Source organism: uncultured Aquimarina sp., from assembly GCF_947500065.1.
Lineage (GTDB): Bacteria > Bacteroidota > Bacteroidia > Flavobacteriales > Flavobacteriaceae > Aquimarina.
In genome coordinates this window covers 1-57,671 of the sequence record NZ_CANMQT010000010.1, presented here as the reverse complement: position 1 = coordinate 57,671, position 57,671 = coordinate 1, and the positions used below count along the sequence as shown (strand labels likewise).

Annotated in this window: 47 protein-coding genes and 1 riboswitch; of the genes, 24 read left to right on the top strand and 23 right to left on the bottom strand. The window is 33.9% G+C overall.

Annotated features, from left to right (window positions below):
• The first annotated feature begins 180 nt into the window (after positions 1–180).
• From Q0975_RS22625 to ilvA, 10 genes are all read left to right on the top strand, one after another.
• Positions 181–585, top strand: coding sequence for a hypothetical protein (locus tag Q0975_RS22625; RefSeq protein WP_299441081.1), 405 nt, complete (start codon positions 181–183; stop codon positions 583–585).
• Between the two features lie 667 nt (positions 586–1,252).
• Complete coding sequence (locus Q0975_RS22620; RefSeq protein ID WP_299441078.1) at positions 1,253–2,041, top strand: ATP-binding protein; 789 nt, start codon at positions 1,253–1,255, stop codon at positions 2,039–2,041.
• Positions 2,042–2,057: 16 nt separating this feature from the next.
• Positions 2,058–2,714 carry a response regulator transcription factor gene (locus Q0975_RS22615; RefSeq protein WP_299441075.1) on the top strand — a complete coding sequence of 219 codons (657 nt, stop codon included), beginning with the start codon at positions 2,058–2,060 and terminating at the stop codon, positions 2,712–2,714.
• 226 nt (positions 2,715–2,940) lie between these two features.
• Entirely contained in the window at positions 2,941–3,252 is a 312-nt protein-coding gene (locus tag Q0975_RS22610; RefSeq protein ID WP_299441072.1) for a hypothetical protein, read from the top strand.
• A 421-nt stretch (positions 3,253–3,673) separates the two neighbouring features.
• Positions 3,674–7,507, top strand: coding sequence for a GEVED domain-containing protein (locus Q0975_RS22605; protein ID WP_299441069.1), 3,834 nt, complete (start codon positions 3,674–3,676; stop codon positions 7,505–7,507).
• Between the two features lie 621 nt (positions 7,508–8,128).
• Positions 8,129–9,805 (top strand): dihydroxy-acid dehydratase, encoded by a 1,677-nt coding sequence (ilvD, locus tag Q0975_RS22600; RefSeq protein ID WP_299441066.1) that lies wholly within the window; start codon positions 8,129–8,131, stop codon positions 9,803–9,805.
• Between the two features lie 45 nt (positions 9,806–9,850).
• Positions 9,851–11,584, top strand: coding sequence for a biosynthetic-type acetolactate synthase large subunit (gene ilvB / locus Q0975_RS22595; RefSeq protein WP_299441063.1), 1,734 nt, complete (start codon positions 9,851–9,853; stop codon positions 11,582–11,584).
• 50 nt (positions 11,585–11,634) lie between these two features.
• Positions 11,635–12,168, top strand: coding sequence for an acetolactate synthase small subunit (gene ilvN / locus Q0975_RS22590; RefSeq protein WP_299441060.1), 534 nt, complete (start codon positions 11,635–11,637; stop codon positions 12,166–12,168).
• Positions 12,169–12,251: 83 nt separating this feature from the next.
• Positions 12,252–13,727 (top strand): ketol-acid reductoisomerase, encoded by a 1,476-nt coding sequence (gene ilvC / locus Q0975_RS22585; protein WP_299441057.1) that lies wholly within the window; start codon positions 12,252–12,254, stop codon positions 13,725–13,727.
• A gap of 111 nt (positions 13,728–13,838) precedes the next feature.
• On the top strand, positions 13,839–15,104 hold the full coding sequence (gene ilvA, locus Q0975_RS22580; protein WP_299441054.1) for a threonine ammonia-lyase: 1,266 nt from the start codon (positions 13,839–13,841) through the stop codon (positions 15,102–15,104).
• Positions 15,105–15,168: 64 nt separating this feature from the next.
• Here the strand turns inward: ilvA and Q0975_RS22575 are convergent, their stop codons facing one another.
• The 14 genes from Q0975_RS22575 to Q0975_RS22510 form a co-directional block, all read right to left on the bottom strand.
• On the bottom strand, positions 15,169–15,558 hold the full coding sequence (locus Q0975_RS22575; RefSeq protein WP_299441051.1) for a cytochrome c: 390 nt from the start codon (positions 15,556–15,558) through the stop codon (positions 15,169–15,171).
• A gap of 93 nt (positions 15,559–15,651) precedes the next feature.
• On the bottom strand, positions 15,652–16,194 hold the full coding sequence (locus Q0975_RS22570; protein WP_299441048.1) for an acyl-CoA thioesterase: 543 nt from the start codon (positions 16,192–16,194) through the stop codon (positions 15,652–15,654).
• Positions 16,195–16,370: 176 nt separating this feature from the next.
• On the bottom strand, positions 16,371–16,736 hold the full coding sequence (locus Q0975_RS22565; RefSeq protein ID WP_299441046.1) for a 6-phosphogluconate dehydrogenase: 366 nt from the start codon (positions 16,734–16,736) through the stop codon (positions 16,371–16,373).
• 15 nt (positions 16,737–16,751) lie between these two features.
• Positions 16,752–17,906: a serine hydrolase gene (locus Q0975_RS22560; RefSeq protein ID WP_299441044.1), complete on the bottom strand. Its 1,155-nt coding sequence runs from the start codon at positions 17,904–17,906 to the stop codon at positions 16,752–16,754.
• Positions 17,903–18,247 carry a hypothetical protein gene (locus Q0975_RS22555; protein WP_299441041.1) on the bottom strand — a complete coding sequence of 115 codons (345 nt, stop codon included), beginning with the start codon at positions 18,245–18,247 and terminating at the stop codon, positions 17,903–17,905. The genes Q0975_RS22560 and Q0975_RS22555 overlap by 4 nt, the downstream gene beginning before the upstream one ends.
• Positions 18,248–18,258: 11 nt before the next feature.
• Positions 18,259–19,656: a DNA recombination protein RmuC gene (gene rmuC, locus Q0975_RS22550; RefSeq protein ID WP_299441038.1), complete on the bottom strand. Its 1,398-nt coding sequence runs from the start codon at positions 19,654–19,656 to the stop codon at positions 18,259–18,261.
• Between the two features lie 167 nt (positions 19,657–19,823).
• The gene (locus tag Q0975_RS22545) at positions 19,824–20,288 is read right to left on the bottom strand and encodes a DUF5063 domain-containing protein (RefSeq protein ID WP_299441036.1); all 465 of its coding nucleotides are present in this window, start codon (positions 20,286–20,288) and stop codon (positions 19,824–19,826) included.
• 131 nt (positions 20,289–20,419) lie between these two features.
• Positions 20,420–21,523 (bottom strand): hypothetical protein, encoded by a 1,104-nt coding sequence (locus tag Q0975_RS22540; RefSeq protein WP_299441033.1) that lies wholly within the window; start codon positions 21,521–21,523, stop codon positions 20,420–20,422.
• Positions 21,524–21,776: 253 nt separating this feature from the next.
• The gene (locus tag Q0975_RS22535; RefSeq protein WP_299441030.1) at positions 21,777–22,709 is read right to left on the bottom strand and encodes a DUF5694 domain-containing protein; all 933 of its coding nucleotides are present in this window, start codon (positions 22,707–22,709) and stop codon (positions 21,777–21,779) included.
• A gap of 91 nt (positions 22,710–22,800) precedes the next feature.
• Entirely contained in the window at positions 22,801–23,598 is a 798-nt protein-coding gene (locus Q0975_RS22530; RefSeq protein ID WP_299441027.1) for a LytTR family DNA-binding domain-containing protein, read from the bottom strand.
• A 160-nt stretch (positions 23,599–23,758) separates the two neighbouring features.
• A complete protein-coding gene (locus Q0975_RS22525; protein ID WP_299441023.1) occupies positions 23,759–24,781 on the bottom strand; it encodes a hypothetical protein in 1,023 nt (340 codons plus the stop codon).
• Positions 24,782–24,918: 137 nt separating this feature from the next.
• Positions 24,919–25,728 carry an ABC transporter ATP-binding protein gene (locus Q0975_RS22520; protein ID WP_299441020.1) on the bottom strand — a complete coding sequence of 270 codons (810 nt, stop codon included), beginning with the start codon at positions 25,726–25,728 and terminating at the stop codon, positions 24,919–24,921.
• 218 nt (positions 25,729–25,946) lie between these two features.
• On the bottom strand, positions 25,947–26,978 hold the full coding sequence (locus tag Q0975_RS22515; RefSeq protein ID WP_299441017.1) for an iron ABC transporter permease: 1,032 nt from the start codon (positions 26,976–26,978) through the stop codon (positions 25,947–25,949).
• The gene (locus Q0975_RS22510) at positions 26,979–28,118 is read right to left on the bottom strand and encodes an ABC transporter substrate-binding protein (protein WP_299441014.1); all 1,140 of its coding nucleotides are present in this window, start codon (positions 28,116–28,118) and stop codon (positions 26,979–26,981) included.
• Between the two features lie 87 nt (positions 28,119–28,205).
• On the opposite strand from Q0975_RS22510, the gene Q0975_RS22505 reads away from it, so the two are divergent.
• Complete coding sequence (locus Q0975_RS22505; protein ID WP_299441011.1) at positions 28,206–28,853, top strand: diphthine--ammonia ligase; 648 nt, start codon at positions 28,206–28,208, stop codon at positions 28,851–28,853.
• On the opposite strand, the gene cobC is transcribed toward Q0975_RS22505, so the two are convergent.
• The 5 genes from cobC to Q0975_RS22480 are packed head-to-tail and all read right to left on the bottom strand — an operon-like array spanning position 28,850 to position 32,006.
• Positions 28,850–29,368 (bottom strand): alpha-ribazole phosphatase, encoded by a 519-nt coding sequence (gene cobC / locus Q0975_RS22500; protein ID WP_299441009.1) that lies wholly within the window; start codon positions 29,366–29,368, stop codon positions 28,850–28,852. The two genes, Q0975_RS22505 and cobC, sit on opposite strands and share 4 nt — an antisense overlap.
• Positions 29,350–30,114 carry an adenosylcobinamide-GDP ribazoletransferase gene (locus tag Q0975_RS22495; RefSeq protein WP_299441006.1) on the bottom strand — a complete coding sequence of 255 codons (765 nt, stop codon included), beginning with the start codon at positions 30,112–30,114 and terminating at the stop codon, positions 29,350–29,352. The genes cobC and Q0975_RS22495 overlap by 19 nt, the downstream gene beginning before the upstream one ends.
• Before the next feature lie 4 nt (positions 30,115–30,118).
• Complete coding sequence (locus Q0975_RS22490; RefSeq protein WP_299441004.1) at positions 30,119–30,454, bottom strand: hypothetical protein; 336 nt, start codon at positions 30,452–30,454, stop codon at positions 30,119–30,121.
• 13 nt (positions 30,455–30,467) lie between these two features.
• On the bottom strand, positions 30,468–31,502 hold the full coding sequence (gene cobT / locus Q0975_RS22485) for a nicotinate-nucleotide--dimethylbenzimidazole phosphoribosyltransferase (protein WP_299441001.1): 1,035 nt from the start codon (positions 31,500–31,502) through the stop codon (positions 30,468–30,470).
• A complete protein-coding gene (locus Q0975_RS22480; RefSeq protein ID WP_299440998.1) occupies positions 31,503–32,006 on the bottom strand; it encodes a bifunctional adenosylcobinamide kinase/adenosylcobinamide-phosphate guanylyltransferase in 504 nt (167 codons plus the stop codon).
• 83 nt (positions 32,007–32,089) lie between these two features.
• Positions 32,090–32,434, top strand: a riboswitch (cobalamin riboswitch).
• A 76-nt stretch (positions 32,435–32,510) separates the two neighbouring features.
• On the opposite strand from Q0975_RS22480, the gene Q0975_RS22475 reads away from it, so the two are divergent.
• Positions 32,511–34,466 (top strand): TonB-dependent receptor, encoded by a 1,956-nt coding sequence (locus tag Q0975_RS22475; RefSeq protein ID WP_299440996.1) that lies wholly within the window; start codon positions 32,511–32,513, stop codon positions 34,464–34,466.
• A gap of 82 nt (positions 34,467–34,548) precedes the next feature.
• Here the strand turns inward: Q0975_RS22475 and Q0975_RS22470 are convergent, their stop codons facing one another.
• On the bottom strand, positions 34,549–36,009 hold the full coding sequence (locus Q0975_RS22470) for a S41 family peptidase (protein ID WP_299440993.1): 1,461 nt from the start codon (positions 36,007–36,009) through the stop codon (positions 34,549–34,551).
• Positions 36,010–36,146: 137 nt separating this feature from the next.
• Here Q0975_RS22470 and Q0975_RS22465 point away from each other — a divergent pair, with 137 nt between their 5' ends.
• From Q0975_RS22465 to Q0975_RS22450, 4 genes are all read left to right on the top strand, one after another.
• The gene (locus Q0975_RS22465) at positions 36,147–36,656 is read left to right on the top strand and encodes an RNA polymerase sigma factor (protein ID WP_299440991.1); all 510 of its coding nucleotides are present in this window, start codon (positions 36,147–36,149) and stop codon (positions 36,654–36,656) included.
• Entirely contained in the window at positions 36,643–37,125 is a 483-nt protein-coding gene (locus tag Q0975_RS22460; RefSeq protein ID WP_299440989.1) for a hypothetical protein, read from the top strand. The genes Q0975_RS22465 and Q0975_RS22460 overlap by 14 nt, the downstream gene beginning before the upstream one ends.
• A gap of 49 nt (positions 37,126–37,174) precedes the next feature.
• Complete coding sequence (locus tag Q0975_RS22455; protein WP_299440986.1) at positions 37,175–37,705, top strand: DUF4252 domain-containing protein; 531 nt, start codon at positions 37,175–37,177, stop codon at positions 37,703–37,705.
• A gap of 116 nt (positions 37,706–37,821) precedes the next feature.
• Positions 37,822–38,364, top strand: coding sequence for a DUF4252 domain-containing protein (locus Q0975_RS22450; RefSeq protein ID WP_299440983.1), 543 nt, complete (start codon positions 37,822–37,824; stop codon positions 38,362–38,364).
• A gap of 384 nt (positions 38,365–38,748) precedes the next feature.
• On the opposite strand, the gene purB is transcribed toward Q0975_RS22450, so the two are convergent.
• Both purB and Q0975_RS22440 read right to left on the bottom strand, forming a co-directional pair.
• Positions 38,749–40,092 (bottom strand): adenylosuccinate lyase, encoded by a 1,344-nt coding sequence (gene purB, locus Q0975_RS22445; RefSeq protein WP_299440980.1) that lies wholly within the window; start codon positions 40,090–40,092, stop codon positions 38,749–38,751.
• Between the two features lie 256 nt (positions 40,093–40,348).
• Positions 40,349–40,903: an adenylosuccinate lyase gene (locus tag Q0975_RS22440; RefSeq protein WP_299440978.1), complete on the bottom strand. Its 555-nt coding sequence runs from the start codon at positions 40,901–40,903 to the stop codon at positions 40,349–40,351.
• Positions 40,904–41,145: 242 nt separating this feature from the next.
• Here Q0975_RS22440 and Q0975_RS22435 point away from each other — a divergent pair, with 242 nt between their 5' ends.
• Both Q0975_RS22435 and Q0975_RS22430 read left to right on the top strand, forming a co-directional pair.
• The gene (locus tag Q0975_RS22435; protein ID WP_299440975.1) at positions 41,146–41,592 is read left to right on the top strand and encodes a heme-binding domain-containing protein; all 447 of its coding nucleotides are present in this window, start codon (positions 41,146–41,148) and stop codon (positions 41,590–41,592) included.
• Positions 41,593–41,810: 218 nt separating this feature from the next.
• Positions 41,811–43,121 carry a hypothetical protein gene (locus tag Q0975_RS22430; protein WP_299440972.1) on the top strand — a complete coding sequence of 437 codons (1,311 nt, stop codon included), beginning with the start codon at positions 41,811–41,813 and terminating at the stop codon, positions 43,119–43,121.
• Positions 43,122–43,572: 451 nt separating this feature from the next.
• On the opposite strand, the gene Q0975_RS22425 is transcribed toward Q0975_RS22430, so the two are convergent.
• Positions 43,573–44,259, bottom strand: a complete 687-nt coding sequence (locus Q0975_RS22425; protein WP_299440969.1) for an NAD-dependent deacylase — start codon at positions 44,257–44,259, stop codon at positions 43,573–43,575.
• 830 nt (positions 44,260–45,089) lie between these two features.
• Here Q0975_RS22425 and Q0975_RS22420 point away from each other — a divergent pair.
• From Q0975_RS22420 to Q0975_RS22395, 6 genes are all read left to right on the top strand, one after another.
• A complete protein-coding gene (locus tag Q0975_RS22420) occupies positions 45,090–45,827 on the top strand; it encodes a LytTR family DNA-binding domain-containing protein (RefSeq protein WP_299440966.1) in 738 nt (245 codons plus the stop codon).
• A gap of 1,339 nt (positions 45,828–47,166) precedes the next feature.
• A complete protein-coding gene (locus Q0975_RS22415) occupies positions 47,167–47,316 on the top strand; it encodes a hypothetical protein (protein WP_299440963.1) in 150 nt (49 codons plus the stop codon).
• Between the two features lie 115 nt (positions 47,317–47,431).
• Entirely contained in the window at positions 47,432–49,483 is a 2,052-nt protein-coding gene (locus Q0975_RS22410; protein WP_299440960.1) for a tetratricopeptide repeat-containing sensor histidine kinase, read from the top strand.
• Positions 49,484–49,593: 110 nt separating this feature from the next.
• On the top strand, positions 49,594–50,265 hold the full coding sequence (locus tag Q0975_RS22405) for a response regulator (protein WP_118462487.1): 672 nt from the start codon (positions 49,594–49,596) through the stop codon (positions 50,263–50,265).
• 1,398 nt (positions 50,266–51,663) lie between these two features.
• Positions 51,664–52,077, top strand: coding sequence for a hypothetical protein (locus Q0975_RS22400; RefSeq protein ID WP_299440957.1), 414 nt, complete (start codon positions 51,664–51,666; stop codon positions 52,075–52,077).
• A gap of 141 nt (positions 52,078–52,218) precedes the next feature.
• A partial coding sequence (locus tag Q0975_RS22395) for a hypothetical protein (RefSeq protein ID WP_299440955.1) occupies positions 52,219–57,671 on the top strand: 5,453 nt, incomplete at its 3' end.

The window sequence follows — 57,671 nt, the reverse complement described above, 5'->3', positions numbered from 1 at the left end:
GAAAACACCCTGTTGCTATTTTCTTTAATTTTTTTGACAAGCATTTAATGTGTTGATTATTAGGTGTTTAAACATATGGTTTTACCGTAAATAGATTAAGAAAAAGGGTTAAGGGATTTGTGTAAAACACAGTATTTTGGATATATTAGCAATTGTTAACCCAAAAAAATATTTAATGTTATGGCAAAAAAAGTACAAAGACCTCAGAAATGTATTAATGTAGAAGAAGCAAAAGAGCTTCATGATAACTGGTGTAAGAAAAGAGGAAAACGACTTCATAAAAAACTCGGTTTTGAAGATACTCGTGAGTTTCACTGGTCCGTTGCGGAGTTAGAAGAATACTTAGCATTTGTTAAACAAGAATCAGAGGAACAAGGGATTAAAGATCCAGGTATTAGAGTGTATATGGGAGCCTATCCAAAATCTAAGTGTAAAATGGGTCGTGGATATTCTACATTGTTTATGGCTGCAACAGGTTCACGTCCTGGAGCATCTGGTAAAGATGGGAAAGGTGACGATGAGAATAATTATAATATTGACCCTTTAAACCATGGAAATAGCGGACATCCTCCAAATAATTTTTAATGGAAATTTTAGAATTCAGTTTTACGGTCGCTGAGTTTTTGGCGGCTTTTGTAGGAATTATATATATGTATAAATACCGTGTTGATAAAGCAACACGGTATTTTGTGTATTTTTTATGTTTCAGTTTTTTTGTAGAATTATTTGGAGAGTTACCTACTCTAATTAAAAACAATGAAAGTTTATGTTTTTTAGAGGATACTTTTTGGTCGGAGAATGCTTGGTTATATAATATTTACACTATTATTAGTATTTTATTTTATGTCTGGTTTTTCAGGTATTATTTGAAATCAAAACAATTAATAAATATTTTAAATATTTTATTATTAATCTTTTCTTTATCTTCTATTGTCAATTTGATAATTACAGAGGTGTTTTTTATTAGGCAGTCTTCTTATGTAATGGTTTTTGGAACCTTTTTGATTTTGATGAGTGTTTTCTTTTATTTTTTTGAGATGTTAAAAAGCGAAAAAATATTAGAATTTAATAAGGATTTTGTTTTTTATGTGGGTGTCGGTGCTTCTATATTTCACCTTTGCATAACCCCTCTTTTTATTTACTTTAGATATTTCCACGATGATATAAGCCCAGATTTTGTTCAAATTCATAAAACAATTCTTTATACCTCTATTATTTTTATGTATACTTGTTTTACCATAGGATTTCTAGTATGCTTCAGAAAGAACAAATCTTATTAATAGTTTATTTTATTGGGGTGATTTTGTTTTTAGTCACTTTCGCGATAATATTTTTTGTTGCCTTCCAGCGCCGAAAGAACAAACTACTGCTTGAACGATTTAAAGCGGAACAGCGATTTGAAGAAGAATTACAAAACTCCAAACTAGAAATTCAGGAACAAACCCTTAAGAATGTAAGTTGGGAGTTACATGATAATATCGGTCAATTATTGTCTACAGCGGTTATGCAGATCAATATTCTAAGCTCTAATTTAGAACCAAAAACCAAAGAATCTGTAGAGGATATAAGAGGTTTGGTAGGCGATAGTCTGCAAGAGATCAGAAACCTCTCTAAAACTTTAAATCATGAAGTTATCCAGAATATCGGCTTAGAGAAATCCATACAAGTAGAATTGGATCGTTTTAAAAAGCTTAATTTTCTAGAACCTAATTTTACTGTAACAGGGGAAGAGGTGGTTATTAATCCTAAGGATGAGATTATCTTATATAGAATTATTCAGGAGTTTTTCTCAAATACTATAAAACACGCAGAAGCTACGCATCTATTTGTAAAACTAAACTATACGAGTGATGATCTTACGATCATTATACAGGATGATGGTGTTGGATATGATATGAAATCTGTACAAGCTAATTCGGGTCTGTTAAATATGAAAAGTAGAGCAGCTTTGGTTAACGCAAGTTTAGAGTCCGTTTCGGAACCAGGAAAAGGAGTATTGCTTACATTGCAGTATCCATTAAAAGAAGAAGATAAGGAATAATGAAATTTAAATGAAAATGAAGAAAAAAACTGTTGTTATTGTAGATGATCACCTTCTCTTTGCGCAATCTTTGGAAAGCCTTATTTCTAATTTAGAAGGATATGAGGTATTGGCAATCCTTAAAAACGGAAAAGAACTCACGCAATATTATCTACACAAAAGAAAAAAACCCGAACTCATTTTACTAGATGTAAAAATGCCAGTGATGGATGGTATTCAAACCATGCAATGGTTAAAAGAAAATCAACCAGAACAGAAGGTGTTGGCATTAACTATGGAGGATGATGAAGAAACAATCATCAAAATGCTTAGAGCTGGAGCCAGAGGATATTTGTTAAAGGATATTCATCCAGAGAATTTTGAGTTTGCCATGAAGATGGTTATAGAACAAGGGTTTTATTATTCTAGTAAAATAGAAACTGCACTGAAATATTCAGAAAAGGTTGAAGTGGATGTTAGTAAGAATCTTGCCGAAAAACTAACGGATAGAGAGTGGACTTTTTTGAAATACGCTTGCTCAGAACTTACCTATAAAAGTATTGCTGGCGAAATGAACTTAAGCCCTAAGACAATAGAGAATTACCGTGAGGCTGTTTTTAAAAAGTTACAGGTTAAAACTCGAGTTGGATTGGTAATATATTGCATGAAAAACAACTTGTTTAAGCTAGATTAAAAATATGCATTGGTTACGGGGATTTTGATATTCTTGTTAATTAACAATAAAATTAAAATCTTTGTTTTTTGGTATTTAAAAAGATGCTTTTTCTTTTGTTTATATGTTAAAATAATAAATTTTTGTTAATCTTGATAATATAATCTTAGGTATTGCTAGGATAGTATGATTAAGACATCTGTTATAGAATTAAGTTTGTGGACTAACACAAACTTATACTCTAACGATGGAAAAAAACTCACTTCTATCTTTACTTCTTGTATTGATATTTTGGCCAATTCTCGGTCAGGAACAAACGCAAAATAGTTACTTGTTTGAAAAAGCTCAACAGGAATACTATGAACAGAACCCTAAAGCTCTAGAGCGAGCTATAGAATTTGACAAAATAGCTAAACGACATGCTCAATTAAAAAGAGAAGGGCACGATAAAGCAGGAGAGAAATATGTCATTCCTGTAGTCTTTCGTGTCTACGATACAAAATATCTTAATGATAGTAACGGCAATATAACAAATGTTACCGATGAAAAAGTTCTATAAGTCTTAAAGAATATTAATGAGGACTTTAAGATGTTCATTGTACGACTACGGGTGTTCTATACGATTTGAATACTAAGATTACCGTAGAGGATAATGAAAGTACTATGATTACAGGTACAGGTAATGTAACAAATCATAGTGAAGCAGATTCTTCAAGATATTTTCGAGTCACTATTAAAACCTAGGTTATGAATTCAAAGAAAACCCAGGTAAAATAATTGTTGGTGAACAAATTAGAGCTACTGGAAACTATTTCGTTAGAATTCTATCTAATGAAGTAAGCCAAACACTTAGCATTGTAAAACTAAATTAGAGAGTACAAACAGTTGTCTAACTATCTCTCACAACCCCTTTCGAAATCAAATTGAGAAGGATGTACTAATTTCTTTAATCTATTTTGATAACTATTAAAATTTAAATTATGAAAAATCAACTTTCCTTACTCCTAGGAGTATTCATAACTGTTTGTGGTTTCTCACAAACCAATAATTTTTGGACGAAAAACCTTGACTCAACTCAGGACAAAAACATTTCTTCCACAAAGAATAATACAGAAACTTTAAACCAAAACACGTATAACCTTAGCGTTGAAAAATTGAAGGAAGTTTTATCTCATTGTCCAAAAAGATTCAATTCATTTGGAAAATCAAATGTCATTATCGCGCTGCCTACCGAAGACGGAAAATTTAAAAAGTACCGTATAAAGGAAAAAAGTGTTTTACATCCAGATTTGGCCAAAAAGTTCCCAGATATTAAATCGTATGTTGGCGCACCGGTTAATGGAGAAGGTGGAGTAGTACATTTTAGTTTGGGTAATAATAACTTTAGAGGTATGATTATGAAACCTGATGCTACAATAACGGATATCAAACCTACTACTGGTAATGGTAAGACCTATATGGTTACTTCAAAAAATGATGAACCAGATAAACCAATTGACTGTCAGGTAACTGGTAATTCGGCCGAAACTTCTTCAAAAAAAAGTACAAAGCAAGCTGAAAAATCAAACAAAGCAAGAAAAGACGCTAATGATGGTCGTCTTAGAGTCTACCGGATGGCTATAGCAGTAACGGGAGAATTGTCTAAAATTTATACTGATAAGGCAGGTGTTACAAATGGTTCAACTCAACAAAGAAAAGCTGCAGTACTTACTGAATTAAATGCACTCATGACAAGAGTAAATGCAGTTTATGAACGAGATCTTGGAACTACGTTTGAATTAGTACCTAATATTCTGAATTCCATTTTTCTTAACCCAGCAACTGATGGTATTACGCATGGTAATACCGGAATATCTATAAATGAGTCTAAAGGTGTTCTTGATGCTGCAATTGGTAATGCTAACTATGATATTGGTCATGTTTTAGATTCAGATGGGACTGGACGTGGGGCTTTAAATGCTGTATGTCTTGATAGGAAGGCTGAAGGATCTACAGGTGCACATCCTTTCACATCTGTCGCGGATTATTTCTTTCGCACATTCGTTCACGAAATAGGCCATCAATTCGGTGCTAACCATTCGTTTAATAACTCATGTGGTGGTAATCGTCTTGACGAAGGTGCTGTTGAACCAGGAGGAGGTAATAGTATCATGGCATATACAGGCTGTGCTCCTAATACAGAAAATACGCAATATGTTTTTTTTCATGCGAAACAAATAGATGAAATGTGGAATCATATTGTAAACACAGCAGGTTGTGCTACATTAAGATCAATAGGTAATAGTGCACCAGCAGCTAATATAGGAGGTAATTATACAATTCCAAGATCTACTCCATTTATATTAGAAGGATCAGCTACTGATGCTAATACGGCTGATCAACTAACGTATACTTGGAACCAAATGGATAAGGAAATAGCTCCTATGCCTCCTCGTGCTAATTCAACTAACGGTCCTGTATTCCGTTATAAACCTCCTTCAGTATCTCCAAATCGATATATGCCTAATCTTACTACGATAAAAGCAGGAAATGCTTCTTCTGAATGGGAGGTAACACCTTCTGTTGCTAGAACGATGAATTTTAGATTTACAGTAAGAGATAACCATCCGGGAGGAGGTAATACAGATTCTAAAGATGCTGTTATTACGGTAAGTGGAACTGCTGGTCCTTTTGTGATCACTTCTCAAAACACTAGATTTGATGCGCCAGTAGGTTCTACGCAAACGGTAACTTGGAACGTAGCAGGAACCACAGGAAATGGAGTGAATGCAGCGAATGTTGATATTTTATTATCTACAGATGGTGGAAATACATACCCAATAACATTAGCTTCTGCAGTACCTAACGATGGTTCTCAACAAATTACAATACCAGACAATGAAGGAGGTGTAAATAGAATTATGGTAAGAGGTACGAATAATATCTTTTTCGATATTACAAATGCTAATTTTAGTATCACGGATGGAAATTCTGATCCTATGCCTACAAATTACTGTGCTGCGGGTTATCAAGGTACAAATTATATAGCCGAAGTTATCTTTGGGGATATCTCTAATAAAAGTGAAAATGGTGGGTATTCTGATTTTACCAACCTAGGAACTAACGTTACTAAAGGCGAGCCTGTTACTTTAACGGTTAATCCAGGAATCACATCCTGGGATCCTAATTATTTTGGAGCTTGGATTGATTGGAATAAAGATGGAGATTTTACGGATGCTGGTGAAGAAGTTTTATTGACAACCAATGGTGCCGGTGGTGTAACAACAACAGTTGTAGTACCTAATACCGCAAAAAATGGTGCCACCAGATTAAGAGTACGTTATAAAATACATACTGCCCCTGAGCCTTGTGGAACAGCAAGAACTAATGGTGATGAAGTAGAAGATTATTTTGTATTTATTAAAGGTGGAAGTTCAAACCCAACTTGTAACGATGGTATTCAAAATGGAAATGAGACAGGTGTAGATTGTGGCGGACCTGATTGTAATCCTTGTACAGTAAACCCAACCTGTAATGATGGAATCCAGAATGGTAATGAAACGGGAGTAGATTGTGGTGGTCCTGATTGCACGCCGTGTAATACAAATGTAACTTATTGTAATGCTGGTAGACAAGGCACTAATTATGTAGCCGAAGTGACCTTTGGATCAATTTCTAATACAAGCCAGAATAGTGCTTATTCAGATTTCACTTCTCAGAGTACAAGTGTTCAAAAAGGAGCTTCAGTAACGTTAACGGTTACTCCTGGGATAGTTTCTTCTAATTGGAACGCTAATGTAGTTGGAGGTTGGATCGACTGGAATCAAGATGGAGATTTTGAGGATCTAGGAGAAGAGGTTTTGATGAAGCCAAGAGGCACAGGATCTGGATCTGCCACAGTAGTAATACCAAATAATGCCCAAAATGGTTCAACTAGATTACGGGTTCGTTATAGATGGTCTAGTAACCCATCACCTTGTGGTACAACAGAAGGAGACGAAGTAGAAGATTATACGGTAATTGTTGGTGGTACAACGGGAGCAACGTGTACCGATGGTATTCAGAATGGTAATGAAACGGGAGTAGATTGTGGAGGTTCATGTAGCCCTTGTCAAACGAATGTTACCTATTGTTCTGCAACAGGAAATGGTGGTCCAGAAGGGATTACAAATGTTACCTTTGCAGGAATCAATAATACTTCGGTAAGAAATGCTTCTGGATATGATGATTTTACATCAATTTCAGCCAATGTAAGCGCAGGAACAAATCATAATCTAAGAGTAACTATTGCTGTTTACCAACAAGGAACAGATGATGAGATCTATGCTTTCTTTGATTGGAACCAAGATGGTGATTTTGCGGATTCTGGAGAAACCTTTACATTAACTAAGACTACTGGTCTTATAGGTGATGTATCTGTAGCTGTGCCGCAAAATGCAAAAACAGGAGCTACCAGAATGCGTTTATTAGTATCGTATTATGATGTAGAAAATAACCCTTGTGACACAGGTACAAATGATGTGCGTTTTGGAGAGTATGAAGATTATACTGTTGTTGTAGGAGGTTCTGATCTGAAATTAAAGACAGAAATAAATAAGCTTCGATTGTATCCAAATCCGTTTAACCATGTGTTTACAATTGATACGTCTAAACTAGATGGTAATAAGTTAACTGTTGTTATTTATGATATACTAGGTAAAGTGATAATACGTAAGAATTATGATGAAAACCCTGGAGAAATAAGCTTTGGTAGTGATATCACAGAATCGGGGAACTATTTTGTAAAAGTACAGACAAGTAATACAGTTGAAATACTAAAATTGATAAAACGTTGATTTTAAGTAGCTTGTTTTTGTTTTGGTAGTTCGTTTTTTATTTTAAAAAAATATAGAATTTGTTTTTAAGAAATATTATTTGTTATATTTACCACATAAATGAAAACAAGCAACATCAATATTATTAATGTCATTAGTAACGTCGTGATTATTTCACCGCGATGAAAGGGATATCTATAATATAAAACATATTAAAATCCCTTTGCGTAAGTAAAGGGATTTTTTTTAACCCATATTTAAAAGATGGTAATGAAAGCAATAAAGAATATTAGTATCAATGTCATTAGTATCGTCGTGATTATTTCGCTACGCTGAGGGATATTGATATAATTTATATACTAAACTCCCTTCGAAATTTGAAGGGAGTTTTTTTATGTCAAAAAATAATGTGTAACAAAAATTAACAAATAGTGATTGTAAATAAAATGAGTGTAAGTGACTGGTAATCAGTGTTTAAATTGTGTTTGATAGTGGTTGGATGTTGTAAGCTTATTGAATAAAAATCAACAGTTTAGTCATTACGAAATAGTTTTATACTGTAGTTTATTTGATTGATCATGGATTTGTCAAAAAAACGGTTAAAATTTTAAGAAATTAATAAAAAATTCACATTCAAAAGGAATGAGCATTAATAAATATAGCAAACAAGTAACACAAGACGATACGCAACCAGCTGCTCAGGCAATGCTTCATGCTATCGGGTTGACTGACGAAGATTTTAAAAAACCTCTGGTTGGTATTGCAAGTACAGGTTACGAAGGGAATCCTTGTAATATGCATCTTAATGATTTGGCAAAACTAGTAAAGCAAGGGACGCAACAAGAGGATGTGGTAGGATTGATATTTAATACCATAGGTGTTAGCGATGGTATTTCTATGGGAACACCAGGAATGCGTTTCTCACTACCCTCTAGAGATGTAATTGCGGATTCTATGGAAACTGTGGTTCAGGCAATGTCATATGACGGAATGGTGACTGTAGTAGGTTGTGATAAAAATATGCCAGGAGCATTAATGGCAATGTTACGATTAAATCGCCCATCGATTTTGGTATATGGAGGTACGATTGCCTCTGGATTACATGCAGGCAAGAAATTGGATGTGGTTTCGGCTTTTGAAGCATGGGGAGAAAAGGTTGCAGGAACTATTACTCAGAACGAATATAAGAGTGTGATAGAAAAAGCATGTCCAGGAGCAGGAGCTTGTGGAGGAATGTATACTGCTAATACGATGGCTTCTGCAATAGAAGCTTTAGGAATGTCGTTGCCATATAATTCATCAAATCCTGCGATCAGTAACAATAAAGAAGAAGAGAGTATCGCTGCAGGACGTGCAATGCGAACACTTTTAGAAAAAGATATTAAACCATTAGATATTGTCACCAAAAAATCTTTAGAGAATGCTATTCGATTGGTTACCGTACTAGGAGGTTCTACCAATGCTGTATTACACTTTTTAGCGATTGCCAGAGCTGCGGATGTAGAGTTTACATTAGCTGATTTTCAGAGAATAAGTGATGAAACTCCATTTTTGGCAGATCTGAAACCAAGTGGGAAATATTTGATGGAAGATGTGCATGAAGTTGGAGGAATTCCCGCGGTACTTAAATATTTATTAAAGAAAGGATTGTTACATGGAGATTGTTTGACTGTTACAGGAAAAACGCTGGCAGAAAACCTGTTAGATGTTCCTGACCTTACAGAAGGACAAGATGTAATCAAACCTATAGAAACACCTATAAAACCTACCGGACATTTGAGAATAATGTTTGGAAACCTGTCCGAAGATGGTTGTGTAGCGAAAATTACGGGTAAAGAAGGATTACGTTTTCAAGGGAAAGCAAAAGTATTTAACAGTGAATATGATGCTAATGATGGAATAAGAGATGGATTAGTAGAGAAAGGAAATGTAGTCGTCATTAGGTACGAAGGTCCAAAAGGAGGTCCCGGAATGCCTGAAATGTTAAAACCAACAGCGGCAATTATGGGAGCGGGTCTTGGTAAAGATGTAGCATTAATTACTGACGGAAGATTCTCGGGAGGAACTCATGGATTTGTAGTGGGACATATCACTCCAGAAGCACAAGAAGGAGGTTTAATTGCATTAGTAGAAGATGGAGATGTTATCACCATTGATGCGGAAACAAATTCTATTTCAGTTGCAATTGAGGAGGAAGAAATTAAAAAAAGAAGAGCTTCTTGGGTTCAACCACCATTGAAATTCAGCAAAGGAGTTTTATATAAATATGCAAACACAGTTTCATCTGCATCTCAAGGATGTGTAACAGACGAATTCTAAAAAAAAACATTCCAGTATAACTGGAGTATAAAAAAATATAGCGTAATGGAAACACAAACGCAAACAATAGAAAAAGAAACTAAAGAAACTACCGGTCAAATGACAGGAGCTGAAGCAGTAATACATTGTCTGTTAGCCGAAGGTGTAGATTTAATTTACGGATATCCTGGCGGTGCTATTATGCCAGTATATGATGAGCTTTATAAGTTTCGGGATAAATTACATCATGTACTTACCAGACATGAGCAGGGAGCAACGCATGCTGCGCAAGGGTATGCTAGGACAAGTGGTAAAGTAGGAGTAGCTATTGCTACATCGGGACCAGGAGCAACTAATTTTGTAACAGGAATAGCGGATGCGCAAATTGATTCTACACCTATGGTGTGTATTACAGGTCAGGTAGGTTCTCATTTATTAGGATCCGATGCTTTTCAGGAAACAGATATTATAGGAATCTCTACTCCAATTACAAAATGGAATCATCAGGTAACCAAAGCAGAGGATATCCCTTCTGTGTTAGCGAAAGCGTTTTATATTGCGCGTTCAGGTCGTCCAGGTCCTGTTCTTATTGATATTACAAAAGATGCTCAGTTTGGAGAACTCGATTTCAAATACTCAACCTGTAAAGGAGTTAGAAGTTATAAACCAGTTCCGGAAACAGACCCTAAAACATTAGAGCAGGCAGCTGATTTGATTAATAACGCAAAAAAACCAATGATTGTTTTTGGTCAAGGAGTTATTCTTGGAGAAGCGGAAGAAGAATTAAAAGATTTTGTTGAAAAATCAGGTATTCCATCTGCGTGGACAATTCTAGGGTTATCTGCTTTGCCAACAGCTCATCCTCTTAATGTAGGTATGGTAGGAATGCACGGTAATTATGGACCTAATAAACTCACTAATGAATGTGATTTGTTATTAGCAATAGGAATGCGTTTTGATGATCGTGTTACAGGTAATTTAGAAACCTATGCGAAACAGGCTAAAGTTATCCATTTCGAGATTGATCCGGCAGAAATAAATAAAAATGTAGAGGCGGATGTTGCCGTTATGGGTAATGTGAAGAAGACATTAGCCAATATACTTCCTATGGTAGCCCCTAAAAAGCATGAGTCGTGGTTACAAGAATTTAAAGACTTTGATACCATTGAATATGATAAGGTAATCAAAGAGGAGCTGTATCCTTCTAATGAAGGTCTTTCTATGGGAGAAGTGTTAAGAGGAATTAACGAGGAAACCAAAGGGGATGCTGTTATTGTTTCAGATGTAGGACAACACCAAATGATTGCTTGTAGATATGCCGAGTTTACAAAATCTAAAAGTAACGTTACTTCCGGAGGATTAGGAACTATGGGTTTTGCACTACCTGCTGCAATAGGAGCCAAAATGGGAGCCCCAGAAAGAGAAGTTGTTGCTATAATTGGTGATGGAGGGTATCAAATGACAATACAAGAACTGGGAACTATTTTTCAAACTAAAGTACCTGTGAAAATTGTAGTACTGAATAATGATTTTTTAGGGATGGTACGTCAATGGCAACAACTATTTTTTGATAAACGATATGCTTCTACAGAAATGGTAAATCCAGATTTTGTAACCATTGCAAAAGGATATCATATAGAGGCGAAAAGAGTGACAAAAAGAGAAGATCTACAAACTGCAATCAAAGAGATGATTGCTTCAAAAGATCCTTACTTTTTAGAAGTATGTGTAGAAAAAGAAAATAATGTGTTTCCGATGATCCCAACAGGAGCTTCAGTTTCAGATATAAGATTAGAGTAATAAGAAGTTGTCATTCTAGCGTAGGCTAGAATCTATAAAACGATATAATAATGGAAAGAGAGTGTTATACCATATCAGTATATACTGAGAATAATATAGGGTTGTTGAATAGAATATCTGCAATTTTCCTTAAGCGTCATATTAATTTAGATAGTATGACGGCATCGGTTTCAGAGATTAAAGATGTATTTCGATTTACTATCGTAGTAAAAATAACTGAAGAACAGGTTAAGAAACTAGTGGGTCAGATTGAAAAACAAATAGAAGTTATAAAAGCTTTTTATCATAAAGATGATGAAACTATTTATCAGGAAACCGCATTGTTTAAAGTAGCTTCAAAATTATTGTTTGAAGAACGACAGATACAAAATGTCATTAAAGAAAGCAATGCCAATATCGTCACTGTAACACCAGAGTTTTTTGTATTAGAAAAAACAGGAAGACGTAAAGAGGTAGAAAAGTTATATGATACGTTAGAACCTTATGGTTTAATGCAGTTTGTGCGTTCTGGTAGAATAGCTGTTACAAAAGAAAAAATGCACATATCCAAAATAATCGAAAGTTTTGGAACAGAAGCCCTGTAAATGATACAGGCAACATAAACAACTAGAAATCAAAATTAAATAGATTTCCGTGTAAACGGAAGTAACCACAAATTAAGAAGGAAATGGCAAATTATTTTAATACGCTATCATTAAGAGATCAACTAACACAATTAGGAAAGTGTAGATTTATGGACTCCTCTGAATTTACAGACGGAGTTGAAGTACTTAAAGGGAAAAAAATAGTAATCGTGGGTTGCGGAGCACAAGGATTGAATCAAGGATTAAATATGAGAGATTCTGGATTGGATATATCATATACCCTTCGTGAAGCAGCTATCAAAGAAAAAAGACAATCCTATAAAAATGCATCAGAGAATGGATTTACTGTAGGGACTTATGAAGAGTTAGTGCCAAATGCGGATGTAGTGATTAATCTTACACCTGATAAACAGCATACACAAGTAGTAAATACTGTAATGCCTTTAATGAAAAAAGGAGCAACATTATCGTATTCTCATGGATTTAATATTGTAGAAGAAGGAATGCAGGTTAGAGATGATTTAACTGTAATTATGGTTGCACCAAAATGTCCTGGATCTGAGGTTAGAGAAGAATATAAAAGAGGTTTTGGAGTACCAACATTAATTGCAGTGCATCCAGAGAATGATCCTCAAAATCACGGATTGGCGCAAGCTAAAGCATATGCAGTAGGAACTGGTGGTGATAGAGCAGGTGTTTTAGAATCTTCTTTTGTAGCAGAGGTTAAATCAGACCTTATGGGCGAGCAAACAATTCTTTGTGGACTGTTACAAACGGGTTCTATTCTTTGCTTTGATAAGATGGTAGAAAAAGGAATTGATGCAGGATATGCTTCTAAATTAATTCAGTACGGATGGGAAACCATTACAGAAGGATTAAAGTATGGAGGTATAACAAATATGATGGATAGATTGTCAAATCCTTCAAAAGTAAAAGCATTCGAACTTTCAGAGGAATTAAAAGATATTATGCGTCCATTATTCCAAAAGCATATGGATGATATTATCGGTGGCCATTTTTCTAAAACAATGATGGAAGATTGGGCAAATGATGATAAAAACTTATTATCGTGGAGAGCGGCAACAGGCGAAACAGCATTTGAAAAAACACCAGCAGGTGATGTCGAGATTTCTGAACAAGAGTTTTATGATAACGGAGTACTTATGGTAGCTATGGTAAGAGCAGGAGTAGAGCTTGCATTCGAAGCGATGACCTCTTCAGGTATTATAGAAGAATCCGCGTACTATGAATCTTTACATGAAACTCCACTTATTGCAAATACAATTGCACGTAAGAAGTTGTTTGAAATGAATAGAGTAATTTCTGATACTGCAGAATACGGATGTTATTTATTCGATCATGCGTGTAAACCTTTGCTAGGAGATTTTATGAAAAAGATCGATACTGATGTGATTGGTAAGGCTTTTGACGAAGGTAAAAGTAATGGTGTTGATAATGCAAAGTTAATTGAAGTAAATGCCGCTTTAAGAAACCATCCTATAGAGGTTGTAGGAGCTAGATTGAGAGCTTCAATGACTGCAATGAAGCCAATAGTGTAATTTAATAATTTATTTGTTTAGCTGGGTCTGTCGAAGTTTTTTGAGATGTGTATTGTGTAATCTTTGATGGATTCAGACTAACAAATGTTTTAATAGTTATTAATAGAAATAATGAATACAGAAGTAACCACATATTTTCCTGAATTAGAAGATATCCAAAAAGCAGCCTCCGTCATAAAGGAGGTTTCTATGGTTACTCCTCTAATGAATAGTATTCGTTATTCTAGAAAATACGATGCAAATATTCTATTAAAGAGAGAAGATTTGCAGCGAGTGCGATCTTATAAGATCAGAGGAGCTTTTAATAAGATCAATTCACTAACCAAAGAACAGTTAGCAAAAGGAGTAGTATGTGCTAGTGCGGGAAACCACGCTCAAGGAGTAGCTTTTGCTTGTCATCATTTAGGAATTCAGGGTACTATTTATATGCCATCTGTTACACCAAAACAAAAGGTAGAACAAACCAAAATGTTTGGCGGAGAGCATGTGAATATCGTTCTAGAAGGTGATACGTTTGATGATGCATCCAAAGCAGCAAAAGAAGCTTGTATTACAGAAGAGAAAACTTTTGTACATCCTTTTGATGATCCAAAAACTATAGAAGGACAAGGAACTATAGGATTAGAGATTTTTAAACAAACAGATCATCCAGTCGACTACGTATTTGTAGCCGTTGGAGGAGGAGGTTTGGCTTCTGGATTATGTGGAGCAATGAAAGCATTATCTCCAAAAACTAAGATCATTGGTATAGAACCTGAAGGAGCGCCTTCTATGTTAACCTCTATTCAGCAAAATAAAAATACAGAGATTTTTAGCATTGATAAGTTTATTGATGGCGCAGCTGTGCAAAAGGTGGGTGATCTAAATTTTGATATTTGTAAATCTTATTTAGCCGATATGATTACTGTTCCTGAAGGATTGGTATGCCAGACGATTTTAGATTTGTATAATAGAGATGCTATTGTTGTTGAACCTGCAGGAGCATTAACACTAGCAGCACTAGAGTTTTATAAAGATAAAATAAAAGGTAAAAATGTAGTCTGTATTGTTAGTGGAAGTAATAATGATATTACTCGAACAGCAGAAATCAAAGAACGAGCATTGCTATTTGCCGATCTTAAACATTATTTCATTGTCCGATTTCCTCAAAGAGCAGGTGCTTTGAAACAATTTGTAGGAGAAGTCTTGGGACCCAATGATGATATTACTCATTTTGAATATTCTAAAAAATCAAGCAGAGAGAATGGCCCTGCTGTGGTAGGCATAGAACTTAAGGATAAAGGTGATCTCCAACCGCTAATCTCAAGAATGAAAGCGTATAACTTCTATGGAGATTATCTGAATGATAAACCAGATTTGTTTCAATTTTTGGTTTAAACTCTTGGATAAACGAACCCTGAGCACAGTCGAAGGGTGATTCCAGATGAATTGTTATGGATAATTACTGCTCTAAAAGTCCATCAGCGATCCAATCTTCAACAATATCGATAGTGGCTTGTGGCATTCTTCCACCTTCATCAGATGGAGGCATTACATTAAAAGCATTATTAGTAGAAATAAATCCTAATAAATCTCTTGTATTTACGGCACTTACAACTTCCTGAAAAGTCTCAAGCGGCATAGGTGCTGAATTCTGAAGAGGAGTACCATGACATTCCAAACAATTACTATCTATAATTGTTTTTACATCTGCTATATAGGTAGAAGTTTTTCCAGGAATTGGATCTTCACGTGGAGGAGTTGGTTCTGTTGTTCCACCATCATCGCTGCTTCCACAACTCAATAAAGTAATCATGAATACGAATAATAATAGTTGAATTGGGGTTTTCATAGCTTTTTGTTTTTTCTTCAATATAACAGATCTTCCTAAGATGGAATAAAAGTCTTCTTTTTTAACAAGTATAACGTAAAGATCATTGATAAATTATAACTCCACCTTTACATTGTATTCCTTTAGTAATTCTAAGTGATCTTCAAGTTTAAATTCTGAAGCTTTAAATCGATCTCTTCTGGCTTTTACATCATCTTTTCGGATAACACTTCTTACAAAACGTCGTACTGCTGTTTCATTTTCTAAAACCAAACCAGGAACAGCCATACTTTTTCCTTTACTGTCTTTAGCAACCATCGTAAAATAACTAGAATTACAATGCTTAACTTTACCTGTCATAATGTTTTCTGATTCTACACGCACTCCAACTACCATAGAAGTTTTACCAACATTGTTTATAGATGCCTTCATAGTCACCAGTTCACCAACTTCTATAGGCTTTAGAAAATCTACTTTATCAACACTTGCAGTGACACAATACGTTTCAGAATGTTTAGACCCACAAGCAAATGCAATTTGATCCATGAGGGATAGAATATATCCTCCGTGAATTTTTCCGCTAAAGTTAGAATGAGACGGAAGCATTAATTCTGAAATAACTACTCTGGATTTTTTCGCTGTTTTGTATTTTTTCATCTACTAATTTCTTTATTATACCAAATATACTATATAATTATGCTAAAAGAATTTGAATTAGTTTTCGCTAATTCAAGACATAAAATTTCAGAATAGCCATAGCTATGATTAAATTTTATAACGAAGAAGTAGTAGGAAAGAAAACAAATTATTAGTGTAATATAGTTCATTTGGTATTACTTTCTAAAATGCGGAGATTCTTCTTCTTCAACATCAACTATGAAATACTTGGTATCTCCCAACCATGAAATAGCAGCGAAACGTTCTTTGTATTTCAATTTTACATACCTTCCTTGAAATTCTTCCAATTTTTTGATGACTTCTTTGTTCTTTCCTTCCACCGAAAAACTAAATATCTGAGCTCCAGAAATCCCTTGACTAATTTCTCCTTCCCAGGTTTTGTATACAACACCTTTATTGCTGAATTTAATCAGTTCTCCGCTTCTAACACCTTCACTATAGGTGGCAAAATAGACAATTGCATACCAAGAAGCAAAAAGCAGTATAATGACTATAATTATAATAGCTAATACTTTTTTCATAAATACATATTCGTTTTAAAAAGCTTCATATACTTTAGTTACAAATTCATCAATTTGGCGAGGTTCTAACCATCTGGTGACAATAACCAGGTTTTGTTTTTGGTCAATTATTATAAAGTTACCTCCAAAACCTGCTGCATAAAACAAATGTTCAGGCAGACCTTTCCAATGACGACTTCCTTTTTGATTTAACCACCACATAAAACCATAGTTAGAATTGGCTTTAGATGATTTGGTCGCTTCGGTGATCCAGTTTTCTGAAATAAGTCTATTATTTTTCCAGGTTCCATTATTTAGAAACAATAATCCGAAACGAGCATGATCTTTAGTATTTATAAATAATCCACCACCAGAATGACCACCTCCACTTACAGATTGTATTTGGATACCATCTATATTTACCCACGAATTATCATATCCATACCATCGCCAGGTTGTAGACGCACCAATAGGATCCATGATTTTTTCTTTTAGCACTTGTGGTAAAGATTTTCTCCAAACATTTAGAAGTGAGTATGCCAAAACATTTACTCTAACATCATTGTATTCGAATACGGTTCCCGGCTCGTTTAATTTTCTGAATTTCCAATCATCGATACCACCTTCTTTTGGTGGTCGATCCGCCCAATCATATCCTCCCCATAATTGCCCTGACCAGTCAGAAGATTGTGTGAGTAAATGTCTCCAACTTATTTTTTTATTATGGTTCCCATCATAGGTCTGATCCCAAACGTATTGATACGTAAAATCATCTACTGCACCAATTAATTTTTTATCTATAGCCAATCCAGCTATAGTTGATAAATAACTTTTGGTGACACTAAACGTCATATCGACACGATCAACATCACCCCATTTCGCAATGATATATCCATTTTTTATAATTAAACCGGCAGGAGTTCCTCTTTTTTTAGTTGGTCCTAGTATCTTATGATAAGGTTCTCTCTGGAAGCCTTTAAGAATTGCTTGACGTAAATCCTTTGAACCAGAATATTCATGGTCTTTAGCATATTGAATGGCTGCCTCAATCTTTCCTGAATTTATTTTGAATTCTGAAGGAGCTTTTTCTTCCCAGTTTCCTCGTTCTGGGAAATAGCCTTGCTGCGCTATTCCTATTTGTATAGTAAACCCAAGAATATATAATAAGATGAATCCGTGTTTACTTTTCATGCTGATAACGATTTTGTTTTTAAGACCTTTTTCACCAAAAGAAACACTCCAATCACGAATAAAACAGATCCAATAAATGATATTGTGCCCAAAACTATATTTACATAGGAGTATATTTCTCCTTCCCACTTTTGATAGAACACTAACTGAATCCAGGCAATCTTTCCGAGTATACTCGATAGTAGCAAGATGCTATTACCTAATAAAATTAAGATTCCGTCGGTTGTAGACCCCATTTTTAATAGATAATGAATACTAATTATGATAAAAAAAATCGTAGGTATTGAATAAACCAGCCCTAAAAGTAATTGGATTAATATTTGTGGAGTGTTAGCTTCCATAATTGTTGAGATTATATATCATTAGTATTGTCTTCAGAAGCACGTTTAATGATTGCTTCAGGTAATGCTTTTTTGGCTTTAGCTCCCATTTTTTTAAGTTTTTCTACACTGGTAATAAGGTTACCGCGTCCGTCAACTAATTTGTTCATCGCTGCAGTGTAATCTTTTTTGGCATCATCAATCCTTTTTCCTACTCCTGTAAGATCTTTGACTAATCCCTCGAATTTATCATAGAGCGCTCCTGCCTGTCGTGCAATTTCTATTGCATTACGCTGTTGTTTTTCATTATTCCACATCGTATCGATTGTGCGTAAGGTGGCTAACAATGTAGCTGGTGTTACAATGACTATATTCTTCTCAAAAGCTTGATTATATAGTTTACTATCTTCATTAATAGCAATCGCAAAAGCTGGCTCTATCGGGACAAAAAGTAATACGAAATCAGGAGATTCTATGTCGTATAGATCCTGATAATTTTTCTCAGAAAGTTGGTCTATATGACGTCTTAAAGATGTGATATGTTCTTTAAGGTATGTAGTTCTAAGATCATCATCATCTTCATTTACATAACGTTCATAAGCTGTAAGAGTTACCTTAGAATCGATTATCATTTTTTTGCTGTCAGGCAGGTGAATTACAACATCTGGCAAAACACGTTGTCCATCGGCAGTTGTGAAACTTTGTTGTACAAAATATTCTCGATCTTTTTCTAATCCGGATTTTTCTAATACACGTTCTAAAACCAATTCACCCCAGTTTCCTTGCATCTTACTATCACCTTTTAAGGCTTTTGTAAGATTGGTAGCCTCTTTACTCATCTGTTCATTAAGGTCTTTTAGTCCTACTATTTGCTGACGTAAAGCTGCGTGATAATCGATACTTTCTTTATGAGTTTGTTCTACTTTTTTCTCGAAAGTATTGATCTTTTCCTGAAGCGGATTCAGGATGTTTTTTATATTTTCTTTATTCTGTTCCGTAAACTTATTTGATTTTTCATCCAGAATTTTGTTTGCCAGATTTTCGAATTCTTTAGTAAATTTTTCCTGTAGCTTTTCTACTTCGTCTTTTTGTTCCTGGTTTTTGAGCTGGAGGTTTTCAAACTCTGCATTTCTTCGAGTAAGTTCTGTGTTTAAGAAATCTTTTTCTCTTCGGATTTCTTCTCGTTCTTTAGAAATATCAGAAAGTTGTTTTTCTAAAGATTGCTTATACGTTTCTTGCTGTTGTTTAGTAAATTCTAGTTGTTGATCTGCAGCTTTTTTAGCTTCATCAAATTGTAGTTGTAATTGATTAGCGCGTTCACTAAGAGCACTTTGCTCACTCTTGTTTTTAAGAGAAGCTACGTATTTACCTATAAAAAAACCAATTATAATTGCGACAACTGCAACAATAAGTAATATGTATTCTGACATGTAATTTTTTATTTACTCGATAATCGAGATTTTAATTTTCTGAGGCTTGCCTCGAGATAAAAAATAAGTTTGCTACACCTGCTCAAGAGCTTGCTTTGAGAGTAGTTTGTTCAAAGATAAAAATTTAGCTAGTATAAGTAGAGAAGAAGTGTAGGTAAATAATCAAATTATGAATGCTCTTCCAGATCTTTTACCGTTTTTAGAAAGTTCACTAAATGTTGTTCAGAATTATTACGCATAATAAATTCAAAATACCATATAGCATCCGTCTCACTAGTATTTTGGAATCTCCATTGCACTTCCATCAGATCTTTGATAATATCTGATAAATCATCATTAGCATCCCCAAGCCCATTGTTTGGTTTTTCGAGATCAAATGGATCTAAAACCATTTGGTAAAACCCTAATTCTGGAAAATTAGAACGAATGGTATTAGAGATTTTTTCAAAATTGAATTCAGGAGCTTCTGGATATTCTTTTTCGTCCGTTGCTACATTTCCTTCTAAAGCAAGATATTCTTGGTATAATGATAGTAAGGACTTTTTTAATATAAGTTCCTTGTTTTCGATTTTAAGTTTTGGAGTTATTCCCCATTGTATGATAGGTTCTATGATGCTAAGTAAATGGTTCAAGATTGGTTGTTTTACTACAAATCTAGTTAAGAATTTTTAAAATAGCATATAAATTTGATTCCTATCTTTTCTGGAATAATTATAGAGAATTGTTTTTCTAGGAGTTTTCTATACTTGTAATAAGTCTTGCATTACTGATTAACTCTAAACGTAATTCTTCTATTAGTAATTACTTTACAAGACCTAAGAGTTAGTATAACTTCTGTTCTTGTAGTACTAACGCAGCCGGTAGTTGTATTTCTGGCTTCAGCGAAATAACTAGCCGCAATAGTAGGAGTATAGCTGGTATTACCACTTAATAATAACGTGCCTCCTACAGAAGCATCATACCAATCTACAGTTTCTCCTGCGTTTACTGTTGCGGTAAGGGTAGGAATGGTTCCGCCTGTACATCCAGTTTGATTGCCTCCACTTATTGGAGCATTGGGAGCGCTATTAACTTCTACATCAATTGAGTTGGTATTGGTAGTTCCATTACCATCACCATCAGTAATGGTTACTGTATATGTGTAAGTCCCTGCTGTTATAATACTACTTTCCGTAGGATTTTCTGCTGTTGAGCTAAAAGAGTATCCACCAGGTCCGGTAGCTGACCAGCTGAATGTTCCACCAGTACTACCAGATCCACCTGGATTCGCAAAAAGAGTCAACGTTTGTCCTAGGCAAATAGGTCCGTTAGAAGTAGGAGCAACACTTAGAGTTCCTCCACCTGTATTGATATCATCAAAATCATAATCAACACCACCACCTCCGCCATTACAGGAAGCATAAACAGTACCACCAATAGTTACTGTTTTTGTGGCATTACAAGGATTATCTTCTACCAAATTACCACCATCAATTATTATAGAGGCATTGGCAGGAAGTGATAAGTCAGTATTATTACTTGTCCACTCCGCTTCACCTCCAGTCGTTAACGTAATTAGTGGAGTGTCTAAACTAGAATCCGCACTTACAAATAATGTTCCTGGTCCTATGGTTAGCGAATTAAAACTGTTAGGGATCGTAGAATTTATAGTTACCTCAGAGTTACCTTCTATCGATACATCATTGGCGCCAGCGATCTGTCCCGGATAGTTTGTCGCAGCCACCCATGTTGTTCCATTGTACACCTCCCAGATTGATACTGTTGTCCAATTACCATTTGTTCCATTAGTTCTGTAATCATTTACTGATTGAGCAGATAGATTTAAAAATAAAAAAATAAAAGTAATAGAAACAAATAATCTTAGCATACACATGTTATGAGTAGGTCGTTGATACTATAACAACTAACTATTAAAAAATCCTTTTAAAAAAACAATTTCAATTAGGGTAGCGGGGATATTAGTGTAATGTTTTTTTAATATTAAAATTCCCCATAAAGATAGTGACAATTTTTAAATAAATATTGTTGTTATGCTGTATGAGTTCTATGGTTAAACCTTTTAATTTGTTGAATTACAGATTGATAATGTTTTATGTTTCTGAGATTAAGGATAGTATCAGTTATTCATCCATTATTTTTATTGTGAATTCAGGATGTTGTTTTTCTAAGGCTCTTTTGAGACCTAGGAGATGACCAGCACCAACGATTACAATTGCTTTTTTATGACCGTGTTGTAAAACTTGTTCACCAATGTTCTTTGCCATTCCTGTATTTCTCCTGTCCCAAACTTCCGCGGCTTTGTTGCAAGGAGAGCAGTCTGTTTTTCTAAATGTAAAGCGATTAGAAATCTCATACATGTTTACTGTTTTTTGTTTGTTAGTATGATATGCTAATCTTCCAAAAAGAGCTGGTATGATAGCATTTCTATACTCTCTTTTATGATATTTTTTTAAGTAGTGTATTTCCCCATCTAGATTGCTTTGTTTAATACAAGCTCTTGATAGTTTTGTGTAACTTTGGGTTTCATGTTGATAATCCATCGCATATATATAATTCATATCCATTGCTATGGCTAATTTAGAAGTTAGATCACCATTTTCATTTCTTAAAGGTTTTTTACTGCCTTTGACACCATATTTGGATAAATATGCATAATAATACCAATTGGCTTTATCTCTAGTTACCGCGTAATATTTTTTTAGGTACTGAAAATCTGCTGGTTTCATAGAAAAAATACTTACGTCTTGTAATATCAATGTTTTGTTGGTGTCATTTTTGAAAATAGTTGCAATACTATCGCCATAGGGAATGAACCAATTACTTTCATAATTTTTTAAACTTAGAGTGTCATCAGATCTTTGACGTTCTACATAAATTGCATCAGGATTGTATGATGTTGCAATTTTGAGAAGTGGACGATAGCTATGTTTTACAATCTTTGGAACCGTATGCATCGTACCAATTATAAAAACTTCTGTTTTTTTTTGCTGCTGGGCAAAAAGAGAGGTAATGCTAATATTTAAAAGTACTAAGATTGAAATAATCGTTTTCATAAATAGAAAGATTTTGACATTTATTTTTGTCAAAACTAAATACCGAAAATGATTATAGATCATTAGATCTGCCACTTGTGGCGAATTGCACTTATTTTGTGGCGGAATTAAAACGTTCTTCTACCTGCAATTGAAATGTTTTAGAGACCGGTACTTCGATGTTGTGTTCTAAAAGAAGGATAATTTTACCTTTTTCAGTTTTCCATTGTTTAAAATGGTAAGGATTTATTAAAAAAGAACGATGTGTTTGTAATAATTTTGGAAAATCAATTGCAATAGTGGAGAGCTTATTTCTGATCAATTGTTTTTTGAGTAGTTTGTTTTCTAAGTATGAAATCTCAATATAATTATCGGAAGACTGAATGCATAGAAGATCATTAAAAAAGAGTCTTAAGTTTTCATAATTTCCAGTTCCATTAATTTCTATTTTGATGTCTTCAAGTTTTTTGTCTTTGTATTTCCCAAAAGACCATCTTCCAATCATGACAATAGGTAAAATAGTAATTACTGCGGGTAAATAAATACTTTTTATATGATACCATAATGTATAAGGATTAGGTTCTCCTTGCATCACAATGTAGAGGTAGAAACTTCTACTAAGAAGCAATCCGAAAATAATAAAAGAAGACAGAAAAGCTATTTCATGGATCAAAGACCATTGATTTTTATTTCGCTTAAATAATATGTTTTGAACAGGTATTATAAATATGTAACAAATGGATCCTACCAACCCATAAAACGGTAAGTATATCAGTTTTTCTGTTTGATTAAATTCATGAACATCTAATGGTTCTGTAAAATATAAAAAGACGAATATCCAAATAGCTAATCCTAAAGCAATCAGTAGATGATGTTTTATCGATGGGTCAAAAGGAAATTTAATGTCCATTAGGCAATATGATTACAATAATCTAAAGTAAATAAAGCACAGCAAAAGATCAATTTTACTTATTTTATTTTTTGAAGTTTGTGAAATTAGAATAGTATAAAAAAAAGTGCTACTCATTTCTGAATAGCACTTTAGTAATATTAATAATTATTTCAATAACTTATTGAACTTGAACTTTTACATCAAATCTGATAAAGTCACCAGTTCCATCTGTTCCAGAAATTTCTGTTATTTTAATCACTCCTTTGTTTCCGTATTGGTCAGCAAATTCTAAAACATCGTTTACAGAAAGACCAGTAACTCTCTCTGAAGTTGGTGCAGTAATTCCATCTAAGTCAGATGCAACTGCTACGGCGTCAAAATCTATAGTTGAGGCAGCAATATAAAAATTATTTAATTCTGCAGTAGTTAAAGAAGAAATAGTCGGAACGTCAATAATGTTTGTTGGATAGTTAGCGGTAGAGGCTAAAGATGCATTTTGAGTTGCTCCGTAATAATATCCGAAATCCCAAAGAGCAGCAGTTTCTTCACCTTCACTAATTTTATATACTTCATTATTGTATAAAGATATAAATGTATTAGAAGATCCATCAGCTAATGGAGCTGCTAAAATAGTTTGAGAAAAGGCTTTGATACCACTACCATCATTTACTCCAGTTCCATATCGTACTGTGATAATTCCAACAACGTTATCACCAAGTGCATTACGCTTGTTTACATCTCTAAAATCACCTCTTCCAGTAGTTGCCCATAGTTTGTATACTACAGTACCATCTGTCATAGTTGGTTTAGGCAAATCTAATTGAAATTCGAAGGTGTCTTTGTCATCTCCAACAAGATCTAGTGATCCGTCTGGTTTTTCGTCTACTTCTTGTGAAGTAAAAACAAAAGGTTCTTCTCCAAAAGCAGAAATATTCTGAGTAATGTATAATCTTCTCATATTTGCAGAATTAGCAGAAAATGCAACCTTCGCTTTAAAAGTGCTACCAGAAACATCAGAAGCATTAACAGTAACGTTTCTTCTGTCTCCAGTTCCTGCTTCTGTTACAAGTAAGTCCGCATCAAACTCTGCATTAGGATCGGTAATAATTAAATCAGTGTTGTCATCAGCACTACAACCAGTAAAAAGTAATCCTAGTGTAAATACTATTAAAATCGATTTGAGTTTTAAAAATTTGTTCATCATTTATAGGTTTTGTTAAGCTGCGAAGGTAGAATTTTTAAAAGCAAAACAATGATGTTATGTACTCAAAACTTATACGTTTTTTCTATAAAAGGAAAATTTATTCGATGAACGTGCTTGTGCCTAAAGTAAAAGGGTTAGTTTCTAACTTTATAACTGCCTGTTTTCGGATCAAACAAAATAAGGTCTTCAGGAAATAACGAGGAAAATGCCCGACATTGTATTAATTCTTTAGGGCGACCAAATTCAAAACCTTCTGTGTTCATGACAATCATTTTATCACATAATTGTATTGCAAAATCAATTTCATGAGTAGAGAATAAAATTGTTTTTTGAGTTTCGAAAGCTAAACGTTTTAAGAGTTTAAAAATATAAGCTTTATGGTACACATCTAGATGTGTAGTAGGTTCATCAAGCATAATAAATGGAGTGTCTTGAGCAATAGCTCGTGCGATAAGTACTTTTTGTAGTTGTCCATCACTTAATTCAAAACACTTTTTTTCTACTAATTCTGTAATATGGGTAACTTCTATAGCCTTTCGTACTTTTTCAATATCCTCTTCCAGTAGTTTACCAACCCAATTGGTATAAGGTTGCCTTCCTAGAGCAACTAGTTCTTGTACAGTAAGATTTTTAGAAGCAATTTGTTCCGTAAGAACGATACTTAACTGAGAAGCTAATTCAGAAGATTTATAGGTTCTTATTTCTTTGTCAGATAAAAACACATCTCCTCGAAGCGCCGGTTGTACTTTAGATAAGGTACGGAGTAAAGTAGATTTACCGATACCATTAGCTCCTACCAATCCCACAAGTTCCCCTTCATATAACTTTAGATTGATATCTGCAGCAACTACCTCTAAATTATTTTTATGCTGGTAACCGATAGAGAGATCTTCCGTTCTTAGAACGATGTTTTGATTTTCAGTATCTGTTGACTCTATTTCCATAGTGATATTTAGTACTTAGTACAAAGTATTTTGGTATTCTTATTTTTATTATTCTTTCATTATTATTAATTAAATTTAACTCCCTATTTCTCATTGTTGGATTTAGTTTTTAATCAATGCTAAAAAATCTAAATCTATTCATTGTAAGACGTAACCCAAAACTTCATACTCATTCCTAATTACTTAATACTCTTTACCAACAACTACTCAGTACTAAATTAAAACAGCATTTTTCTTTTTCTTACCAATAGCCAGATTACAACTGGCGCTCCAACCAATGAAGTAATAGCATTAATAGGTAATGTATATTCTGTGCCCGGTAATTGGGAAATGGTATCACAAACTAACATGATAATACTCCCGAATAATATTACTGCCGGAATCAATGTTTTATGATCTGATGTATGAAATAATTGTCTAGTTAGATGCGGTACTGCTAACCCTATAAAGGCAATTGGTCCAGCAAAGGCAGTAATACTTCCTGCTAATAAACCGGTGGCTATAATAATCAAGAAACGACTTTTTTTGATATTCAATCCTAAACTACGTGCATAATTCTCTCCTAATAACAATGTGTTTAAAGGTTTTATTGCGAAAATAGCTAATACCATTCCGAGTAAAGCAATGGTAGAAAAAATTAATAAATCCATCCAGGACAAATTTCCTAAACTACCAAATCCCCAAAAGATGTATCGTTGTAATTGTTCTGCAGGTGCAAAATAAGAGAGTACACTTACGATGGCAGCAGTTATACTACCAAACATTAATCCAATAATTAAGATGGCCATAGTGTCGCGTACCTTAATAGATACTAACATCACCATAAAGAGTACTAAGACACTCCCAAGACTGGCTGCGATAACGAGTCCCCAATTGGATACTAAAAATAGTGCTGCAGAACCACCAATAAAAGCGCTTCCTAATATCAATATAGCTACTCCAAGACTTGCTCCAGAACTAATTCCTAAAACAAAAGGTCCTGCCAGTGGATTTCTGAATAATGTTTGCATTAATAATCCTGATACACCCAATCCACTTCCTACAATTATTGCAGTGATGGCTTTAGGTAACCTATAATCAATAATAATATGTTTCCAGGATTCTTTTTCGACAGTTGCACCAACTAAACTTTTTAAGGTATCTATCCAAGGGATAAGTACAGAGCCAAGACTAATGTTTGTAATAAAGCATAGCAGCAGTATTACAATAATGACGATGAATACACTCTTATATGATTTGTTTGGGGTCAACTAGTTCAGTTTTTCGAAAAAATAAGGTTCGTAATCTGTTAATAGTTCGGGATGTGCTATTTGGATGATATCTTTAAGAATCAAATCCGGACGCATAGGACCTAATTCATAATATATCAATCCGCCTTTGGCACCAGTTTTTAATGTTGAAGAATATACGCTTTTATTTTTAAATGCTTCAAAAAAAGTATATCGATTGTTTTTCTTCTTTAGTTCTTCTAGTGATTTAGAAGATCCGGAACCTATCCATAATTCGGCATTTTGACCTTTTTCTAATACACTTTCAAAATTCAATCCGATACTTCCAGTTTTTGGAGTTTCTGCCCATAGGTAATTAGTATTGGCATCTTTTAAAAATTTAGCGACATAACTATCACCGCCAGGTACATGCCATACATCTTTAAACATATTACCAGATAAAACGGTAGGAGTTTTGGTAGCATTATTGGCTAATACACTCGCATCATTATAATCTTTCTCAATTTTTTTGAATATACTATCGGCTTCTGATTCCTTATTGTAAAAAGCGGCTACAAACTTTATCCATTCTGCTCTTCCTAAGGGATGTTGTTCCATCCAAGAACCATTCATTACTACAGGAATTCCGGTTTTCTCCAGAAGGTCGTATGTTTTGGTATCTCCAGTTGCGGAATATCCGATAATAAGTTCAGGACCTAGTTCTAAAGTAAGTTCTGTATTTAAATGACCATTATTACCTAATTCTATAATGGTTCCGTTATCAATTAAAGCTCGAGTTTTTTCTGAAGAAATATAATCACTATGAGGAAAGCCGATTAGCTTATTTTCTAATCCCAAATACTCTAGCATTGGAATATCAGTAGTAGAAGTAACGACGGTCTTATCTACTGGAATTTCTATATAAGAAGCTTTACCGCTAATAGCTGGTCTTTCTGTTCCTTTTGAATACAAGATATATGTAAAAGTACTTTTAGCATCGGGCCAAGGAGAGGTAATTTTTATTTCTTTATAGGTGCCATTATTTTGGATGGTAAATCCTGTAGCATATTCTACTTTTTGATCCACCAGTTCCTGAACAATAACAGGAGTAGTCACTTTTTGCTCTTGTTTGCACGATTGAAAAGAAATAAGTATTAATAATAGAAAACAAAAATTCTTCATGTGATTTTGAATATTTTTCAAACTTCGATATATTTTTTGAAAACCTACTATGATTTATCGTTAATTTGTTTCAGTAAATATAATTATATGTCATTTTTGTGTTCCTGGAGTGGAGGAAAAGATAGTTGTTATGCAATGCATATCGCTTTGGATAAAGGGTATAAGCCCTCTGTTTTATTAAACGTGTTAAATGAATATGGTGATCGGTCTCGTTCTCATGGAATTCCTAAAGAAATATTAGAAGCTCAGGCAAAATCTATGAAATTACCAATTCATTTTTTTGAAAGTACATGGAATGATTATGAACGATTATATATTCAGAATCTGAAATCATTAACGAATAAGTACGATTTGAAATCCGCAGTTTTTGGTGATATCGATATTCAGTCTCATAGAGATTGGGAAGAAAAAGTGTCCAATGCAGCTGGTCTACAGGCAATTTTACCGATATGGCAGCAATCAAGAAAACAACTGGTGATAGATATGATTGATTATGGTATTGAAGCAATTATTGTTTCTTGTAATAAGATATTAGGACCAGATTTCTTGGGTAGAGCAATCAATAGAGAGCTTATCAAAGATTTAGAAGCATTAGATGTGGATGCTTGTGGTGAAAATGGAGAATATCATACTTTAGTGGTAAATGCTCCTCTTTTTAAAGAAAGATTAATGATTAATGTAATTGATAAAGAAATATCTTCTAATTATAACTTCGCAACGTTAGAAATCGCTTAGATTTTCATAACATCTCCATAGTTTATCTTAATATCAAATGAATCTTTAAGTTCTATTTGTTGGATGTATGCCAGTAATGCTCTTATGGGACCCGCATGAGCAACAATCATTATACTGTCTTCGGCAGTGTGTTCTAAAGAATTGTAAAATTCTAATATTCTTTTTTGTAGGGTTACATAGGATTCACCATTAGGAACTTGCACATTTACAAAATCTTCCATCCATGGATTCAGTTCTGAAGGATGTATATCATTCCATGCTTTTAGTTCCCAATCACCAAAATCCAATTCCTTAAGCCTATTATCATAAACAATTGGAATATTAAATGTTTCGGCTAATATTTTACAACGCTGTAAAGGGCTACAGAATATTTTTGAGATTTTATGTACAGGGATTTGGTTATGGATTTTTATAACTTCAGAGTCAAAAGTATCTGTTATACCCAAGTCACTTTGCCCGTAGCAAATTCCTTTTTCAATGTTAGGAGTGGTATGTCTTACCAGATATATTTCCATAAGCCTAAGATACTAAGATAAAATACTACTTCGCTAAGTTGTTGCACAGCACCTGCACAATCACCGGTTTGACCTCCTATCCATTTTTTAAATTTCGCAGCTAAAAACATTTTGGATATATACATGGGTATCAGCGTGATAAATACCCAAGGATTTAGAAACATTAGTAATGGAATAACCCCAAAGAAACCACTAATAAGAAGCATTGAAACAGTCATACTTTTTGCGGCTGGTTTCGCTTTGCTATCTTCCGTATCACGAACATAGGGATGTGTAAAAATAAGAGTAGTTGCTATAAATCTACTTAGACTATGTCCAGAGATGATTACTAAGGGAATATAAATAGCTTCAATTTCTCGTAAAGCCGAAAATTTGATAGCAAGTAACAGTAAAATTCCAATAGTACCATAGGTTCCTAATCGAGAGTCTTTCATAATTAAAAGAATCTTTTCTTTGGTCCAACCACCACCAAAACCATCACAAACATCAGCAAATCCATCTTCGTGAAAAGCTCCGGTAGCATAAATAGTAGCGAACATAGAAAACAGTAAGGAGATTTCCGTAGAAAAAATATAAGAGCATCCGTAATAAACACCTGCACCAATACTGCCAACCAAAATACCAACTAACGGAAAGTATTTCGAGCTTTTACGCAGGTATTGTGGATCATGATCTACCCATTTAGGACAAGGAATCCTTGTGAAAAACATGAGAGCGGTAAAAAATATATGAATCTCTTTTTTCATTTTATTACTGAAAATTAATGTCGTGAAGATAAGCTTCTATAAGATATTCTAGAAAAGGAAAGAGACAAGAAAGTATTAAAAGAATAGCCAAAATAATTCCTATCATACCAATTTTGTTTTTCTTTAAAAATGAAATAATTCCAAAATACAAACTTAACAGACCAATACTAGCCACAATGATTTTAAAAGTCTTCTTAAAAACTGATATACCCGATGCTACATCAGAATTTGTTTCAGGGTGTAACATCGCTAAGTTTTCATTATATAATTGTACATTGAATCTATAGATACAATAAAATCCAATAATAGCAATTAGTATAGATAGCACACCTTTTTTCATGTATTATATTTAGTTATTCTGTTGTAGAAACTTCAGCTTCTTCAAAACTTGCCATATTATTCAGGAATGCAACGGCAGATTCTAATATAGGATAAGCAACTGCTGCACCGGTACCTTCTCCTAATCGCATACCAAGAGATAGTAAAGGTTTTTTTTCAAGAAAGGCGAGCATTTTTTGATGCCCTTGTTCTTCTGATGAATGTGCAAAAACGCAATAATCTAATACGTTTTTATTAATGGCATTTGCAGCTAATAAAGCAGCCGTTACGATAAAACCATCAATTATAATGGTCATTTTTAACTCTGCCGCTTTTAGGATTGCTCCAGTAATCATAGCAATTTCGAAACCACCGAAAGTAGCTAAAGCTTCTATGCCAGTATTTGGGAAGTGTTTCTTAAAAACGGATTCTAAAATAGTTTGCTTTATTTTTATTGCTTCACCCTGAACTCCCGTTCCTGCACCAACACATTCTGTAATCGGTATTTTCGTAAAATGTGCCATTAACAATGCAGCTGCAGATGAATTTCCAATTCCCATCTCGCCAAAACCTACCACATTACATCTATTTTGATATGTTTCCAGAATAATGTTAGCTCCTTTATCAATTGCCGTATTACATTGATCAATAGACATTGCTGGTTCTGATTGATAGTTTTTAGTACCATATGCTACTTTAGCGTCAATGAGTCCTTTTATATTCTTAAAATCATGATTTACACCAGCATCGATAATCTCCAGATTAATTTTATTTTGAGTACATAATGAATTAATAGCAGCTCCGCTATTAAGAAAATTATATACCATTTGTTTCGTCACTATCTGAGGATATGGATTTACCTCGCCTTTTTCTGCAATACCGTGATCTCCTGCAAAAACAAGGATAGTAGGTTTTTGTAGTATTGGACTTATAGTGTTTTGGATTAACCCTATTTGTAACGCAATTTTCTCTAATGTGCCTAAGGAACCAAGAGGTTTGGTTTTTAGGTTAATTTTATGCTGAATCGTATTCTCTAATGATTTGTCTAATGGAGTAATATCAAAATTCATTTATTTTATTTTTACTGGTATTCCTGATACCATTAGTATTGCCTGATCCGCATGTTTTGCGATATACTGATTCATCCAGCCTTGTAATTCAGTAAATTTTCTACCAACTTCTGTAGAAGCATGAACTCCCATACCTATCTCATTAGATATAATTATAATAGTGGTGTCAATTTTTAATAGTTTATCAAATTCTATTCTTGCTTGAGCTAAAGAAAGTTCGATATCATTTTTAGTATCAACAAAAAAATTGGTAAGCCATAATGTGACACAATCGATAACGACGACCGTATCTTTTTTAACAACTTTGGATAGTTCTTTTTCTTCTTCAACAGAGGTCCACCGATCATCGCGATCAGAAATATGTCGATCAATACGTTTTTGATGATCGCCATCCCAAATTCTCGATGTAGCTAAGTATATAGGACTATCTGTAAGTTCTAAAGCAAGATTTTGAGCGTAACTGCTTTTTCCAGATCGTTCGCCACCAGTGATGTAATACAACATTTGTAACAGGTTTTAAAGAGCGCAAAGATACTAGTAAAACTAATTTATTTGGTAAAGCGAATGCATTTTCGAAGAAATATGATACATTCGCGCAGAATTTTGGTTCTAAGATGCTTTTCATAGCATTGAGGATTAAAAGGGAATCAGGTGAAATGAAGTACGACTGTAGTGTTACGAGTTATGATTTTTAAATTTCTTAAATCGTAAATCTAACACCGTAATTAATATTCCTGAGCTGTTCCCGCAACTGTAAGCTTTGTCCGCATTAGGCGGATGTTTGTTGTTAATTCTTTTGACCACTGCTTGTGTCGAACTTGTTTCGGCATCTTTTGAAATAATTCTTAAGACACTGAAGTAAATTCAGTACAAGTGGGAAGGTAAACAACAAGACGCGAGCCAGGAGACCTGCCTAAATTCATTATGTCAAACTTTCGGGATAGAAGTTTAGGTATGGGTAAACTACATACTTTTTTCCGGTAATTGTATAATTAAGTCATTTAGGAAATGAACAAAAAAATGTTTTTGGGAGCTGCACTAATAGTATTAGGAGCTCAGGTTGTTTCAGCGCAAGAAATAACTGAAGATGAAAAAGTAAACGAATTAGAGGAGGTAGTACTTTCTGATTCTAAGTTTAAATTAAAAAGAGAACAAAGTGGTAAGGTAATTACTAAAATTAGCTCAGAAGAACTGGAACGCAGTCAAGGACAATCTCTTGCCACTGTCTTAAACAGAGTAGCAGGGATTGAAATTAATGGTAGTAATAGTGGAGCTGGTAAGAATCTAAATTATAATATCAGAGGAGGTTCTAATCGTCAAGTAGTTATTAGAATTGATGGTGTTACAGTTAATGATCCTTCTACGATATCTGGGGAGTTTGATCTTCGATTGTTGTCATTAGATCAAATAGAATCTATTGAGATTCTTAAAGGAGCTTCTAGTACGTTATATGGTTCCGGTGCGGCAACAGGAGTTATAAATATAACGACTAAGTCAGAGAGTAAAAAAGCAATCGCTGCACAATTTTCTTCTAGTATAGGAACAAATCAGTCTCAGGAAGATCAGGATTATGATGTAAATGAGTTCGTGAATTCGGCCTCCATAAATGGTACGATCGGAAAAGTTAACTATTTAGCTAGTTTTAGCAATCAGTTTACAGATGGATTATCAGAATCAGAAAAACTAGATGAAGATACTTCATCACAGGAATTCGAAAGTGATTCCTATAATAAGTTTAATGTATATGCGAAATTAGGATATCAATGGAACAAGAACTTTAAGTTTCATTTTTTCGGTAATTTAGATGATTACAAAAATGAGTTTGATGTCGGAAACGGGATTGATGGGAATAATAATGGAACAAGTAGACAAGTAAGAGGAGGAAGTTTTTGGGAAGCAAAATATCCTAACGGAAGTTTTACTTTTGTAGATAGTTATGCGTTGTTAGAAAGAGAGTTTTTTACTGATTTTCCTTCTAGAAGCGAAAGTAGAGTCTATACGTTTGATGCATACAATAAGTATAAATTTGGTAGTTGGTTGTATACTGTAATTGGCGCCAATGGATCTTATAATGATTATAATGGATTCAGTGCTTCTGGTAGAGGCGAAGAATTTGTGCAAACAATTAATGATAATCAGGCAGATTTTGATATTATTGACCCTTACGTCAATTTAGTATATGCCTCAAAATTTGGATTAAATATCAATGCCGGAGCAAGGTTGAATATTCATAGTACTTATGGTAACCATATGGTGTATAGTATTAATCCATCTTTTACCTACACTTTTGGAGGGAATTATATAAAAGGATTAGCATCTTATAGTACAGCGTATATCACGCCATCATTGTTTCAGTTATTTTCTCCGAGTTTCGGGAATACAGATTTAGAACCTGAAGAAAGTACAACATTAGAAGTAGGAGCAGAGTTTTCTCTGAATAAAACAACAACAATGAGTGCGGTGTATTTTACGCGTGATCAGGAAAATTTTGTAGATTTTGTAGATACCGGTAGTTTTGTTTTTCAATACCAGAATATCTCAGATGATTTTACGACTAGTGGATTAGAGTTTGAAGTTAGTTCTAAGTTAATGAATGATAAAATGGTAGTTAGCGGTAATTTTACATATACCAAAGTAGACGAAAATTTATCTCGAATTGGTATTCCAGAAATTAAGTTTAACGCAAGTATTGGATATAATATATCTTCTAAATCTTTTGTGTCATTAAGTTATCAATATAATGACGAAAGAGAAGGACGTTTTACAGATTTTACAACGTTTGCATCAGAACCAAGAACATTAAATAGTTACGGTATTTTAGATTTTTATATCAGCCATCAGCTTTTAAAAAATATGACTGTTTTTGCAGCGATGAATAATATAACGAATGAAGACTATCAAGAGGTTTTTGGATTTAGTACCAGAGGTAGAAACGCTAGAATAGGATTTAATCTAAAATTCTAATTACAACAACAAATACCATTAGGTCATAAAAAAAACTCCCAAACTAATTAGTTTGGGAGTTTTTTTTATAAGCTATATTTTTTTATTGAAAAATTAATTTTTCTACATTAGATATATCAGTATCCTTATACATTCTCTGGTAATTAGGAGCGCGCATTTTACTTTCACCTAAAATTTCTAATTCGATATTATTATTTTTTGAAGTAACTCTATTTCCTAAAATGTTATCAATTGCAGCTTTCAATAATGGTTCGTTAGGATCTCCTAATGTTCCAAGATTTGAGAAATCTTCTGAAATTTCAATTTCCGGAACAAAACCACCAAAATAATCGGTAACCCCAGCAGAATTTAATGATCTTAAAACCAAAGGTTGCATAGCATAGGTATGTCCTGGATTAGCTCCATTACGAGCAAAATTATCCGAATCATAGAGAGTTACTGAAGCTTGGAATTTTCCTCTACTTGTAGAACCTACCTGTATTACATTGATATAAGGATCCAGACCATTAATCACTAGTTCACTGGCAGAAGCAGAGCTTCTGGTGGTTAATACATAAACTCTGGTTAAGTTTAAACTATTAATACCAGCACCGGTTCTAATTTGACTATCAAAAAGATTAGTGTCGCCAAACTGTTCCTGGCGATCTTCATTCCATTCTTCGACAGAAAATACTTGTCCATTAAATTGTCCTGTAATCATGCTGGATAAATCAATAGCAGAAGTTACAGATCCACCACCATTATATCTCAGATCTAATATAAGGTCACTTACATTAGCAGAAGCTAATTGCCCAAAAGCATCATTTAATTGTGTGTCAAAATCAGCAGTAAAGCCATTATACATTATATATCCGACTGGATTACCTCCTACATCAATAGTTTTAGTAATAAAAACAGGGTTTTCTGTGTATTGTACTTTGGTAAGAGAAACCGATGATCCAGTGGGAGTAACATCATTTCCATCAAAAGTAGCAAGACCAATAGTATAGGTATCCGGATCTAGCAATTGACTGAAATTTTGATCTGTAATCTGTGTGCCATCTATAGTATTAAAAATATTTCCTCTCTGGATTCCTTTTGTTTCAGCATCTGTTCCAGGAAGTACGTAACGAACATAACCGAATACATTAGAAGCATCATTAGGATATCGAACCAAACCGAATTCCATACCATTATTTCTAGTAATTCCATCAAAAGCTTGTTCTAATGCAACATAATCATCTACCAGGAAGCTGAATTCATCAACTTTTATCTGTTCTGAACCTACTGTTACGGTTTCTTGAGTTCTTAGTCCTTGAAAAATAGCTTCAGGTGAAGAAAAGCCATTAAGAAAATCAGTATACTCCTGATTATTAGAAAAACGATCGTTTGCCAGATCCGTTACATCCGCTTTGTATACATAAAAAGCATTCATGCCTTTCCAGATAAAATCATTAATATCTAGTGTACTTGCCACGCTAGGCACATCATCATTGTCATCAAAACAACTGGTAAGGATACTACCAAATAAAAGTAGTAAGGTAAAATGCTTTAAATATTTCATGAACTTTTTTTGTTTTATATAACCCTAAAAATAGGAACTTTATTATAATTTCAAAAAATTGTGTAACAAATTATTAGTATAGTCGTCTCCCTTATATAAAGCTAACAAGTTAGTTTTGTAACAACCAACCAACAAATATGAAAGAAAGAGCATTTATAACGCTTACTAATGGTTTTAAAGACAAGCTGTATAGGTTGGCTAAACGATTGTTGGTAAGTAATGAAGAAGCAGAAGATGCGACACAAGAAGTATTACTAAAGCTATGGAGGAATAAAACCAAAATGGCTGAGTATAAAAATGTAGAAGCATTTGCGATGACAATGACTAAGAATTATTGCTATGACAAATTAAAAGCTAAGGAAACTGGAAATTTGAAGATTGTACATAGTAATTATAAAGATGAACGACCTTCATTACAGCGAGAAGTAGAAGCAAGAGATAGTCTGGATTGGGTAGGTAAGATCATGGATGGATTGCCAGAACAACAGCGAATGATTGTCCAGCTAAGAGATATAGAACAATATAATAATGCGGAAATAGCAGAAATGCTAGAAATGAATGAAACAGCAGTACGAGTAGCATTATCAAGAGGAAGAAAAACAATACGAGAAGAATTATTAAAAAAACACAATTATGGAGTTGTCTAACATAGAAAAATTACTGGAGAAGTATTTTGAAGGAGAAACGACCCTTTCTGAAGAGAAAGAATTAAAGGTTTATTTTACCGGAGAAAGCGTGCCGTCACACCTAGAGAGATACAAAGATCTATTTCAGTTTTTTTCTAATGAGAGTCAAGTAACCGCTGAGTCAGAGGTTCAATTAAGTACCAATCGAGTACCCTGGTATACCTGGATAGGTGTAGCTGCATCAATAGCTTTGATTGTGGGGCTGTTTATAAAAGATGTTCCACCAGGAGCTGACCCAGAAGGGGTTTATGGTACATACGATAATCCTGAAATAGCATTACAGAAAACCAAAGAAGCCCTTGATTTGGTTGCTCGCTTAATGAATGAGGGTAAAAAGGATCTGGTATACCTTAATGAGTTTGATACTGCCAAAAAAGATTTGGTATATCTAAATGAATTTCAAGATGCCAAAAATAAATTGATAAAATAAAAACGAATACTATTTCTCAAATATGAGAATCTTTAAAAATGAATTAATTATGAAAAAGTTTGCAATCGTAATATTAGTAGCATTAGTACCATACTTATCTGTTGCTCAGAGTAATTTTGATAAATATGAAGACATGAACGATGTGTCATCTGTGGTGGTAACTAGTAAAATGTTTAAGCTGTTAAGTAAAATGGATCTAGAAAGTAGTGATCCCGAAGTGAAAGAATATATTAACCTGGTAGAGAACATCAAAAACATTAAAGTTTTTGCTACGGAAAATAATGAAATCGGTCAGAAAATGAAATCTGATGTACAAAAATACCTAAGTAATACTTCTCTAGACGAGTTAATGCGAGTAAAGAGTGATGGTAAAAATGTAAAGTTTTATTCTAAGCCAGGTAAGAACGATAATTTTGTTACAGAGCTGTTTATGTTTATGGAAGGAAATGACGGTGATGGACCAAACACAGTGGTTTTAACAATTACTGGAGATATTGATTTAAGACAAGTGTCTAAAATAGCAGATCACCTTAATGTTCCAGGAGGACAAGAACTTAAAAAAGTAAAAAAGAAAAATTAAGCTTATATTTTTAGTTTAAGTTACACCCAAGCTTCTTCAGATGTAATGATCTGAGGAAGCTTATCATCATCAATCAATCAACCTTGTCCGTCTAAGGCGGATCAAAACCAATTAAAATGAAAAATATAATAAAACTAATAGGAGTAACATGTGTAATGTTACTAATGAGTTGTAATAACGGAACTTCATTACAGAAATATTTTGTAGATCATCAAGGAGATGCAGATTTTGTAGCAGTAGATCTAGCAACAAGTCTTTTGGATACTAAGAAAGTTGATCTTTCTGCGGAAGAAAGAGAAGCACTGGAAAGTATAAAAAAAGTTAATTTTTTAGCCTTACCACTTAAGGATAAAAGCAAAGCCAGATATGATGAAGAAAAAACAGCTATTAATACTATTCTAAGTTCAGAAAAATATGAAACCTTAATGAGATTTGGTTCTAATGGAACAAAAGCGGTCCTTAAATTTCAGGGTGATGAAGATAATATTGATGAGATGATTGTGTTTGCTTCTAATCAGGAAAAAGGATTAGCATTGATAAGAGTTTTAGGAGATGATATGAAACCCGAAAATGTAGCCAAATTAATGAATGCCATTGATAAAGGAGATGTGAATATAGATGCTTTTAAAAATATTTTAGGAGAGATCGATATTGACTAATGTGAGTTCGATGCAAGCAAATTAAAGATCAAAAACCGTCAATTCGAGTGATTTTTTTGGAACAAAGTGGAGAAAAATAGTATCGAGAATAGGTTTTTTGACCTGAAAATCATTATTCTCGACACACTTCTCTTAAAGTCGAAGTACTCGAACTGACGTGATTTCTTATATAGAGCTCACGTTAGATTAATATATATGCTATACCAAGTACGTTATCTAAAAAGATGCTACTGTCACATTGAGCGGAGTCGAAATGTATTCCAACAAATGTGAATTATTTCTCGACTCCGCTCGAAAAGACAGAAAAACAAAAAAGCTTCGACTGATACTAGTCGAAGCTTTTTTTGTTTAGTCATTAGTGAAGTACATTTCATCAACCATCAACTAAATCCCCGTATAATTAGAAGGCGTAATAGCTTTTAATTCGGATTTAATGGTGTCCGAAACTTCCAGTGTTTCTATAAAATCGGCAATAGAATTTTGATTGATTTTAGCATTGGTTCTAGTTAATCCTTTTAACGCTTCATAAGGATTAGGATATCCTTCTCTTCTCAAAATAGTTTGAATAGCTTCTGCTACTACAGCCCAGTTGTTTTCAAGGTCCTGAGCAAACTTTTCTTTATTTAATAATAATTTGTTTAACCCTTTTAGTGTTGCTTGAAATGCAATTAAAGTATGTCCAAAAGGAACCCCCACATTTCTAAGTACTGTACTATCTGTAAGATCACGTTGTAATCTGCTTACTGGTAATTTTGCAGATAAGTGCTCGAACAAAGCATTAGCAATACCAATATTCCCTTCACTGTTTTCAAAATCAATAGGATTTACTTTATGTGGCATAGCAGAGGATCCTACTTCTCCTTCTTTAATTTTTTGTTTAAAATAATCCATAGACACGTAGGTCCAAACATCACGATCTAGATCTAGGATAATCGTATTAATTCGTTTTAACCCATCAAACAAAGCTGCCATATGATCATAATGTTCTATCTGCGTAGTTGGGAAAGAATGATGCAATCCTAATTTTTCTTGTACGAAACGAGTTCCGAAATCTTTCCAATCGATTGATGGATAGGCAACTTTATGAGCATTGAAATTTCCTGTGGCACCGCCAAATTTAGCCGCACTAGGAATATCATTTAATAAATCAAACTGCGCCTCTAATCTTGTTACATAAACCTGAAACTCTTTTCCTAATCGAGTAGGAGAAGCAGGTTGTCCGTGAGTACGAGCTAGCATAGAGACTTCAGACCATTCTACTACTAAGGATGCTAGTTTATCTTTTAGCTCCATATAGTGAGGTATGTATACATCACCGATAGCTTCTTTTATACTTAACGGGATTGCTGTATTATTAATATCCTGAGAAGTTAATCCAAAATGTATAAACTCTTTATATGCTTGTAAGCCAAGCGTATCAAATTTCTCCTTAATAAAATACTCAACCGCTTTTACATCATGGTTGGTTACTTTTTCTATATCTTTTATTGCTTGAGCATCTGCTGTAGAGAATTGCGTGTAGATTTCTCTTAGTTTCCCAAAAATAGCAGTATCAATATCTTTTAATTGCGGTAAAGGAATTTCGCATAAAGCAATAAAATATTCTATTTCTACCAGTACACGATATTTTATTAGGGCTTCTTCACTAAAATAAGTACTTAATGATTGTGTTTTAGAAGCATAACGACCATCGATAGGTGAAATAGCTTGCAAAGGAGATAATGACATAACGTTGTTTTTTTGAAAGCTGCAAAGATAATTTATTTAATCACGAATTGCGAGGTACGGAGAGTGATTTTTTAATGAAATAGTATTTGAGTGTGTGAGTATATGAGAACGCTACGCTTTGAGAGATGAGAGAGCTTATGAGTACCCACTGAGAGTTTTAGGATATGTTAGCGACACTTGTTGAAACAGTTTTAAAGAGATACATATAATCACTTACCCAATAACTCACAGGCTCAATAACTCACAGACTCAAATACTATTCAATCTTCTTCAAAATCATTCTTGATCTTGCTTTGTATGCCGCACTACCATCGTGATAATTCCTTTCTAACGTAATTTTAAGTTCTGGATGTACCCAATCGAATTCTGTACCTAATAGATATAAACTTGTTATTGAATAGGCTTTTGGTGCTACCTTCTGATCTGAAATCAGCCAATCAAAGCAGGCTTCTGTTATTTTTTCTCTGTGTGTAGCGGTAAGGTGTTTTCTAACGGCAGCATTTTTGTCCTTATAATAAGCAAGGGTTAGGTACTCGCATATTTTTGCAATAGGTCTAACAGCAGGATCTTGATGTACTCTGGGTAAAATAGGGATTAATGAATCCAGATAGGGGAGTATTGCCTCCAGGTTGTTTTTAGATAAAAACTCTAAACCCCAAGAGGCTTTGCACGATATTTCATCATCTACTTTATTACAAGTTTCTAATAATTGAGGGAGTAACTCAGGATTTTGCAGAATCAGATTAGCAAAATGATTTCGCTTTTCTCTAGAATGATTGGTGTTTCTGATTTCTTCTTCCAGGTTGATCATGCTGGTTTATATAATTTTACTTTTTCGAATGTCTCCTCGAGCGGAGTCGAGAGGTTTTTTTTAGTTAACTAATTAGGTCTCGACTCCGCTCGACCTGACAGTTTAATCATAAATAACTAATTTTCATTAAAACATTAATCGAACTAAGGTTGTTATCTATTTTAATATTTTTACGATCTTAGTTTCAAAATTAATAGGGTTTTAATTGGTATTTTGAACCCTATAAATGTAATAGATACAAAATGATTAAAAAAATTGGAATTTCGTTAGTAGTCCTTTTAGTGGTTTTACAATTTTTTAGACCGGATAAAAACGAATCTGGTTATGAAACTATAGCATCTTTTGAAGCACAGACAAGTCCTTCTGCTGAGGTAAAAGAAATATTAAGAGCCAACTGTTATGATTGCCATAGTGCGCAAACACAATACCCTTGGTATGCTGAAATTACACCAGTTTCATATTGGTTAGCAGACCATATAAAACATGGGAAAGGACATTTTGATGCATCTGTTTGGGATACATATTCTGATAAGAAAAAGGATCATAAGCTAGAAGAATTGATCGAAATGGTAGAAGATAAAACGATGCCACTAGATTCTTATACCTGGATTCATGGGAATCTATCCGAAGAAAATGCCGAAAAATTAATCAGTTGGGCAAAACAAGTGAGAACTCAGTTTAAGAAGTGATTAGTTTTTGAGTTTTTGAGTTTTTGAGTTTTTGAGTTTTTGAGTTTTTGAGTTTTTGAGTTTTTTCAGATTTTGTAATTTCCATCAACCATTCAGGTAGATTACAGCACAGTATCCTAAAGTAAAAGTAGTTTGTGTAAACAACGATAAAATCAAGTGTTTATACTCTTACTTGGGTGCTTTCTAAATTGTATTATTGAAAATCAAAATTATACAATATGGAATTTACTTTTTTAAACATCAAAGGAGTTTCGAGAACTTATCTCAAAGAAAAGCTTACCGGAAACTTAGTACAGCGTATTGAGGAAAATGAACTCAACACCATGATAGACAATGCAATGAAGCATACCAATGGCCAATTGCCACAAATTGCCACGGATGCGGATTTTTTTGCAATAGACAGGAAGCAAAAAATGCTTGTAGATGTTTCTAAAAGATGTGCAATACAGGAATTAATTGAGCAAGCTCCACTTATAGAAGGTGAAGAAATCGAAGAAGATTTTTTTAGTTACCTAACGGTTCCTTTCTTAAATTTCCCAAAGTATACTGCTGTTTTGAAAAGAAAAACCAATAAAGCAGAAATAGTATATTTTTTTGATTTGGTGTTGATAGATGGTGGTGACATACAGCATTTAACACCCGTGCAACCTGTAGAAACAGAAATGCACATGGCAAAGTCAATATCCTATACAATAACAGGAGAGCTGGTAAAAAAAATGTTAGGATTGGCAGCAAAAAAAGCAGGAGCAGCTATTGCTAGTCAATTGGGGGCCATAATTATCAATATGGTAATGAAGGAGTTGTTTGGTGATGATAAAGAAAAGATGCTTGCCGAAATTAGAAAAATTGTAAGAGACGAGATCGAGAGTAACGAGATCACAAAAATAGAAGGAACTATAGAAGGTACTGTACAATTCTTAGCAGTAGAGTATAAAAATATGAAAGCGAAAGCAAACCTTTCTGATACTGCTAAGAGAGCAGAATTACTTGCGAACCTTAAAACATACTCTCATAAATTTTATACCGATGTCATCGGAACTTTGAAACAAGAGAAATATGCTATTAGAGGATTAAAAACATTTGCCGTTGGTAGTGCCATACACCTCTTGATTACACAAGAAATGGCAATGATTGACCCTGATGAAATGAACCCGAATGATTCTGGATACTTATTAACATTACGAGCAAATGCTAAGACATATAGATTACATTTAGAAACCTATTTTTCTAAAGCTATTAATAATAGAAAAGCTCAAATAGAAGTGTTTTCGGATACTTTTGTGGATTGCCTTGGCGGAGCAACCTGTGTAACGAAGTATACATACTCCTGGATAGATAAAAAAACTGGCAAAAAAGTTAAAGGTTTTTCAGGAAGCAAAAACCCTGATCGTTCTGCAAGTCAAAATGCGCATATTTCTATGGAAAAATATAGAAAAAAGATTATAACTCAATTAACTAAAGACCTGGGGAATCCTAAGGTATCAGCGATCCCATCATTAAAAGTGATTGAAAACTTTTCGTTTGCTTGATGATAACTATTACTAGTTACAGTTTGTTCGTGTTACTTACAATAGAGTGTATGACATATAATTCTATTGTAGGTTGCATGAAGTTTTTATATTTTTTAATTCAGTAGTCAGTAGTCAGTAGTCAGTAGTCAGTAGTCAGTAGTCAGTAGTCAGTAGTCAGTAGTCAGTAGTCAGTAGTCAGTATTCAGTATTCAGTAGTCAGTAGTCAGTATTCAGTATTCAGTAGTCAGTAATCAGTATTCAGTAATCAGTATTCAGTATTCAGTATTCAGTATTCAGTAGTTAGTATTCAGTAGTTAGTATTCAGTAGTTAGTATTCAGTATTCAGTATTCAGTATTCAGTAATCAGTAATCAGTAATCAGTAATCAGTATTCAGTATTCAGTATTCAGTATTCAGTAGTTAGGAGTTAACTTCTCACTTCTCACTTCTCATTTTTAACTCATAACTTTTCACTCATAACTACTAACTAACTGCTTTACTACCTCTGGTACACCAACAGTGGCTTTTTCTGCTAGAATTGTTAAGTTTTCTTTTGGCGATATAGCAGGTTTAGGATCTATAAAATATATAGGAGTATTGAGCGGAGCGAATTGTAATAGACTTGCAGCGGGATACACTTGCATAGAAGTTCCGATAATCATAAGGATATCCGCTTGTTCTGTAATCTGTATTGCCCGATCCAGCATAGGAACTTCTTCACCAAACCAAACGATGTGTGGACGCAATTGAGAATTATGCTCGCAGCAATCCCCAATATTGAGATCTGTTTTCCAATCTAAAACAATATTTTCATCAAACTGACTTCGTACTTTTAGTAATTCTCCATGTAGATGAACCACGTGACTACTGCCTGCACGCTCATGTAAATCATCTACGTTTTGAGTAATAATAGTAACCTGGTGTGTTTGTTCTAACTCCACAAGAGATATATGTCCTAGATTAGGTGTTACAGTATGTAATTGACTACGTCTTTTATTATAAAAATCTAATACTAATACAGGATCATTCCTCCATCCTATAGGAGAAGCAACTTCCATAATATCATGTCCTTCCCATAATCCATCAGCGTCTCTAAAGGTATTAATTCCACTTTCTGCACTGATTCCTGCTCCGGTAAGCACAACTACTTTTTTCATTTGTCTTTATTTAATATGTAAACCGGTTATTTGCCTGAGAATTTAATATTGAAAAATATCAAAATGGATAACAGGTTATTTATTATGCTCTCTAAAACTATCTAAAATATTTTAATTGATAGCTGAGTTTCTGGATAAAATAATCAAATGCCATTTATAAATCTGAGTTCGATATATGAAAAGGTATAAATAAAGTGTAATTACCTGTAATTGTAGTTTTTATGTTTTCTTTTCCATTGGGAGAGGATTAAGGTGAAGGTTTTATTATGAAAATCCTTCATCCCTGCCCGTCCGGTCAGGCGGGCTGACTCCTACGCCTCATTTCGTCCAGCGCAATAGTGTTGTTGTTCAAGGAGAAGGAAACTCCTTTAGTTTGTAATACATTAAAGAACAGTATGTTTTATATCTAACTCAGACGTATAGTATAAATGGATTCCAGCCTACGCTGGAATGACAAGTGTTTTGTTAATACGCTTTCTTTTATCATTCCGGTGTAGAGAGGAATTCAAAACAAATAAAAGTGTATCAGAGATTGTTAGGTTTTTTATAATTATAAAGGTGTTTTGGCACTTTTTTTTATATAAATATACTAAGGGATATCTTTTTCCGTTTAGAGAATCTAAACCCCATAAACCGATAACATGCAATTTACCTCGATCAAAGAAATTCTTCAAGTCCCTATAAACAGTACATTTCCGTATTAATATTGTGGTTTTACCGTAACCGGAATATTACTAAAAGACATAACTTGTAATCAGTAAATGTGTACAATTTTTTTTTGAATACTAATAGTATTTAATAACCAACGCTAACCTTTAATTGTTTACCTCATGAAATACCCTTATATCATTATTGATAATGATCAGAATTCTGCACGCACAATTCAGATCGCATTAGAAGATCACAATGACTATATCTGTACTGGAATTGCTAAAAATGAGCAAGATGCGTTGGACTTAATTTTACAGAGAAAACCTAGATTGGTTTTCCTTGAACCGGAAGTTCCGGGAGTTCAATCGTCCAATACCCAGTATAACTTATTGTCAGAACTTACCAAGTACATGACTAATCTACCAGAGTTTGTAATTATTACTAAAACTACTGACTATGCTATAGAAGGCATACGCAACAGTGTTTTGGATTACATCCTTAAACCACTAACTAAAAGTGATCTCACCAAAACCTTGCATAGGTTCGAGAAAGATTTTGATGAAGTAATGGATAACACGCTGTGTTTTAAGTCTTACGGAGATTACCGTTTTGTGAATATCGACGAAGTATTGTATCTAAAAGCAGATAATAATACGACAGATTTCATGATGAGTAATGGTAATAAAGTAGAAGCATTTAAGACACTGAAACATTTTCAGAATCTATTGCCAGATCATTTTGTGCGTATTCATAATAGCTACATTATCAATACTAAGTATGTATCTAGAATACATTTTGGTAAAGCAAAATGTGCAATTAAGAATACTACGGATATGATTCCTTTCTCTAAATCGTATAAAACAAATGTAGAAGAGATTAAAGATACATTATCAAAGAATAGTTTTCTTTATGTGTAGTGAGGCTTTGTTTAGAAAAGTTGCGCAGCAACGAATTCAAAACAACTAGCCGAACTACATCCCAGCGAAGGCTGGGATCTAAACATGACTATGCTTTTATTTTGAAAAATGAAATGCATTCAAAACAACTAGCCGAACTACATCCCAGCGTATGCAGGGATCTAAACACAGTTATCTCATTGTTTTGAGAACCTATGGAAATAGATTTTAATATAATAGTTTGATAAGCAGTATGTTATTCTTGCTTAGGACTATGTAAAGTGATACATAATTAAGATGCTGTTTGTAAATATCTAGTAAATGTGTACTAAGGCAGCCGATTGTTTTATTTTATAATATATCACACAATATCATTTGTATAATAAAACGTAAGTCAAAACCTCCTCGCCGCAGCGAGGAGGTTTTTTTATGATGTATGCTTCTATAAATAAAATATAAAAAAACGTTGGTGTTCCTTCCCTTGAGGGAAGGTTAGGATGGGTGTTTCCAAATGATTTTTTAACATCTCCCTCGATCCCTCTTCAAAGAGGGAGGTTTTGTTTTCTGTTATTTATAATGTAGTTAAGAGGTATGATGACTACGAACTCTAATTTACTTTTTTTATAGGTACTATTAATATGACCTCTATATTTATAATGTGGAATATTCCCCGACAATAGTTTCGTTATTTCTGTTCTTCGGTTTAGGACTATATAACAGGATAGACAAGCTTGGTGTAAGGTAAATTTCCCGTGCTCAAAAATAAACTACGCTACTATATAAGGTATATAAAGGACGGGGATTTTTTATATCACTCTCGAAGTTAAATACTTACAGGGGTTTGAGGGAATTTTCTGATCTATATTTGGGGAATATCTATAATCTATTCTTTTTCAGTGAGTAAGCAGCTAGGATGCCAAATAGCATCAGGTAGCTCTTTTTATTGGATTTTTGTTTTTTTTTAAGTTTTTTTTATGGTTTATTTACGGTGATTACGCTGGTAATCTATTTCCTACACATTTTACTGTTTTTTAAAATCGGGTCATCCACTCGTATAATGTACCCATCTACTTCCTAGAGGTACCCATCCACTAAACACACTTTAATATATTAGGCGCGAGAGGGGTATCTCCCTACATTTGTAGTGTACAATTAAGGTTATCAACCTATTACACATTTACTAAAAAGGATATACAAAGAGAAATCGGAGTATTCTGCTGGCCAGCAAAATCCTTTACTATTGAAACTGAATAGACGAAAGTGTATTCATACTGGACAAAAAAAGTCTTGAAAAAGGGAAAGAAAAATTATTAAACAGATTACAACCAAAATAAGATATAACTATAAAAGATAAACCGTTATGAAAGCTATAAAAACTATATTCGCAGTATTATTTGTAAGTTCAATGTTCATCGCTTGTGAAGCGGACACGATTAATGAAGAAGTAGGAATTGAAGAGATTGAAATTGTTGGAGAAGAAGATGCTTCAGGAGATACAGGTGTTGACTAAGTCGAAAAATATCAAAAAATAGATAAAAACAAAAAGTGTTACAATTTGAATTGTAACACTTTTTGTTTTTATCTTGTGTTCTATTTCGTTAAATTAGAATAAAAAAATAGTTTTTATGTTTCGTTTTCATATAAAGTATGCTTGCTTCTTTTTTGTATTGTATTTATCTTCTTGTCAAGAGGATAAAATTGAATATAAAGGTGGAGATGAATTAAGATTTGGTTTAATAGAATCAAGTTTAAAAGAAGCGAAGGATAAAAAAAGATCTTTGAAAGAGAGGAAGGAAAGTTTAAAAGAAGCTTATGCGATTAGTTCTACTTTAGATGATGGTTTATATAAATTAAACCAATTTCGTGAAATTTCTTTGGAATACTATCGTGTTAAGGACTTAGACAATTTTAAAAAGCATAATGATAAGACGTTAGATTTATCTATAATTCTAAAGGATTCATTAAATATGGCTAAGTCATATTTTCTTAATGGATTGTATTATAGAAATTCTGACCTAGGTATTGCCTATGAAAACTTTGACAAATCGGAAAAAATTTATGCTTCTTTTGATAAAGCGAATAATTTAGATCCTTTACTATATGCGTATGATCATGGAAAAGTTTTAACCGATTTGGCTAAGATCTTAAGAAAGGTTAAAGATTATAGTCAAAGTGAAGGATTGACAATAGAGGCGATTAAAAAATTTAAATTATCTAAAAATCCTAAATATTTACCATTATGTTACACTAATTTAGGGATATTAGCAAAATACACTGAAAGATATGAGGCTTCAGTTGATTATCATTTGCAATCTATTGAATATGCAAAGAATACTAATAAAGAGGTTTTTCAAACCATTGCCTCTTATAATAATATTGGTACAGTTTATAAATCAGATAAGAAATATAAGAAAGCCGAAGAATATTATAATCGAGCATTAAGTTACAATGATTTTTTGAATAAAAACCCAAAAACATTTGCCTTATTATTGGATAATTTGGCTTATGTTAAGTTTTTATCCAATGATAATGAAAATATACCAGAAGCTTTTTTTGAATCTTTAAGTATTAGGGATAGTATATCAGATATTCAAGGGATTAGTACTAATACGCTTCATTTAGCTGAATACTATAAATCAAACGAAAATGATAGTTTGGCAAAGTCATTCGCAGAAAGAGCTAAAAATGCAGCTTTAGAAGTTAATAATAATGAGGAGTTACTCCAATCATATGAGTTACTGTCCGAAGTTTCAGATAATGAAAATGGATTAGTTTATGCTCGAAAATACATCCGTTTGAGTGATAGTTTGGTGAAAGAGGAAAGAGCATTTAGGGATAAACTAGCGCGAATACGTTTCGAAACTGAAGAAAAAGTGCAGGAAATAGCAGCAATTAGTCGCGAAAAGGAATTACTAATCTTCGCCATATTAGGATTGTCAGTCCTGTTTTTATTAGGGTATGTAATTTTTAGACAGCAACAGAGTAATAAAGAACTACTATTCGAGCAAAATCAGCAGCAATCTAATCAAGAGATTTATCGCTTACTGCTTAGTCAGCAATTAAAGTTAGAAGAAGGGCGTAAGCTAGAGCAACACCGCATGTCAGAAGAATTGCATGATGGTGTACTCGGTAGATTGTTTGGAGTACGATTAAGTCTGGATGGGATCAATCAGCGCGCTAATGATGGGTTTACAGAATCAAGGAATAAATATATAGATGAGCTAAAATCTATAGAAAAAGAAATCAGACTCATATCTCATGATCTGGGTACCGATACCTTATCACCGGATATTGCCTATGTAGATGTGGTAGAGAGTTTGGTGAGTGATTTGTGTACAGTACATAAAATGGAGTTTGCATTTGCTAATGATGAAAATATTGATTGGGAGACCATAGATGATCAGAAAAAAGTAAACCTATTCCGTATTATACAAGAGTCATTACAGAATATATTTAAGCACGCTCGTGCAAAAAGCGTAAAAATAAACTTCGATTATGTGGATGATAAAATAAATCTTACTATTTTAGATGATGGAATAGGATTCAAAAGTAGTAAGGTAAAAAGAGGAATTGGTTTAAAAAATATTACATCTAGAGTTACCCAAATGAACGGTGTAGTAGATTTTATAAGTAATCAGGATTCAGGTACTAAAGTATCTGTAGGCATACCAATTTAATTAATGTAAAAAAGTTATCAAATCCGGTGTCCATATAATAAAAAGGTGATAATTATAGTTACTACTATATAGAGCCGATAGGATAACAACAGACACACAAATTTTTAAAGATGAAGAAAAAGCTAAAAGTTCTTATGATTGATGATCATCCTATGATTATCGAGGGATACAAGAATACCTTATTAGGAGAGAATCAAAAAGAATATCAGATCAAGATTGATATTGCATCTAATTGCGATGATGCATATGATAGTATTCTGAAATCTTCTAAAACTACACCTTATGACATGCTTTTTGTGGATATTAAATTACCACCTTCTTCTGATGGAACAATAACATCCGGAGAGGATTTAGCAAAGCATGCAAAAGAATTACTGCCCAAAGCCAAGATTATTATTCTTACGATGCATAGAGAAGATCATAGAATTCATAATATATTAAAGAATATTAATCCATCAGGATTTTTGATAAAAAGTGATCTTACTTCTAGCGAGTTATTATTAGCATTTAATAATATTGTAAGTGGTACTCCATATTATAGTGCTACAGTAAATAATCATTTTAGAAAAATGATGACTAATAATTTCTCACTGGATGAAAAAAACCTAAAGATTTTATATCACTTATCCAGAGGAGTAAAAACAAAGAATCTGCCTAATTATGTGAGTTTATCACTTAGTGCGATCGAGAAACGTAAAAACCAGATCAAAGAGATGTTTTCTATCGCAAAAGCTGATGACCAAAAGTTATTAGAAGAAGCTCGTAAAAGAGGTTTTGTATAGAGACAATAAAACTCAGAAGAATACTACAAAAGGATAGCAGATTGCTGTCCTTTTTTTGTTTTGATATATAGTGAATTGCATTGTTTATGAGGGGTGTATGTAGTTAAAAAGGGTTGAGGAGCTACTTTTTCGAATACGATTAAAGAATCAGTTTTATAGGTGAAATACACATTTTTTTTTACTGTTTAAGCGTAATTTGATGCGCAAAAACTTGATTTTTAATAAATTAGATTATGTTAAATTTTTACTTTTTAGTAGATGTAACATAGTTCAAAGGTGTTATTTCCCCAAATAACAAATGTGATATTCATAAAAAAATAGGGAATTTTCCGTTTTTATTTATGAAACATTTGTTAAAATTGGGATAATCTTGATTTTACTTTAATTTATGAAGTTAAATAAGCTTTAATTTTATCTTTATGGTTTTACCGTAGTTATTTTGAGTTTATAGATTACTGCAAATCAATGTTTTATCTATAAATTTATAATGTTAAAAAAAACTAAACGTAAATAGTATATTTTAAAATAACAAGCCTATAGAAAAAGATTACATAAGACATTAATTTTCCTACCCCATAAGCAAGTCTGCGTAATTTTTATTAAGATCGTCAAATCTTTCTATTCGCTAAGAGGTTACTTTATATTCGATAAGTCATAATTAGTATGTAATGATCGTGTGCCCCATGATCACATATATATAATGAACTTAAATGCCTAATGCGTTTGCTTATGAGAAATAGTATGTTTTCTGTATTAAGACAATTAGTGGTAAGATACTTCTTATTACCCACCTGTTACATTTTTGTGATTTTGATAATGTGCCGTAAAGTTACTAGATTATCTAGTATGACTTTTATAGATAATAATACATTTTTATGTATGAGTAGTAGTTACGAATATAATACAAGGAAGCAATCTATTTCTGATCGCACTAATTTTTTTAAAATAGAAAAAATGACAAATATGATTTTATAAAACAAAAGCAACCCCGCAATTGTAAAACTTTGGCGAGCAAACAAAAGCAGGGTCTGGATAACGATTAATTTAAAACTAAATCAACCATTATGATATATTCTTTTTCTGTAAATAAAGATAATATACAGATTCTAACGGATTCTTTTTCCTTTAAGTATATTAACTATACAGATTCTAATTTCAAATATAACAATAAACTGTTGGAAAAATATGGGAATACCACGTGTATTTTCCTTATTAATTTATTGTTAGAAACTAGGGTGAATATGTCTTTATTCTTCTGTAACCCTTTTAATATCCAGTTCAATATTACGAATTTCATAAAGCACACTGATATCAGTAGTATGTGCTTTGCTATAAATATAAAAGACCTTCAATACCCTCTTAAATAAGCCTACAAAAAATGAGTCCCAAAAAAATGCTATGAAAAAGAAAAGCAAACATTTTAAAAAGCACAGAAAAATCAAGAAGAAGGTGCTGCAGGTAACAACACTATTCATCTTGTTGATTCTTAGCTCGGCGGTAGGATTAAATGCGCAAAATCTGCTTTCAGAAAACATGGATAGTTGTGACATGTTAATTAATAGTCATAATGTGCAGAAGGATCACGCAACATCTGTATTAGGATTTGATATGCAATCATTACGTAATGATGGTAATCAGATAAAAATGATTAAAAAACAGATGATTCAAACAAAGAAATCAGAAAATACTGTGTCTGTAGGAAAAGATAAAGGTGTTGTTACATTTTATTCTGAAACTCATGACGTCCATAATGACCTGAGATATTTGTCTAGTATAATGAATAAAGAAGATGTTGGCTATTACATGCGGTGATCAAGATGATGAAAAAGTAGAAGTGCAAAATGCATATAATTTAGAAATGAAATAAAAGAAAGATTCTTTCTGGTATTATTTGGTTAATGGCCATAATACTAGAAGGTAACACTCTAAAAACATCAAATCTTTTAGAAAAAGATGGAAAATAAGAATAACACACCGATACCATTGCTTATGAATATTTTTACTGAAATTTTTTCCGATAAAGTAAAAGCATTACTGATTTTTATGCTGATAGTACTGATTTCCCATCAGACGCATGCACAGGTAGTAAATACCTGGGGATTATTATCTGGAACTGTACCAGAAAATAACTTTCAGACCAGTAGTTTTTCTGCAGTTGGCGATGGTTCTACTTTTGTAACAGTGGATATTAATCGGTCACCATCGACAACAGTGGGAGGCGCAGTAAATGCAATACCACCAGGATTGATTTTTGCAAGTAGTTTCGATAATACAAGAGCAACCGTGGGTGTTTCGGGGAATACCTATACCTATACATTTAGTGAGCCTGTTCATGTGATATTGAGTTCACAAGAGCATAGTGAACTCATTAGGACAGAAAATATTAAAATATCAAGTGCTGATGTAGGAGCTCAGTTTTCGGGTTCTTTGACTTCTGGTCAAGCAGGACATTTTATAGCTAATAATAATACATCAGAAATACACATCGGTTCTAATGCTTCTATTACTACTGCAGGAACTTATTGGACAGTGCAAAGTAATATTGCAGTTACTACTTTATCTGTAGAATATTATGTGACTGACCCAACAGAAGCAGCGTCGGGAGAACCATTTACTATGAGTTTGGCACCAGCACCATTTGTAAGATTAGATAATGATAATTCTACGGGAGCAGGTGGGATCGATTTTAGTGGTATAGCATGTACAAGCGGTACAGAAATCCTGGACGGATCGGACCTATTGATTAATGCTCCACATGGTATTCAAAGAGTAGAGATTAATTTAATTAATGAACAAAATATTGGTGAAGAAGAACTTTCTGTAGTGCTAACCTTACCAAATATAAATATTACAGGGAATGGATCTACATCAGTTGTAGTAGTAAATGGAGATCCAAGTCCTAATGATTTTAATGATTTTGACGATATTATTGATGAGCTGTATTACAAGAATACATCTTCTAGTCCTGATTTAGCTACTACTCGACAAATTGAGATTGTAATGTTTGATGAATATGGAGGTGTTTCTGTAACTTCTACTATAGATTTTACACTTGTACAAACGCCTAATTCAGGAAATGTTACAGGTCCGTTAGTTGTTTTTAGTACAGATCCTCCAATTGATTTAAATACAGCTTTAGACGGAAGTCAGGATGTAGGAACTTGGGTCGATGTTGATGGAACAGGAGAGTTAGCAGGAAGTACAGTAAACGTTCCAGCATTAGGTATAGGTTCTTATGTGTTTAGATACGATGTAACAGGAACTTCTCCTTGCAATAATGCATTTACTTCGGTAGTACTTATTGTATTAGATGGTAATGAACTAGAAATGACTTCTCCTTCTTCTTGTGCTTATATAATGACAGAGTATACAGATCCGCTAGACTCTCAGGGAACGGATGATCCTATCTATATTTTTGACCTACCGGGTAATAACGGAGAATTAAGTTGCGAAACTGCTATTGGAGCGACTTACGACTGGTATATTTTTAATCCAGCTACGAATTCATATGATGTGTTCGCATTAAACTCAGCCCCAGTGCAAACCGGTCTTTCTGATGGAGGGTATTTAGTCGTTAGAAATGATGGTGGTGTTAAAACTGAAGGTCGTGCTTGGGTGTGGAACTCGAGTTTAGATGCTGATGCAGGTATTGATTTGTCAATATGTAATGGAGATTCTGCAACAATTTTAGGAGCAGGAACGGTATTAAACCCAACGTATACGTATTATGATCCTGTTAAAAGACCATTTATTGTTGATGCGAGTACCACAATCACGGTAACTTTTGATGGAACACATTCATATATTTCTGACTTAGCCTTTTTTATGGTGTCCCCAGACGAAACGCAAACGGTAACTTTAGGGGAGAATACTCAAGGTTTTGCTTGTAATCAAGGAGATGATATAGTAAATCTAAATTTTACGAATGATACTTCTATAGGTACGCAGGTATATGATTTATGTCAATTCAATAACCCCGCTGTAGGAGGAACACCTCCAGGAGGCCCTTTAACAGGTACTTGGAATGCTTATTATGAAGATTATCAATTAAATGGAGCTGGAACTAATTTTGAAGGAATTAATCAACAAAATATTGATTTTACTCCTTTTGTAGGATTTGATGCAGGACAAGGAGGTTGGAAAGTTCAGATTTATGATTGTGAAAACTTAGATTTTGGTGTGCTTACTGGTGCTATAATTTCGTTTGATGATGGAGCAGGAGACATAAGAACCTATACAAGTGGATCCATTAGTGTTCCAATTAATGATAATAGTTGTGATGCAGCTTCAGCTTCCATATATGAGGTTCCTTTTAATTCTGCTATTAGTCAGACAGATACAAGTATTTCGATCAATCCGGCTATTGGTATTGACGTAAGGAGTATTGGAGGATATGAATGGAGCTTTAGCACAGTTTCTTCTACAGGCCCTTGGAGTGGCCCTTTTGAAAACATAAGTACTACGCCAACCGTTTCTCCGGGAACTACTACTTGGTATAGAATAGTGATGGATAATGGATTAGGTTGTAGTGCTGAAGATGTGATGAGACTTACCGTCACGAATGAGCCAGAACCAGGTATTCAAACAGATGAATATGCATGTGCTGGAGATGCAGTAGTAGATTTAAATGCTCTGATTGCAGGAGCGGATGCAGGAGGAGTCTGGAGTATTTCGGGGACTTCACCAAATGCTCCTGGAGGAGATTTTAATGCGGGTGCAGGAACATATGATCCGACTACAGGTGGAGTTTATATTTTTGATTATACGATTAGTGCAGTAGCTCCTTGTGTTACGAATGGTGTAAGCTCGGTAACGGTATCAGTGCAATCAGCACCCAATACAGGGGTTAACAATACAATTTTTGCAGATGGATCTTCAGGAATAGTTACTTTATTCAATGAATTGTTAGGAACTCCTGACACAGGTGGATTATGGAGTCTGGATGGAGCTGGCGATAATCCTGGAGCAAATTTTGATTCTGGGTTTGGAACCTTGGATAGTTCTGGATTAACCGATGGAACTTATATTTTCGAATATACACTTACTAACTGTGCAACAGCTATGTCTTCAGTTACAGTGATTTTCAGTGCTGCAGATACCGATATGGATGGTGTAGGGGATGCTGTAGACTTGGATGATGATAATGATGGAATATTAGATACAGCAGAAAATAGCTTGGGAGTGGATCCATCTGCTGATGCAGATATGGATGGTATACCAAATTATGAGGATTTTGATAATAATGGTAGCGCAACTGCTCCCGTATGTTTAGATGGTGATCTCAATGGTATTTGTGATACATTGGATCCTATATTTGATTTTGATGGAGATGGTGTTCCTAATCATCATGATTTAGATAGTGATAATGATGGTATTTACGATGTAATAGAAACAGGAGGAACGCCAAGTAGTGTAAATCCTGGCCAGGCGAACGACACGGATGGAGACGCTACAAATAATAACGGAGTGCCTAATTCTGCTAATGGCGGAGCAGGAATTGCTGTTCCAACCAATACCGATAGTTCGGGAGATCCTGATCATTTAAGTTTAGATAGTGATGGGGATGGTTGTAACGATGTATTAGAATCAGGTTTTACCGATGGTGATACTAATGGCTTGTTAGGTTCAGGAACTTTTGGAGCAGGCTTAACTGTTGATGGTAATGGAGTAGTTACTTCAGGAACTGATGGGTATACTGATCCTACCGATGGTGATACAGATGGTACTGATGATTATCAACAAATTGATGGTCCTGATGCGGATAATGATGGAGTTTCTGATGCCTGTGACCTTACTTTTGATAATAATGATAATGATAGTGTAGGAGATGTATTAGATTTAGATGATGACAATGACGGTATCCCGGATACTGCGGAAAATAGTTTGGGAGTTGATCCTTCAGCGGATGCAGATGCAGATGGAGTTCCTAATTACCAGGATTTTGATAATAATGGGAGTGCAACTGCACCTGTATGTTTAGATGCTGATCTCAATGGTATTTGTGATACCTTAGATCCAGTATTTGACTTTGATGGTGATGGTATACCAAATCATTTTGATCTGGATAGTGATAATGATGGAATTGTAGATGTTATAGAAGCAGGAGGAATTGATGTAAATCAGGATGGGCAAAATGATACCGTTGCAGATGTAGACAATGATGGTATTCCAGACAGTGTTGATGTAAATGTAACTGGAGGAGTTGATATTGATTTAGATGGTATTGACGATGCATTTGATATTGATTTTGCAGGAACTACGGATAGTGATGGCGATGGTATTGAAGATAGTAGTGATCCAGATGCAGATGGTGACGGTTTAGCGGATGATGTTGATACTATTGATAGTGGAAGTGGAGCAGGAGAAGTAACTACAGGAACAGGATTGCCAGTACCGAATTCCGATTCCAATTTGGGAGATGGACCAAACTTTTTGGATATCGATGCCGATGATGATGGTATTGTGGATAACATTGAAGGACAATCTACTGCGGGATATTTTCCTCCAGCAGGGAATGATACTGATGGAGATGGTATAGATGATCAATATGATGCAGATTGCTCAGTAGCTACCTGTGGATTGGTAGGAACTCCTATTATTCCTGAAAACACAGATGGATTAGGGGACGGAGCAGATTATATCGACCTGGATGCAGATGAAGATGGTGAGAGTGATACTATTGAAGCCTATGATACCGATGATGATGGTGTGGCAGATACGGTGCCTGCAAATGCTGATGCCGATGGAGATGGTTTAGATGATAATTTTGATGCTGATGGTACGAGTACTACTGATGCTGGAGGACCAACCAATGGAGGACAAACCGCAGGAAATCCATTCCCGGATACGGATAGTCCTGGTGCAGAACCAGACTGGAGAGATCCTGTAGTTAATGATCTTGAAATTACTAAAGTAGATACATATGTAGATACCAATACCAATGGTATCATTGATGCCGGAGATACTATTAATTATGTTTTTGTTGTGACAAATAATGGTACTGCTGATATTACTAATATCACAGTTGCAGATCCGGTTGTAACAGTTTCTGGAGGTCCATTAGCTACTTTAATAGCTGGAAATTCAGATAACTCAACTTTTACTGCTTCATATATTATTATTGCAGCAGATATTACTGCAGGTACTTTTAGTAATACTGCTACGGTCAGTGCTGAAGACCTTAACGGAAATACAATTACAAGTTTATCCGATGACCCTGATGATGCTTCGGATACTACAGATGACGATAATGATGGTAATCCAGATGATCCAACAGTAACGGACTTAAGACAAGGACTATTAGATATCACTAAGACAGATACCTATGTAGATACAAACGGTAACGGTATCATCGATGCCGGAGATACGATCAACTATGTATTTACAGTGAGTAATACAGGTAATAT

Bases quoted from the DNA above. Each gene is read 5' to 3' on its own strand.
- Q0975_RS22410 (WP_299440960.1), top strand. From the start codon at position 47,432: ATGTTTCGTTTTCATATAAAGTATGCTTGCTTCTTTTTTGTATTGTAT.
- ilvD (WP_299441066.1), top strand. From the start codon at position 8,129: ATGAGCATTAATAAATATAGCAAACAAGTAACACAAGACGATACGCAA.
- Q0975_RS22625 (WP_299441081.1), top strand. From the start codon at position 181: ATGGCAAAAAAAGTACAAAGACCTCAGAAATGTATTAATGTAGAAGAA.
- Q0975_RS22465 (WP_299440991.1), top strand. From the start codon at position 36,147: ATGAAAGAAAGAGCATTTATAACGCTTACTAATGGTTTTAAAGACAAG.
- Q0975_RS22480 (WP_299440998.1), bottom strand. From the start codon at position 32,006: ATGTTGTATTACATCACTGGTGGCGAACGATCTGGAAAAAGCAGTTAC.
- Q0975_RS22440 (WP_299440978.1), bottom strand. From the start codon at position 40,903: ATGATCAACCTGGAAGAAGAAATCAGAAACACCAATCATTCTAGAGAA.
- Q0975_RS22615 (WP_299441075.1), top strand. From the start codon at position 2,058: ATGAAGAAAAAAACTGTTGTTATTGTAGATGATCACCTTCTCTTTGCG.
- Q0975_RS22435 (WP_299440975.1), top strand. From the start codon at position 41,146: ATGATTAAAAAAATTGGAATTTCGTTAGTAGTCCTTTTAGTGGTTTTA.
- ilvB (WP_299441063.1), top strand. From the start codon at position 9,851: ATGGAAACACAAACGCAAACAATAGAAAAAGAAACTAAAGAAACTACC.
- Q0975_RS22520 (WP_299441020.1), bottom strand. From the start codon at position 25,728: ATGGAAATAGAGTCAACAGATACTGAAAATCAAAACATCGTTCTAAGA.
- Q0975_RS22565 (WP_299441046.1), bottom strand. From the start codon at position 16,736: ATGAAAAAAGTATTAGCTATTATAATTATAGTCATTATACTGCTTTTT.
- Q0975_RS22455 (WP_299440986.1), top strand. From the start codon at position 37,175: ATGAAAAAGTTTGCAATCGTAATATTAGTAGCATTAGTACCATACTTA.
- Q0975_RS22460 (WP_299440989.1), top strand. From the start codon at position 36,643: ATGGAGTTGTCTAACATAGAAAAATTACTGGAGAAGTATTTTGAAGGA.
- purB (WP_299440980.1), bottom strand. From the start codon at position 40,092: ATGTCATTATCTCCTTTGCAAGCTATTTCACCTATCGATGGTCGTTAT.
- Q0975_RS22505 (WP_299441011.1), top strand. From the start codon at position 28,206: ATGTCATTTTTGTGTTCCTGGAGTGGAGGAAAAGATAGTTGTTATGCA.
- rmuC (WP_299441038.1), bottom strand. From the start codon at position 19,656: ATGTCAGAATACATATTACTTATTGTTGCAGTTGTCGCAATTATAATT.
- cobC (WP_299441009.1), bottom strand. From the start codon at position 29,368: ATGGAAATATATCTGGTAAGACATACCACTCCTAACATTGAAAAAGGA.
- Q0975_RS22475 (WP_299440996.1), top strand. From the start codon at position 32,511: ATGAACAAAAAAATGTTTTTGGGAGCTGCACTAATAGTATTAGGAGCT.
- Q0975_RS22490 (WP_299441004.1), bottom strand. From the start codon at position 30,454: ATGAAAAAAGGTGTGCTATCTATACTAATTGCTATTATTGGATTTTAT.
- Q0975_RS22570 (WP_299441048.1), bottom strand. From the start codon at position 16,194: ATGAAAAAATACAAAACAGCGAAAAAATCCAGAGTAGTTATTTCAGAA.
- Q0975_RS22425 (WP_299440969.1), bottom strand. From the start codon at position 44,259: ATGAAAAAAGTAGTTGTGCTTACCGGAGCAGGAATCAGTGCAGAAAGT.
- Q0975_RS22560 (WP_299441044.1), bottom strand. From the start codon at position 17,906: ATGAAAAGTAAACACGGATTCATCTTATTATATATTCTTGGGTTTACT.
- Q0975_RS22495 (WP_299441006.1), bottom strand. From the start codon at position 30,114: ATGAAAAAAGAGATTCATATATTTTTTACCGCTCTCATGTTTTTCACA.
- ilvC (WP_299441057.1), top strand. From the start codon at position 12,252: ATGGCAAATTATTTTAATACGCTATCATTAAGAGATCAACTAACACAA.
- Q0975_RS22405 (WP_118462487.1), top strand. From the start codon at position 49,594: ATGAAGAAAAAGCTAAAAGTTCTTATGATTGATGATCATCCTATGATT.
- Q0975_RS22575 (WP_299441051.1), bottom strand. From the start codon at position 15,558: ATGAAAACCCCAATTCAACTATTATTATTCGTATTCATGATTACTTTA.
- Q0975_RS22450 (WP_299440983.1), top strand. From the start codon at position 37,822: ATGAAAAATATAATAAAACTAATAGGAGTAACATGTGTAATGTTACTA.
- Q0975_RS22420 (WP_299440966.1), top strand. From the start codon at position 45,090: ATGAAATACCCTTATATCATTATTGATAATGATCAGAATTCTGCACGC.
- ilvA (WP_299441054.1), top strand. From the start codon at position 13,839: ATGAATACAGAAGTAACCACATATTTTCCTGAATTAGAAGATATCCAA.
- Q0975_RS22430 (WP_299440972.1), top strand. From the start codon at position 41,811: ATGGAATTTACTTTTTTAAACATCAAAGGAGTTTCGAGAACTTATCTC.
- Q0975_RS22620 (WP_299441078.1), top strand. From the start codon at position 1,253: ATGCTTCAGAAAGAACAAATCTTATTAATAGTTTATTTTATTGGGGTG.
- Q0975_RS22530 (WP_299441027.1), bottom strand. From the start codon at position 23,598: ATGGACATTAAATTTCCTTTTGACCCATCGATAAAACATCATCTACTG.
- cobT (WP_299441001.1), bottom strand. From the start codon at position 31,502: ATGAATTTTGATATTACTCCATTAGACAAATCATTAGAGAATACGATT.
- Q0975_RS22535 (WP_299441030.1), bottom strand. From the start codon at position 22,709: ATGAAAACGATTATTTCAATCTTAGTACTTTTAAATATTAGCATTACC.
- Q0975_RS22540 (WP_299441033.1), bottom strand. From the start codon at position 21,523: ATGCTAAGATTATTTGTTTCTATTACTTTTATTTTTTTATTTTTAAAT.
- Q0975_RS22555 (WP_299441041.1), bottom strand. From the start codon at position 18,247: ATGGAAGCTAACACTCCACAAATATTAATCCAATTACTTTTAGGGCTG.
- Q0975_RS22510 (WP_299441014.1), bottom strand. From the start codon at position 28,118: ATGAAGAATTTTTGTTTTCTATTATTAATACTTATTTCTTTTCAATCG.
- Q0975_RS22525 (WP_299441023.1), bottom strand. From the start codon at position 24,781: ATGAACAAATTTTTAAAACTCAAATCGATTTTAATAGTATTTACACTA.
- ilvN (WP_299441060.1), top strand. From the start codon at position 11,635: ATGGAAAGAGAGTGTTATACCATATCAGTATATACTGAGAATAATATA.
- Q0975_RS22400 (WP_299440957.1), top strand. From the start codon at position 51,664: ATGAAAAAGAAAAGCAAACATTTTAAAAAGCACAGAAAAATCAAGAAG.
- Q0975_RS22610 (WP_299441072.1), top strand. From the start codon at position 2,941: ATGGAAAAAAACTCACTTCTATCTTTACTTCTTGTATTGATATTTTGG.
- Q0975_RS22415 (WP_299440963.1), top strand. From the start codon at position 47,167: ATGAAAGCTATAAAAACTATATTCGCAGTATTATTTGTAAGTTCAATG.
- Q0975_RS22605 (WP_299441069.1), top strand. From the start codon at position 3,674: ATGAAAAATCAACTTTCCTTACTCCTAGGAGTATTCATAACTGTTTGT.
- Q0975_RS22470 (WP_299440993.1), bottom strand. From the start codon at position 36,009: ATGAAATATTTAAAGCATTTTACCTTACTACTTTTATTTGGTAGTATC.